The organism is Brevibacterium sp. K72, assembly GCF_050562175.1.
In the GTDB taxonomy this organism is placed as follows: domain Bacteria; phylum Actinomycetota; class Actinomycetes; order Actinomycetales; family Brevibacteriaceae; genus Brevibacterium; species Brevibacterium casei.
Map to the genome: position 1 here is coordinate 572,409 of NZ_CP191582.1, position 56,124 is coordinate 628,532.

Below are 56,124 nucleotides of genomic sequence, written 5' to 3' on the forward strand. Positions count from 1 at the left end.
GGTCCATGGCCTCGGATTCGAGGAGCTCGACCTGGCGGGCGTACCGGAGGACCGCGGTGCCCGCCTCGGTGACGGTGATGGGATTCGTCCGCCGGATGAGGACCTGGCCGAGGCGGGACTCGAGGGCCCGGATGCGCTGACTCGCCGCCGAGGGAGTGATCCGAAGGACGAATGCGGCCCCTTCGACGGTGCCTTCGTCGACGGCGGCGGCGAGGGCGCGGACATGCTCGATGTTCATGAAGCTATTCTGCATCAAGTGCAGATAAACTTGCTTTTCTTCACATGGAGAGCGTCCTAGTCTGGCATCATGCTCACCCATCTCCTCACCGGTCTCCTCGCGGGCTGGTCGCTCATCATCGCAGTCGGGCCGCAGAATGCGCTCGTGCTCCGACAGGGGATCCGGCGCGAGCACCTCGGCGCCGTGCTCACGATCTGCATCGTCGCCGACATCCTCCTCATCGGCGCCGGCGCGGTGGGGATCGGGGCGATCGTCCTCCTCGCCCCCTGGGCGCTCGAGGTCCTCCGGTGGCTCGGGGTCGCGTACCTGCTGTGGTTCGCGTTCACGAGCCTGCGCTCGGCGCGGAAGGCCGGTGGGCTCAAGGCCGATGCCGAGGCGCGGAGTCTGCGCGGAGTCATCGCCACGACGCTCGCGCTGACGTTCCTCAACCCCGGCGTCTACCTCGACACCGTCGTCATGCTCGGCAATCTCGCCAACCAGCAGGGTCCCGGCGGGGTGCTGCCGTTCACTCTGGGCGCGATGCTCGGGTCGGTGACGTGGTTCCTCGGCATCGGGCTCGGCGCTCGGTCGGCCTCGACCCACCTCGCCCGTCCCCGGGTGTGGCAGGTCCTCGACGTCGTCATCGCCGTCGTCCTCGTCATCCTCGCCGTGCGGCTCGCACTCGGGTAGGGGCGGTGGTCCCTCGCCGTGCGGCTGGCGCTCGGGTAGGGGCGGGACCCCGCCGAGGTGGGATGGCGGCGCGGGGTCGCTCCCGAGGAGGATCCGGTGCGAATCGGCGTCGCTTTTCGAACCGGATCCGCCTCCGGAAGACACCTGCCGCTTTGCCAGCCGGGCGCCGAGGCGCCGAGGTGGGGGCCGTGTCAGTCCTCGACGCTAACCTCGGTGTCATGGATCCCCGAGTCGGTCTCCCCCTGCGGTCGGTCGCCGCCCATGCCCACTCCCCGCCGGACCTGCCGGCCTGGTTGGCGGCCATTCCCGCGGTGCGCGATCTGCTTGGCGGCTTCGAGTTCGAGGCGACGACTATCCTCGTCGGTGAGAACGGGTCGGGGAAGTCGACGATCATCGAGGCGATCGCGACGGCACTCGACCTCCCCCACGGCGGCGGCACCGCGTGGGAGGTGCGCGAGCACGCCGAGGAGGCTCCCGCGCTCACCGAGCATCTGCAGGTCGTCAAAGGCGCGACGACCAACCGCACCGGATTCTTCCTCCGCGCGGAGACGATGCACGAGAGCATGGCCCACCTCATGGAAATCGGCGCGATGCGCGGATACGAGATGGCGCGTCGGTCTCACGGAGAGATGTTCGTCGACCTGCTCACCGGCAGATTCACTGAATTCGGCCTGTGGATCCTCGACGAGCCCGAGAGCGCACTCTCCTTCACAGCGTCGCTCACCCTCCTGCAGCTCATCCGCGAGCGCGAACGCGCCGGGTTGCAAACGGTCATGGCGACACACTCCCCCGTGCTCGCGAGCGCCGAGGGGGCCCGCGTCGTCGAGCTCGGCGAGTGGGGAATCCGGGACTCGACGTGGGACGACCTCGACATGGTCGCCCATTGGCGGCGATTCCTCGACGACCCGCGGCGCTACACCCGATACTTCGACGAGGAGTGAGGTGTCACGGAACCGGGTGAGGCTGAGCCTGGCGACGGTTCCGCGCCGCCATGCGCCTAGAGCGACAGGCTCGGGTGGAGCTGCGTGAGCGTCACCATGCGCTTGCGGCTGCACACGAGCACGGTTGCGAGCAGACAGATCACCGTCATGAGCAGCAGCACTCCAGCCGCCTGCACGGCGATGAACAGGTCGCCGCCGGCGATGAGCGTGCGCAGACCGGTCACCGCGTACGTCATCGGCAGGAACGGCGAGATGATCTGGAAGATCTCCGGCGCGGTCTGCACCGGATAGGTGCCTCCCGCCGAGGCGATCTGGATCATCAGCAGGACGAGCGCGATGAGCCTGCCGACGCCTCCGAGTGCGGCCACGCACAGCTGATGGACCGAGTGGAAGCACGCGGCGACGAGGATGGAGAAGACGAGAGTCCCCAGCCACGCGCCGGCGGAGAAGTCGAGGGCGAACCAGAGCACTCCGTAGAGCACCGCGACCTGGGCGATGCCGAAGAGCAGTCCCGGCACGTATCCCGCCCACGCGATCCGGTTCGACTTCGCCGTCGAGGCGAGCGCACGGTAAGGGATGGCATTGAGCACCATATAGGTGATCATTCCGCCGATCCACAGGGCCAGCGAGATGAAGAAGGCGGCAAGTCCCTCCCCGTAGGTGCTCACGGCGTTGTTCTTCACCTTCTCCGCGTCGACGGGGACGGCGACGACGTCGGAGCGCTTCTCCCGATCGTCCTTGTCATACGTCGGGATCTGCTTGACGCCCTCGGCGAGTTTGTCGGAGAGCTCACCCGAGCCCTCGTCGAGCTTGCCCGCGCCCTCATCGAGGTCAGTGGCCCCCTTGGCCAGCTGCGATGAGCCGTCCTTGAGCTGGCCGACGCCGTCCTTCGCCTTCGCCGTGCCGTCCTTGAGGGCGACGGCACCGTCATGGAGGTCGCCTGCGCCCTTCGCGAGGTCGTTCGCGCCCTTGTCGAGCTTGACCAGTCCTGAGTGGAGGTCGTTCGCCCCGTCGGCGACCTGCTGGGCGCCGTCGTCGAGCTGACCGATCTTCTTGTCGGCCTCGCGGATCTTGTCCATGACATCGTCGACGGCGTTCTTGACCGGCTTCTCGAGTCCCCGCACTTCGTCGGCGGCCTTCGAGGCCCGCTCATGCGCCGAGTCGAGGTCGTCACCGAGGGCACCGACCTCCTCGGCGAGCTTCTCGACGTTCGGGTCGTCCGGGTAGTCCCTCTGCAGCTGTTCGATCCGATCGTCGACGCTGCCGCTGACCTTCGAGTGCGCGGAGTCGAGGTCCTCTTCGGCCTGGTCGAGCTTCGGCCGTGCGCTCTCAGTGAGGTCATCGGCCTTCTTCTTCAGGCTCTCGGCCTTGTCGGTCGCGCCATCGGCGACGTCGCGCAGCTGCCCGGTGCCCTCGGCGACCTGACCGGCTCCCTTCGCGAGCTTCTTCGCACCGGATTCGGCATCGCCGGTGCCCTTCGCGAGCGTGTCCGCGCCGGTCGCGAGGTCACCGCTGCCCTTGGCGAGCTTCCCTGCCCCGTCGTCGAGGTCGCCGATGCCCTTCTGCAGATCCCCGACGCCCTTGTCGAGGTCGTGGGCGCCCTTTGCGAGCTTGCCCGAACCGTCATGGAGTTCGACGGCACCGTCGTGGAGGTCGGAGGCGCCGTCGGCTGCCTTCTGAATCGACGAGTGGATGTCATTGAAGCCGACGTAGACCTGGGAGACGTACTCCGAGGTCGTCGTCTCGTTGAGACCCGCCTTGATCTCGGCGAGCACGGTGCCGGAGAGCTGTCCGACGATGAAGCTGTGCGCATCGTCGGTGCGCAGCTCGAGCCCCGCCTGCTCGGGATCGTCGCCGCCGGTGGAGACGAGGCGCTTGGAGAAGTTCGAGGGGATCTCGAGGATCGCGAAGTACTTGCCCTCGGCGAGGCCGTCCTTGGCCTCCTGCGCGGACGTCTCCTGCCAGTCGAAGCCGCCCTCGCCCTTCGGGGTGATCTTGTCGACGAGTTCGTCGCCGGCATTGAGCCGCTCGCCATCGGAGTTCGGCTTCTCGGCGCCGGTGTCCTCGTTGACCACGGCCGCCTGCAGGCGGTCGAGGTGGTTGGTGGGGTCCCAGTTCGAGGCGAGGTAGAGGCCGCCGTAGATCGCGGGGATGACGGCGACGACGATCATCGCCAGGCGCGTGATCGTGTGTCGTTTGAACCGTGTGAGCTCGAGCCATGGAAGAGAGAACATCGAAGAATCACCTTCAAGAGAATCCGTGTGCCGTCGGTGCTTCGCGGATCCGAGTCCGCGACGGCGGAGGTGCTAAGGGGTCAGGTTGAGTTCGGTCACCGAGGTGGGGTGCACCTCGGTCGAGAGCTGGTCGAAGGCGAGGTCGATCTCCGCGGAGTCCTCGCAGGTGACGATGAGCGTGAGCGGCTTCTCGGGGTCGCGGTTGCGGCGCAGCTCCTGGTAGATGAGGAGAGCCGCCCACGCCCGGGCACGATCCTCGCGCTCGCGCAGGAAGTCGATGTTGTCGACGACGATCACCGGGGCCTGCGCCAGGGAGGCGAGTCCGAACTCGAGGAGGAACTTCTGGAGCTCGCTGAGCTCGGAGACGAACGTGTCGCCGTCGTCGTCGACGAGGAAGTCCGCGCTCTTGGCGTCGCTGGAGGTGAACGTGTCGGCGGGGAGGCGGCCGATCACCTCGGTGGCGGAGTCGAAGGTCTCCTTGATGAGGTCGATGACCTCTCGCAGGGACTTCTTCGATACCCACGGCTTGTACCAGGGCTGGAGCATGATGAGGCGCTCGGCGATGTGCTGGGCGACGGTGAAGTCGTTCTCGAGATCGGTCAGCCCGGCGACGTGGCCGATCGAGACCTTCCCGCGCACGGCTCTCGCCTGCTTGCGGATGTCGAGGTCGAAGACGAAGCCCTCGCCCTCGTCGACGCGCATCCGTCCGGCGATCGAAAGGAGCAGCGAGGTCTTGCCTGAGCCTGCCGCACCGCGGATGATCGCGAGCGACCCGGGTGGGACGACGAGGTCGATGTCGGAGAAGACGGGTCCGCGCTTGCCCGACATCCCCCAGTCGTGCAGGCGCACGGCCGCAGTGCCGGTGTCCGTCTCCTCGGCGAGCGTGTGCGAATCGCTCTGCATGTCTGTGCTCCCTCACCTCTCCGCGGGCGCTGGTCCGACTCCCCTGCCGCACCGCCGGTCCGTGATGCGGCTCTGCCGTCGTGGTCGGTCTCTTCTGCGGTCGGCCGCTGTTGCGGCCTGGCTCCGTTGTGGCTGGTCACTTACTCTCGGCCACCCGGACGGGCGGCCGACTGTCGCGAACGCTCGGATCCGCGTCCCGCCGTTCCGGCCTCCGCCCCCAGTGCTCCGCGGATGCCGTTCCGGTCATCTGCACATTACGGCAAACATGGGGCCTTGACGCGGCTGCGGCTCGAAATCGTCAAGTTACTCATAGGTAACTATACGACGCGAGTCTGAGAATCGACCCGGAATCGACGCAGATGTCTCCAATCCCACATCGCCGCCTCGACACTCGCACCGCTGCCGCCGCACAGACGCCGCACGCAGTCCGTGAGGCGACCTCTCCGTCGGCGCGGAAACGCATCCCACACCCGCAGCGCTTCGTCGCACCGGTGCCAGGGGAGGACGTGACGCTGCGGGGGTGGCGTGCGAAGCGGCGCGGATGATTCGGCGCTACCGGTGCGTCGTAACGCGAAGGGTGCGGCGTGCCACGAACGGCGCACGATGACGCGAGGGGCGTGGCGCGGCTCGAACGGCTTGCCGTGGTCCAAAGGTCGTGACGCGAGGGGTCCGATGGCAGGCCGCCGGTGCTTCGTGAGACGAGTCGCCACCGCACCCAGGGCAGACAGCAGACGACCGGCCTCCACGGACGCATCCGCGAAGACCGGTCGTCGCCGTGCAGTCAGCGACGGATCGCGACTGCGTCAGCCTGGAGCTCAGACGTCGAAGCGACGGCCCTCCGGCTTCGAGGGCATGAGCATGAGGGCGAGCACGATGAGGCCGCCGACGCCGGGGATGAAGGTGAGGAACCAGAACGGTCCGGCGAGGTTCGCGTCGTGGAGTCGGCGCCAGCTGATGGCCAGCGTCGGCACGAGCAGGGCGAGCATGACGATGATCATGAGGATGCCGCCGATGAGCGCGAGTGTCGCACCGCCGGCCGAGGGCTCCGCGGTCGGCGTGCCGTAGGGCGAGTACGACGACGATGCCGCCGTGGCCGTCACCATCGAGAAGCCGATGACGTAGAGGACGGTCGGCACGAGCATGAGGAGCGCCGTGAAGAGGTAGGCGAACCAGTACTCGCTGCGGGACGCGCGTCCGGAGAAGACGGAGAACTTCTTGAAGAAGCGGCGCACGGCCTGGCCGAACGTCGCACCGTAGAGGGGACGAGAGAGGTCATCGGGGCTCTTGGCGCCGTCGAGGTCCGAGCTCAGCGGGCTTCCGGAACCGTATGCGCTGTTCGCGTCGTAAGTCATGATGGCTTCCTGGTTGAGGGGTGGGCCGCACGGTTCGGGATCGATCCGCGCGGTCTCTGCGAACACCATTCTTGCACCTGGCACTCAGGATGAGCACAAGGAAGTGTTCCGAATCTGCCACAGCAGACCACCGCCGTCGTCGGCCGCAGACGGATTCGGCCCCCGAGAGTCTCCTCTCGAGAGCCGAAATCCCAGGTCAGACCGTGAACGCGGGGGCGCGCCCCGTCCGCCGACGCAGGTTCAGGCATCGCCTCCGGTGAGAGCGTAAGCCTCGTCGACCGGTGATTCCTCGAGGTGTCCGTCGATGCGCCTCAGCGCCTTCCATCCGAAGGCGATGACGAGGATCGCCAGCACCACGGAGGCGGCACCGAAGAGGTAGGGCGCTCCTGCCCCGATGCTCTCCGAGACCGTGCCTGCCACGATCGGCGCCATCGCTCCGCCGATGAATCGCACGCCCGAATACGCACCTGATGCGACCGGTCGCGGCAGTTCGCTGACCTCCATCGCCGATTCCGTGAACACGGTGTTGAGGAGGCCGAGCACGAGGCCGGCGGCGACGACGCAGATGATGAGCCCGACGAACGAGGTCACGAGGAAGCACATGGCGACCAGAAGCGCCGCCATGACGACGAGCACCATGATGAGAGTCGCGCGCCGCTTGAAGTGCCGGGTGAGCACCGGTGCGCCGAACACCGAGGTGATCGCGAGGCAGATTCCCCAGCCGAAGAAGACGTAGCCGAGGCCCATCGCTCCGAAGTTCTCGACGCCCATCCGCTCAGCCGCCGCCTCGACCGGGAAGGGGCTGTAGGCGAGGAGGATGAAGAACGCGAAGTTGTAGAGCAGAGACGAGATCGCGATGACGAGGATCCCGGGATGGGCAAGGGCGCGGAATGTGGCGCTGAGATGGACCGGCGCCGCATCGTCCCTGATCGCCGACCCCTCCGACTTCGGGTTCGGCAGGAGCACGATGATCGCGATGAGTCCGATGGCCATGAGCGCCGTGGTGCCGAAGAACGGGCCGCGCCATGAGATGCCGCCGAGCAGGCCGCCGATGAGCGGACCGGTCGCGATCCCCAGCCCGAGAGCCGCCTCGTAGAGGATGATCGCCTTGTCCGCCCCGCCGGCGGCTGCGCCGACGACTGCCGCCAGAGCCGTCGACAGGAACAGGGCGTTGCCGAGTCCCCATCCGGCCCGGAAGCCGATGATCTGATCGACGCTGCCGGAGAGGCCGGCAAGTGCCGAGAACGCGATGATGAGCACGAGCCCGATGATGAGAGTGGTCTTCGTCCCGATGCGGGAGGAGGCGAAGCTCGTGAAGAACATGACCCCGCCGGTGATGAGCAGGTAGCTCGTGAACAGCAGCATCGACTGCGCCGGCGTCGCGTTGAGCTCACGGGAGATCGCGGGGAGGATCGGGTCGACGAGCCCGATGCCCATGAAGGCGATGACGCAGGCGAAGATCACCGCCCACACCGCCTTCGGCTGCCGCAGTATCGACGCCGTCTCGCTGTCCTGCTTGGTTTCGTTCGTCGCGCTCATCGTTTCGCCCGTTCGTCCTTTCGTTCGGTGTTCGCTGTCTGGTCGATGGAGGATCGGAGAGCCGTCCGCCCGTCCGCCTGCACGTGCGTGCGGCGTCATTCGTGGGACTCCCCCGCCGAGGCGGCTCTGGAGTCCGGGTCCCCCGCCGGGACGGTTCCCGGTTCCGGACTTCCCGCCGAGGCGGCACCCGGGTCCGGTCCGACAGGGTCGTCGGCCTCACCCCCGCCGTCGGCCTCGGCGGAGTCGTCGGTGCCCACGGGGTGCTCGTTGCGGAGGTAGTCGCCGACGAGCTCGAGGGCCCGATAGACGCTCATGCGCTCCTCGGCGGTGAGCGACTCGAAGTAGGGGACCATCTGATCGGTCATGATCTGACGGTTCGTCGCCAGGCGTGTCCGTCCCGCCTCGGTGAGCGAGAACTGAGACGCCCGCCTGTCCGTATCACTCGCCTCACGCACGACGAGCCCTTCGCTCTCCAACCGTCCGAGGAGCTTCGTCGCGGCCGGCTGCGAGGACAGGTAGCCCTGCGCGAAGTGACCGACCCGCACGGGCTGATACTGCTCGACGACGGCGAGGGCTCGCAGGGTGACGAGCTCGCTCTCGTTGCCGATGAGCCGTCGGAACGCCCTGGTCAGCCGCGAGGAGACGACGACCAGTCCGCGGACGATCTTCTCCGGATCCACATCTTCCATAACTCGTTTATATACCTTGGTTATGTAACTATGCAACCGCGTCCCACGCACGATCCCGGCTCGCCCCCTCTCCCCGCACCCACCTCACCCAGCACCCGCCTCGGCGGGGACATCGGCCACATGACGGACATCACAGACGTCGCGGGCCCCGGCGTGCTAGCCTGATCGCAACATGTTCCGGGGACGGTGAAATTCCGTGCCGGCGGTGACAGTCCGCGACCCGAGCGCAGCAGTGCGATCGGCCGACTCGGTGGAATTCCGAGACCGACAGTAAGAGTCTGGATGGGAGGAACAGGACGACCGCGGTCGTCGTGTCCGTGCGTGAGAGCGCTCGAGACCGACACCCGTGATCGGCGACCACGCTCCTCCCTCCCGGCCAAGGCTCGGGAGGTTTTCTTATGGGCGCACCGCCCACCGATGACGCGGCGATGGCCGCTGCGCTCACGGCCGCACGCGACGGCCGCCGCGGAGCCAATCCCCTCGTGGGAGCGACCATCCGCGCAGCCGACGGACGAACGGTGACCGGTCGCCACCTCGGCGCGGGGACCGCTCACGCCGAGGTCGACGCGATCGCCGCCGCCCGGGGCGCGGGCCTCGATCTCACGACGTCGACGCTCTTCGTCACCCTCGAACCCTGCTCGCACACGGGCCGGACCGGACCGTGCACGGAGGCGATCCGCGACGCCGGGATCCCCGAGGTCGTCTTCGCCCTCCCCGACACGACGGAGGTCGGTGGCGGCGGGCAGATCCTCGCCGAGGCGGGGGTCCGGGTCCGCTCGGGACTGCGAGCCGAGGAATCGGCTGAGCTCAACGCCCGCTGGCACCGCGCCACCGCCGAGCGCCGTCCCTTCGTCACGGCGAAGATCGCGCAGAGCCTCGACGGGAAGGTCGCGGCCGCGGACCGGACGAGTCAGTGGATCACCTCGGCGGCCTCGCGCATCCATGCCCACAGTCTGCGCGGCGAGGTCGACGCGATCCTCATCGGCACCGGCACGGTCAGCGATGACGATCCGCGCCTGAGCGCGCGCGGTGAGGACGGGGAGCTCCTCGACTCCCAACCCGTGCCCGTCGTCCTCGGCTTCAGCGACCTGCCCGCAGGCTCGACGCTGGCAGCCAATCCCGCGACCGTGCACCTGCGCACCCACGACGTCGCCGCTGCCCTGCGCGAGCTCCACGACCGCGGTGTCCGCCACCTCCTCGTCGAGGGCGGGCCGCGTGTGCTCGGAGCCTTCTTCGCCGCCGACGCCGTCGACGAGGTGCTCTGCTATCAGGCTCCCGTCCTCCTCGGTCCCGGCCTGCCGAGCATCGCCGGCCTCGACATCGCGACCCTCGCCGAGGCGGTCGGCCTCGTCCCCGACGACACCGACATCCCCGCGGTCGCCCGGCTCGGCCCCGACGTCCTCCTCCACTTCACGACGGGAGGCCGATGAGCCTCCTCGCCCCCATCACCATCGACCCACCTCACGCACAGGAGGCATCAGTGTTCACCGGAATCATCGAAGGACTCGGCACCGTCGTTGACGTGGCGCGCCACGAGGACTCGGCCGTCCTCACGATCGACGCCGGCGACGTCGTCGCCGACCTCGGCCCCGGCGGATCGCTCGCCGTCGACGGCGTCTGCCTCACCTCGATCGTCGAGGACGAGAACGGCACGGCCGCCGAGACCGGCCGCTTCGTCGCCGAGGTCATGGGTGAGACCCTGCGGCTGACCGGCCTCGGCGCCCTGACCCCCGGTGACCCCGTCAACCTCGAACGGTGCACCGTCGCCGGCGGTCGCCTCGACGGCCATGTCGTCCAAGGCCACGTCGACGGCCTCGGTGAGGTCATCGCGCGCACCGACCACGCGGAGTGGACGACCCTGCGGATCGGGATCCCCGCCCGGCTCGCCCCGTTCACCGCGGTCAAGGGCTCGATCGCCCTCAACGGCGTCTCCCTCACCCTCACCGCCGTCTCGGAGCCCAGCCTCGCCGAGGCGTGGGTCGAGGTCGGCCTCATCCCCGCGACGCTCACACACACGACCTTCGGCGGCATCCGCACTGGCGACCCCGTCAACGTCGAGGTCGACGTCATCGCCAAGTACACCGCCCGGCTGCTTTCGTTCGCCCCGGCGACAGCACCCACCACCGACCGAGGAGTCGATCATGACTGAGACCTCACCGACCACCGCTGCGGCTCAGGCCGCAGGGCCATCGCCGCGCACCGGGAGCGTGCGAAACACCGGGGGCGCTCCGGGCGCAGGCGGCGCTCCGGGCGCCGGACTCCTCGACACGATCCCCGAGGCGGTCGCCGCGATCGCAGCGGGCCGTCCGATCGTCGTCGTCGACGATGAGGACAGGGAGAACGAAGGCGACCTCATCATCGCCGCCGAGTTCGCCGACTCAGCGACGATGGGCTTCATCGTCCGCCACAGCTCGGGCGTCGTCTGCGCACCGATGACCGCTGCCCGCGCCGAGGCGCTGCGCCTGCCGCCCATGGTCACCGACAACGAGGATCCCAAGGGCACGGCCTACACGATCAGCTGCGACGCCGTCGGCGTGACCACCGGCATCAGCGCCGAGGAGCGGGCGCTCACCGGGCGAGTGCTCGCCGCCGCCGACCCGGACCCGGAGACGATCTCCCGCCCCGGTCACGTGTTCCCTCTCATCGCGAAGGACGGCGGTGTGCGCGAACGTCCCGGCCACACCGAGGCCGGAGTCGAGTTCGCGCGTCTCGCCGGCGCCCGCCCGGTGTCGATGATCGCCGAGGTCGTCCACGACGACGGGGCGATGATGCGCTTCGACGCCCTGCGGAAGTTCGCGACCGAGAACGGGCTCGTCATGGTCTCGATCGAACAGCTCATCGACCACCTCGGCGAGGTCGAGGCGAAGGAGAGCGATGGCGCGGCGGACGATCTTCCGCTCGCGGACGCCGCCCTCACCGGGGCCCCGGCCATGCTGCGGCCCGCGGAGATGCTCGCCGCAGACGCGTCCGACGAGGTGCCGCTGCCGACGAGGTACGGCAGCTTCACGGCCCGCGCGTTCACCGTCGACGGTCAGGACCACCTCGGCGTGTACACGGAGCTGGGCGACGATCAGGCTCCCCTTGTGCGGGTCCATTCGGAGTGCATGACCGGGGACGTCTTCGGTTCGCACCGCTGCGACTGCGGGGAGCAGCTCGATCTGGCGATGCGCACGATCGCTGAAGAGGGCGGCGCCGTCGTCTATCTCACCGGACACGAGGGGCGCGGGATCGGGCTGAGCAACAAGATCCGCGCGTACGCGCTCCAGGACTCCGGCCTCGACACCGTCGATGCGAACCTGCGCCTGGGCCTCAGCGACGACGCCCGCGACTACCGGGCGGCGGCAGCGATCCTCACCGCGATGGGCCTGACACGGATCCGCCTGCTCACGAACAATCCGACGAAGACCCAGGCGCTCGAGGCGCTCGGGATCACCGTCGAGGAGGTTGTGCCGCTCGAGATCCCAGCACGGCCAGAGAACGCGAAGTACCTCGCGACGAAGCAGACGCGGATGCACCACACCCTGCATCTGGCCGGCTGAACGCGACCGCCCGGGCTGCCCCGCACCGCGCGGGGCAGGCGGGCGGACGCGACCGGCAGGCGGACGCTTCCGGCTGAACCTCCCGACCATCACACGCACACCCACACTCACACTCACACTCACAGAGGAGACTCACCCATGGCGCACTCCGGCGCACCCGACATCACCGTGACCGCAGGTGACTTCACCGTCGCGATCATCGCCGCCTCCTGGCACACCGAGGTCATGGACGGCCTCATCGCAGGTGCCGAGCGCGCTGCTGCCGACGCCGGCGCGCAGACGACGCTCATCCGCGTGCCCGGCAGCTTCGAACTCGCGGTCGCCGCGGCCCGGGTCGCGAAGCACTTCGATGCCGTCGTCGCGCTCGGCGTCGTCATCCGCGGGGGCACACCCCACTTCGACTATGTGTGCTCGGCCGCCACCGACGGCCTCAACCGCGTCGCCCTCGACTCCGGCAAGCCTGTCGGGTTCGGCGTGCTCACCTGCGACAACGATGAGCAGGCCCGCGACCGCGCAGGACTCCCGGGCTCACGCGAAGACAAGGGCCACGAGGCGATGACCGCGGCCCTGGCGACCGCCTCGGCGCTGAAGGACTATCCGGTGAGCTGAGGGCCCGCGCGGCGAGGGGCCGTCCGCGCCGCGGCGAGGCGGCGAGGGGCGGCGAGGCGGCGAGGGGAACAGACAGAGTCGAGGACGCTCAGTGTCGATTCGTGCCGCAGAAATCGACACTCAGCGTCCTCGACTCGCGGGCTCGCGGGCGCTCCGCACCTGGAGCGCCACCCGCACACAGGTGACTCTCCTCCGCGACGGCAACGCCCCCACGAACGTGCTGCCCGACCGAGTTATGGACGCCCGGTGTCGATTTGTGCCGCAGAAATCGACACTCAGCGTCCTCGACTCGCGGGCTCGCGGGCGCTCCGCACCCAGGCCACGCTCGCCCCTGCTCAGAACAGCTGGCGGACGTTGGTCCTCGCGAGGTCGATGAGCTCGTCGCCCTTGCCCGAGAGCACGGTGCGGATCGCGTAGAGCGCGAAGCCCTTGGCCTGCTCGACGGTGATCGACGGCGGCATCGAGAGCTCCTGGCGCTCGGTGGTGACGTCGAGGACCGCGGGCCCGTCGTGGTTGAGGAACTCGGTGACGACCGCTGGCAGGTCCTTCGACTTCTCGACGCGGTAGCCCTTGATGCCGACCGCCTCGGCGATCGTCGCGAAGTTCGGGTTCTCGAGGTCGGTGCCGAAGGTGACGAACCCGGCGGCCTTCATCTCGAGTTCGACGAAGTTGAGCGAGGAGTTGTTGTAGACGACGACCTTGACGGGCAGGTCGTTCTGGGTGAGTGTGATGAGTTCGCCGAGCAGCATCGCGAGCCCACCGTCGCCGGCGAGCGCGATGACCTGACGGCCCGGATAGGCGGCCTGCGCTCCGACGCTCTGGGACAGGGCGTTGGCCATCGACCCGTGGCTGAAGGAGCCGATGAGGCGGCGCCTGCCGTTCATCGTCAGGTACCGCGCCGCCCATACGACTGGTGAGCCGACATCGGGGATGAAGACCGCGTCGTCGGTGGCCGCCTCATCGATGAGCTTCGTCAGGTACTGCGGGTGGATGGTCCGCTTCGACGGGGTCGCGAGCTCATCGAGCTCCTTGCGGGTCTTCGCGTAGTGCTTCGTCGCGGTCTTGAGGAACGAGCTGCTGCGTCCGGTCCGGATGAGCGGGAGCAGGGCGTTGACCGTATCGGCGACGGTGCCGGTCAGCGCGATGTCGACCTTCGTCCGCTTGCCGATCTGGGATCCGCGCACATCGACCTGGATGACGGTCGCCTCGTCGGGATAGAACTGCTGATAGGGCAGGTCGGTGCCGAGCATGAGGAGGGTGTCGCACGATTTCAGCGCATGGTAGCCCGAGGAGAACCCGAGCAGGCCGGTCATGCCGACGTCGAAGGGGTTGTCGTACTCGACGAACTCCTTGCCCCGCATCGAATGGACGATCGGAGCCTGAAGGGCGTCGGCGATAGCGATGAGTTCGGGATGGGCGCCCTCGGTGCCGGCACCGGCGAGGATCGTCACCTTCCTGCTGCTGTTCAGCGCTGCCGCGGCGTCCTCGATGAGGGTCTCAGCCGGGATGACGCGGGAGGGATAGAAGGAGATCTCCTCCGCCTCGGCGTCGATGTCGGCGAGACCGACGTCGCCGGGGATGACGAGCACGGCCACGCCGCGCTTCTCGATCGCCTCGCGCATCGCGATGCGCAGGAGGCGGGGCATCTGCGAGGGGTGGGCGACGTGCTCGGCGTAGACGCTGCACTCCCGGAAGATCTCCGTCGGGTGGGTCTCCTGGAAGTAGTTCGACCCGATCTCCTCGCTGGGGATGTGCGCGGCGATCGCGAGCACTGGCACCCGGGAGCGCTGGGCGTCGTAGAGGCCGTTGATGAGGTGGAGGTTGCCGGGTCCGCAGCTGCCGGCGCACACGGCGAGCTCGCCGGTCAGCGCCGCTTCACCGCTGGCAGCGAATGCCGCGCCCTCTTCGTGGCGGACGTGGACCCATTCGAGTTCGGGGTTGACCCGCAGGGCGTCGGTGAATCCGTTGAGCGAGTCCCCGGGGATCCCATAGACTCGCTTGACCCCGCTCGCGACGAGCGTGTCGACGATGTTCCTGGCGACGGTGGGCATGGTGCTCCTTCGGTTGGGACACGGCCACCGGAGCCCTGGTCTGCACCCCGGTGTGAGGCATGGACTGCTGGTGCCAGTCTAGACCTCGCTCTGCGGCAGGGAGAGTTCCGTCGGTCACACCGCGCCAGCGGCAAGGTTTATTGCCACCGCTGTGCTGGGTTCGAGGTGTGAGAGAGGGGCCGCCGCGGCGAGGTGGGAATGCGTGCCCGCCGAGGTGGGGCTGACTCCCCCGTTCCGCCGAGGCCGTCAGGGGCGTTATCCCGCCGAGGCTGTCAGGCGCTCATCGTGTGCGCCTCGCGCTCGGCGATCGACTGCTTCTCGTCCCGGTTGATGATCGCGAGGAACACGACCGCGATGAGGCAGAGCGCGATGAGGAGCGCGAAGGTGAGGTTCCATCCGAAGTGATGGACGACGAGTCCCACCCCGCTCGAGGCCATCGTCGCCCCGAGGACGTACCCGAAGAGTCCGGTGAACCCGGCCGCCGTTCCGGCGACGTGCCGCGGGGAGAGGTCGAGGGCCTGGAGTCCGATGAGCATGACCGGGCCGTAGATGAGGCCGCCGATGACCGTCACCGTCGCCAATGGGATCCACAGGGGTGCATCGGCAGGGGCCAGCCAGTACACTGCGGTCGCGGCGGCGACTGCGAGCATGAACACGATGCCCGTGATCGAGCGGTTGCCGCGGAAGACCCTGTCGGAGAGCCACCCGCAGAGGATCGTGCCGACGATGCCCGCGAGTTCGAACAGCGAGAAGCCGGCGATGCCTCCGGTGAGGCTGGCATTGCGAACTTCGGAGAGATAGACCGGCGTCCAGGTGAGGATGCCGTAGCGCAGCGCGTAGACACAGACGTTGGCCAGGGCGAGGAGGACCATCGTCCGGTTGCGCAGCACGTACTTCTCGATCGTCTGCCACGTGCTCAGGGATTCGCGCTCCTCGGCGTCGGCCTCGACCTTCGCCGGGTCGTCCCGGTACTCCTCGATCGGCGGCAGGCCCTGCGATTCCGGGGTGTCGCGGATCATGAGGAAGGCGAAGAGCGCGACGACGAGGGCGACGAGCGCCGGCAGCCAGAACACAGAACGCCAGTCGTCGCCGGTGAGCTGGAGCCCGAGAGCGGCGAGGACGCCGACGAAGAATCCGCCGACGTTGTGGGCGACATTCCAGATCGAGGTCTTGATGCCGCGCTCGCTCGTGGAGAACCAGTGCACGAGGACGCGCCCGCTGGGAGGCCACCCCATGCCCTGCACCCAGCCGTTGACGAACATGACGATCGCGAACACCGCGATCGATGACGACAGCCAGGGCACCCAGGCGATGAGGAGGTTCGCCACCGCCGAGAGAGCGAGGCCGATCGGGAGGAAGAGGCGGGCATTGGAGCGGTCGGAGACGATCGCGGAGAAGAACTTCGAGAACCCGTAGGCGATGAGCGCGGCATTGGCGATGATCCCCAGCCCGACGGAGTTCATCCGGCCCTCGTCGATGAGCAGGCTGCCCACCAGCGGCACGTTGTTGCGGATGAGGTAGAAGCCCGCATAGCCGACGAAGATCCCCATGAACACCTGCGCCCGGAGGCGAGGATAGCGGCGGGCGACCTCGTTCTCAGAAAGCCGCGGTGCCGGGCTCGGCGCCGCCAGCCACCCCAGACCAGATCCCAGTCGCGCGCCCACGGATTCCCCTTCTATTCATGAACAAGACACCTCATGTTCACAGGAAGTTCAGAGGAATTCAAACGCGGCTCGACGGGCCCTCGCCGAGGCGGTGCTCAGACCTGCCCGCGCGCGAAGTAGTCGGCGACCTCGGGGTCGAGAGGCGGAACGGGCAGCGCCGATCCGCCCTTTCGCAGGGAAGCGGTCGCCTGACAGCCGACGGCGACGGCTTCCCGGGCCGCCACGGGTGAGGTCTCCGTGGGTCCGCCCTCGCGGGCGAAGCGGAGGAACTCGGCGATGAGGAGCGGGTCCGCGCCCCCGTGCCCGCCGTCGCCGCCGGAGACGACGACCGTCTCGTCCGGGGGTGCCGAGCCGTAGTGCCGACGGTCCCAGATGCCGATTTCGTCGCCGTCACCGTCGCCGAAGTTCTCGATCCGGCCGCGGGTGCCGATGACCGTGTAGTTGCGCCAGTAGTCGGGAGTGAAGTGACACTGTTCGTAGCTCGCCAGCGCCCCGCTGCGCAGGGTCATGTTCACCTGCGAGATGTCCTCGACGTCGATGGTCTCGTTGAGCCCTGTCTGCTCCTGCGGGGGCCAGGTGCCGAGGTCGAACCAGTCCCCCATCCGCTTGTCGGAGTTGTCGGCGCGATCGCCGACGTCCCCGTAGACCGTGAGCGCGCCCATCGCCGCCGTGACACGGGTGTACGAACCGGCCAGCCAGTGGATGACGTCGATGTCGTGGGCGCCCTTCTGCAGGAGCAGTCCCGTCGACTTCCGCCTGTCCGCGTGCCAGTCCTTGAAGTAGTAGTCGCCGCCGTGGCCGACGAAATGGCGGCACCACACCGCTTTGACCTCGCCGATCCGTCCGGAGTCGATGATGTCCTTCATCGTCCGCATCGCCGGCATGTGCCGCATGTTGTGGCCGACGTAGAGGCGCGCGCGGTTCCTCGCGGCGGCGGTGAGGATCGCGTCGGCGTCCTCGATCGTCGTCGCCAGCGGCTTCTCGCAGAAGGTCGGGATCCCCGCCTCGAGGCAGGCGATCGCGACCGGAGCGTGCGCGTGATCGGGGGTGAGGACGAGGACGGCGTCGAGTCCGGCGGAGAGGACGTCGCCGAGGTCGTCGGTGATCGCAGCCGTGGGGATCCGGTCTGCGGCGTCTCTGCGACCGCGTTCGCTGATGTCACAGATGATCGTCACCTCGTGTCCGTCCGCGGGCGAGTGCGCGTAGCGCCACAGTCCCGCTCGCAGCCCGAATCCGACGATGCCGATCTTCATGGTGGAGCTCATTCTGGGGTGTCCTTCTTCGTGGTCGGGGAGAGCGCTGCGGGCACCTCGGAGGCGAAGTGGCACATCGCCGTGTGAGAGGCGGGGCGGTCGCCGTCCGCGGCGTGCGGGCGGTCACTGTCCGCAGCGGCGGCGCTGTCTGCGGCGTGCGGGCGCGCACTGTCCGCCGCGTCTGTGGGGGCAGCGGCTGGTTCCCCTGCGGGTCGGGCATCGCCCCCGTGCAAAGAAGCGATGGTCACCGGCTCCGGGACGGATGTCGCACAGATCTCGGCGGCCATCCAGCACCGGGTGCGGAACCGGCAGCCGGTCGGCGGGTCGATCGGCGAGGGCGGATCGCCGCTGAGGACGATGTGCTCGCGCTCGATGCCGGTGGGCGTCCGCAGCTCCGGGGCCGCTGAGAGCAGCGCCCCGGTGTAGGGGTGCGCGGTGCGCGTGTAGACCTCTTCTGTGGGACCGCTTTCGGCGATCCGGCCGAGGTACATGGTGATGACCCGATCGGACATGTGCTCGACGATCTGCAGGTCGTGGGCGATGAAGAGGTAGCTCATCCCGAACTCCTCCTGGAGATCGGCGAGAAGGTTGACGATCTGGGCCCGCACGGAGACATCGAGCGCGGACACCGCTTCGTCGCAGACGAGCAGGCGGGGTTCGAGTGCGATCCCCCGAGCGATGCCGATGCGCTGCTGCTGCCCGCCCGAGAACTGGTGCGGCAGCCGGTCGGCGTGGTCGGGGTTGAGGCCGACGAGTTCGAGCAGCTCCCCGACCTTGGCCCGTCGCTTCCCCGGCGGCAGCAGGTCGCGGTGGATCTCGAAGGGTTCGCCGACGATCTTCGCGACGCTCTTGCGCGGGTCGAGCGAGCTCGAGGGGTCCTGGAAGATGAGCTGGATGTTGCGACGCATCTCCTTCCACGCCGACTTGGACAGCCCTGTGACGTCCTCACCCGAGAAGAGCACCTGACCCTCGCTCGGCGACTCGAGACCGGAGACGATGCGGGCGAGCGTCGACTTGCCGCAGCCGGATTCGCCGATGACGCCGAGGGTCTCCGCGTCTCCGATGGTCAGGCTGACATCGTCGAGGGCGCTGACGATCCGGTGCCGCCCGATCGGCAGAGGGCGTTTGAGCTTGTACGTCCGGGAGACGTGGCGCAGCTCGATCAGCGGCGTGGACCCGGCCGGCTCGGCCACCGAGCCGCCCAGCACCTCCCGAGTGCGCGCCGACGGGCCCAGCGCAGGGGAGGTCAGTGAAGTCGTCGTCACAGGGAAGCCACCCTCTCGCTCAGCCAGCATGCGCTGGTTCTGTCAGGTCCGGTCGGCAGGCGCTGGGGAAGCTGTGCGCACTTCTCCGTCGCGAACTCGCATCGCGGGGCGAAGGCGCACCCGCCGGGCAGGTTGAGCAGGTCCGGCGGCGCACCCGGGATCGCAGGGATCCTCTCCCCCTTGACCACCTCGGCGCCCATCGACCGGGCGAGACCCCTGGTGTACGGATGCGCCGGGGAGGCGAGCACCTCGGCGGTGGGACCCGATTCGACGACCCGCCCACCGTACATGACGATGAGATCGTCGGTGACCTCGCGCACGACGTTGATGTCGTGGGTGATGAGGACGAGGCTCATGCTCCGCGCCTCCTGCTGCTCGCGGAGCAGGTCGAGGATCTGCGCCTGGACGGTGACGTCGAGCGCCGTCGTCGGCTCGTCGGCGATGAGGACGTCGGGGTCGAGGGCGAGCGCCATGGCGATGACGATGCGCTGGCGCATCCCGCCGGAGAACTGGTGGGGGAAGTCCCTTGCCCTGGCCTCGGGGTCGGGGATGCGCACACGGCGCATCATCTCAACCGCCGCGGCCTTCGCCGCCGACCGGCCCATGCCGCGGTGGACGCGGTAGAGCTCCGCGATCTGCCGACCGACCGGATGGACCGGGTTGAGCGCGGAGAGCGCATCCTGGAAGACCATGCTCAGCGACGAGCCGATGATCCGGCGTCGGCGCCGCTCCGGCATCCCGATGAGCTCCTCCTCGCCGAGGCGGACGGACCCGGAGCGGATCCGCGCGGGTGGAGTGGGCAACAGTCCCATGACCGCCGAGGCGGTCACCGACTTCCCCGACCCTGACTCGCCGAGGATGCCGAGCGCTCTGCCCGAGGGGACGCGGAAATCGACGGAGTCGACCGCACGCACGGTGCCGCGGGGAGTCGCGAACTCGACGACGAGGTCGGTGACGGTGAGGTCGGGAGACGGTGTGCCGGTCATCGGTTCGCTCCGTTCGGGTCGAGCTCGTCGCGCAGAGCCTCGCCGAAGAGGACGAAGGCGAGCACGGTCACGGACAGGAACACGGCGGGGAAGATGAGGAGATGGGGCACCGTGGAGACGTACTCGCGGGCGACGGAGAGCTGAAGGCCCCACGACACCGACGGCGGGGTGAGTCCGATGCCGATGAACGTCAGCCCCGCCTCGGCGCCGATGGCCCCGCCGATCCCCAGCGTCTGGAGGACGAGGAGCGGGGTGAGCGAGTTGGGGACGATGTGGGAGAAGATCAGCCGCGAGTCGCTGCTGCCGAGGACCCGGGTGGCCTGGACGAACTCACGGTCCCTGATCGCAAGGACCGAGGAGCGCATGAACCGCACTCCGCCGGGCCACGCGAAGAGAGCGAGGGCGAAGGCGACGGTGAGGATGGATCGTTCGGGGAAGAGCTGGAGGATGACGATCGCGGCGAGGATGAAGGGCAGGCCGAAGGCGATGTCGCAGACGCGGGAGATGATCGCGTCGACCCAGCCGCCATAGAATCCGGCGATCGCGCCGAGGATCGCTGAGATGACGAACGAGGCGATCGAGACGAGGAGGCCGACGACGATCGAGGCCCGCGCGCCGTAGATGACGTTGGTGTAGTAGTCGCACCCCTGCGGGTCGTAGCCGAACCAGTGATCGCTGCTCGGCGGCAGGTTGCTGTTGAGGATGTCGCAGCCCTCGAGCGGTCCGGGTCCGAAGCCGGTGAAGAGCTGCGGGACGGCGGCCATGACGATCATGACGAGCACGAGGCTCGCGGAGAGGATGAGGCGCGGGCGTCGGAGCAGGGAACGGAGGCGGTGGCGCTTGGGCGGGGTCTGGGTCGAGACCGGGGCGGACTCGGTCAGCTGCTGGGTCATACTCTCACCCTCGGATCGATGATGCCGTACATGAGGTCGACGAGGAGGTTGAAGACGAGGTAGGCGATGACGAGGAATGTCGCGATGCCGACGACGACCGTGCCCTCCTTGTTGTTGATGGCGTCGACCATGAGCTGGCCGATGCCGGGGATGTTGAAGATCGCTTCGATGATCACCGTGCCCCCGAGCATTCCGGCGAGGCTGAGACCGAGATACGTCGAGACGGGGATCATCGTGTTGCGCAGGGCGTGGCCCCAGATCTGGCGCTGCGGGCTCAGCCCCTTCGCCATGGCCGTGCGCATGTAGCCGGCGCGCAGGACCTCGACGAGGCTGGTGCGGGTGAGCCGGGCGAGGCCCGCGGAGGCTTCGACGGCCATGACGAGGGCCGGGAGGATGAACGCCATCGGCCAGCCGGCTCCGATGCCCGCTGGGTCGACCCAGTTGAGCTTGACCCCGAAGAGGGTCTGCGCGCCGAGGGCGACGACGAAGCCGGGAACGCCGATGAAGAAGACCGTGAAGAAGAGCGCGAAGTGGTCAGCGGGACGGTTGTATTTGAGCCCCGAGTAGATCCCGATGAGCAGTCCGATCACGAGCTTGAGCGCCCACGCTGTGAGGCCGAGCTGCAGAGTCACCGGCAGGCGCTCGGCGATGAGACCGGCGACGGGACGACCGAAGAGATCGATGCCGAGGTCGCCGCGCAGCAGACCGAGCATGTACTGCCCGTACTGGACGAGGAACGGGTCGTTGAGGTGGTAGGCCTCGCGGATCTGCTGGACCGTCGCCGCGGGCAGTGGGCGCGACCCGGTGACGGCGGCGATCGGGTCGCCGGGCATCGCGAAGGTGAGAGCGTAGATGATGAAGGTCGCGCCGATGACCACGGGGATCATCTGGAGCACGCGACGGATCGTGTAGGCGACCATCATGCCCCCAGACGCGCGTCACCGCTCACGTGGGCGAGCGGATCCTCGAGGACCTTTGCCACCATCGAACTCGCCGCGTAGTGCGTAAGACTCATGAGGTGGCCATTGGAGACGACGACCCGCTCGGAGGCGGCCTCCCCGAGGACGGACTCCCGACCGACTCCGGTGCGGATCTCCTCGAAGTGGTCGGCCACCTCGGCGGGGGAACCGGCGATGACGAGCCGACCGGGGTCGTCGAGGTCGAAGAGCGCGGCCGCCGTGCAGCTGATGGCGCGGTTGCGTTCGCTCAGCAGCGCCGAGGCGGTGGCATCCCCGGTGTCCGCGAGCCTGACGAGGAGGTCGAGGTAGGAGATGTCGGTCAGTCCTGCCGTGTGTGCCTGCCGGACGAGGGCATCGTCGCTGGCGGCGGCCGCGAAGCAGCCGGTGCGACCGCACTCGCAGACCACGGTGGATCCGGGCACCGTGAGGTGGGAGATGATTCCGGCCCGTCGGCTCGCGCCGTGGCGGATGGCTCCCTGCCGCACGCTGATGCAGCCGACGTCCGAGGCGACGACGAGGAGGAGGAAGTCGTCGGTGACCCGACCGACACCGTAGAGCAGCTCCCACTGGGCGGCGGCGCGGACATTGTGATCGAAGACGATCGGCCCGCTGAGCGCGGCACGGAACGGTGAGATCGCATCGAGATCGCGCCACCCGGCGCTCGGGTGGTCGAGGACGACGCCTTCTCCCACGTCGACCTGCCCGCCGGTCGCGATCCCGGTGCCGAGCAGTTCACCCGGTTCCCTGTCGGCGGTGAGTCGCTCGGCCGCCGTGACGACCTTCGCGATCGCTTCAGGACCGGGAAGGTCTCCGTGCGGCACGAGTTCGGAGACCTTCTCCGTGCCGTCGAGACCCATGATCGTCAGACCCGTGACCTGCGGGCCGAGATGGATGCCGAGCACCGCACGGCGGTCCGGATCGACTGCCAAGGGCACCCGCGGACGCCCCATGCTGCCGGACTTCGACACCAGTCCTCGGAGGAATCCGTGGTCGATGAGTTCACCGGTGAGATTCGTGACCGTTGGAGCGGAGAGTCCGACGCTCTTCGCCACTTCCGATCGGGAGAGCCCGGGATTGTGGAGGAGGTGGCGCAGGATGAGTCCTGTGTTGCGCTGTTTGAGGCCGATGAGCGGCTCCCTCGTCTCGTGATCAGCAGGCATAGCCGGCCCGGTAGAACTGGATGTCGCCCTGGACTTCGTTCGTCGCCGCGCACTGCGAGCGCAGCCCGTAGTCCTTGGGGATGAAGAGGGGCACGGCCGGCATGTCCTCGAGGATGAGCGCCTCCGCCTGTGTGAACAGCTCGTTGCGCTTGGCCTCGTCCTGCTCGCCCCTGGCCTGTTCGAGGAGCTCATCGACCTTCGGATTGCTGTACTGGGTCGCCTGGTTGCCGTCACCGCCGGTCTGGTACTGGCTGAGGAACTGGTCGGGGCTCTTGTACGTCCACCCCCACAGACCGTAGACGGCACCTTCGAGCTTGCCGGTGTTGCGCTTCTCCGAGAGCTCAGTGGGCAGAACCGGGTCGAGCTTGACCTCGATGCCGAGGTTGTCCTGGATCTGACGGGCGATCGCCTGGATGAGCTGGTCCCTTCCACCGCTGGCATAGGAGATCTGCAGGGTGCCGGTGAATCCTGACTTCTCGAGCAGCTGCTTGGCCTTCGCAGGGTCGAAGGTGCACGATTCGCAGGCACCCTCCTGATAGGCCTCGAGGCTCGGCGACAGCAGCGAATCCGAGGGCATCCCCTGCCCTTTGAGCAGTGCGTCGACGGTCTTCTTGCGGTCGATCGACAGAGACACGGCCTTGCGGAAGTCGGGGTTCCTCAGCTCCTCGATGTATTCGGGGAACTGCAGGGAATCCTGTTTGCTTCCGGTCTGCACCTCGTAGATCGCGTCCTCGCCGACGTCGGTCTTCGCCTTCTCGACGATCTGCGGGGTGGAGTTGCGCATCATGTCGAGGTTGCCCGCCGTGAAGTCCGTGTAGGCGGCGTCGATGCCGGTGTAGATCTTCGCGACGAGGGACTCCGCTCCTCCGGAGAAGGCCTCTCCACCGGGGAACTCCTTCCACTTCTCAAGGTCGACCTGGACCCCGTGATCCCATGACGTGAACTTGTAGGGACCGTTGCCGATCGGGTTCTTCTCGTACTCTTCAGGGTTGTCGAACGCGGCCTGCGGCAGCGGACAGAGCGGGTTGGTCGACAGAAGCATCGGGAAGTCGGCGTTGGGGGCGTTGAGCGTGACTTCGATCGTCTTGTCGTCGGGAGCTCTCACTCCTGAGAGCTCCTTCGTCTTCGGTTCTCCCTCGGCGGGATTGAGATCGGAGTAGCCCTCGAAGGTGGTGAAGGAGCCGTTGCCCTGCCAGGCGTTCAGGCCGTAGGCGGTCTTGTTCCACGCATCGACGAACGAAGCGGACGTCACCGGGGTGCCGTCCTGGAAGGTCCACCCGTCCTTGAGCTTGATCGTCCAGTTCTTCGCATCCTTGGATTCGACGGACTCGGCGACGAGCGGTTCGTACTCCTGGTTCTCGACATTCATCTCCATGAGGTTCGCGCACAATGCCATGCCGATCTGCGAGCCCGGTTCCTTCTGGGGCAGAATCGATTTCGGCTCGGAGGTGTTGAACGACAGGCTTCCATCGCCCTCCGGGGTCGAGGATGAGGAGCCCGAGGAGCAGCCGGAGGCGAGGAGGACCGCCGAGGCGGCCAGGGCGGAAAGGGTGAGCAGGTGACGCTTCGTCTTCATTGACGTGTCCTTCGTTCCGTTCGTCGGTGAACTGCGGAGGTCGGACCGGGCGGTTCCGGTCAGCGTGATGGTGAGTACGGGGAATTCCAGGTATCCCGACTCCCCTGTGGCGGCTGTCACAGCCGCATGGTTAGTTAGTTTATCTATTGAAAAAACAAAGTCAACAGGCGCGGCGGGGAAAGATCGGTTCGCTGGCGGTGACGGTGAGCGGGCCGGTCAGGTCACCGGCGTCTCGGCTCGCGCACCTTCACCGTGGCTGCCGTCGCCGGTCTCCCACACCATCGTCGAGGCCAGGGTCTTCTGCCGGCTCGGGTTCTCGATCGAGGTCGCAGCACCGACGTAGGGTTCGATCGTCTGGAGCAGCTTCTGCGGGGTCGCGAGCACCATGTGGAAGCCGAATTCGAGGAAGACGTCGAGCGCCATCCGCGTGTACCGGGCATCGGCCTTGTCGAAGGCCTCGTCGAGGATGATCGTGCCGTACTTCGAGATCGCCTCGTCGGGGTCGGCGAGCTGGTAGCGCAGGGCGGCGGCGAGGCAGAAGATGACGAGCTTCTGCTGCTGTCCGCCGGACATCGCCGCTCCCGAGTCGTAAGTCGCGTGCGCGCGGCCGTGGTCGTCGATCTCCTCGGCGAGGAAGCTCACGTGCAGTCGGGTGTCGAGGCACTGGGTCCGCCATACCCGATCGACGTGCTCGCTCGAGGCGAAGCGGCGCATCACCTCGGCGAGGGTCGCGTACCTCTCTTCCGCAGTCTCGCTGTCGTCTTCGTTCCAGCCGCCGCCGACGATCCGGCGGAGGTCGGCGATGAAGGCGTTGACGGTCTCGCTGCGGCGGGTCTTGACCTTGAGCCGGAGGTAGCGGCCTTCGTCGAATCGGGAGCGCAGGAGGGAGGAGTTGATCGGGGCGACCCGGTCCTCGATCTCGTGCGAGGCGGCGTAGATCTCGTTGAGGAGCTCCCCGATGAGGTCGCGGGAGCGCTCGCGCAGGAGGTCGCGAAACCGGTTCTCGTGGTCGGGCAGACCGTGGGCTTCGATCTCGTCGAGCATGACGAGGTAGTCGTGGCGGTCAGCGACCTCGGCCGTGAGCTGGACGGCCACCGACGGCCAGGCCGCCTTGAACTCCGCGGCCAACCGGGTCACGGCCTGACCGGCCTCGCTCGCCGCCGCCTGCGCGCGGTCCTTCTCTGCCTGCAGGGTCTGGGACACCTGCTGGCCCGCCTCGGCGAGGGTCTCCCGGCCGATGCTGCCCTCGACCTTCCCGAAGCGGGCATCGAGGGCGTCGGCGAGGGCGGGGTCGACCTCGAGGATGCGGCCGGCGTCGATGTCCTCGGTGAGGCGGTCGATGTCGGCACGCAGGTCGCTGATCTGCTCGTTCGCCCGCCGCAGCGCATAGTCGGCGTCACGGGTCTGCGCCTCGGCGGACTCTTTGGCCGCACGGGCCCGACGTTCGGCGCCGATCGCCTGCTGGAGGTCGCCGTCGGCGGCCTCGAGGTCGCTCAGCTGCTTCTCGAGCGCCGTGATCGCCGCCTCGGCGCCGGCAGTGTCGATGTCACGCCACGACTGTTCGCGGATGCCGGCGAGGATGCCCTTGCGGCGGTTGGCCAGGGCGGTCTCCGCGGTCGCGGCGCGGACGATCTCCTCGGCTGCAGCCAGCTCCGTCTGCGCGTCGCGGAGGGAGTCGATGAGCGCGTCGAGCTTGGCGTCCCGGTTGCCGAGCACCCAGTTGCTGCGGTCGTCGATGCGGCGCCGGTCGTCCTTCTCGTATCGGGTGCGTGAGGACTTGATCTGACCGGCCAGGGTGACGGCGCGGGCGTAGTCGTCGAGGTCGTCCGGACGGTCGACGCAGGCGACGTCGAAGCGTTCGGACAGGGCCGAGCGGACCCATTCGCCGAATCCCGATTCGGCGACGTCGATCTTGTTGACCAGGGACTTCTCGCTGCTCGCGGGTCGCGGCTTGGGAGCCTTGGCCGGGATCTCCTCGAAGACGAGACGTCCCCTGACCCGGTGGGCGTCGACCCAGGAGCGGACGGCGCCGAGGTTCTCCTGCCGGACGAGGACGGTGAGCGCGAAGGGTCGGAGCACGCGTTCGATCGCTCCCGTCCACTGCGCGTGGGCGGGGTCGACTTCGATGAGCTCGGCGGCGAACGGCAGCGCCTTCTCGCTCAGGCCGGTGCCCTCGGCGAGTTCGCGGCGGATCTCGAGGAGGCTGCCGGGCACGGTCGACCCGGACTTCCGCAGCGAGTCGATCTCGGCCTCGAGGTCCCTGACCCGACGGCGTGCCGTCGAGAAGCGGTCGTGATCGGCGTGGCTGGGTCCGCTCTCGGAGTCGTCGTCGAGGGCGGCGGCGATCTGCTCCTGGAGTGCGGCGAACTCGGCCGCCGAGGTGGGTGCGTGGTCGATGCCCGCCTGTTCGAGTCGGCGTTCGAGGCCGGCCCAGCGGTCGGCGACGGCGCGCCGTTCGGTCTCGGCGGTGGCGATGCGCTGCTGGAGGTGCTCGGCTTCGGCGCCGCCGAGTTCGAGGGTGGCCCGGCGGGCGAGGTCGTAGTCGTCGACGGCGGTGTCGTAGTCGCGTTTGGCGCGATCGGCGGCAACCTCGAGTTCGACGAGGTCGCGGCTGCGGGCGCTCAGCTCGGTGCGCAGGACGTCGAGCTCGCGGCGCTTCTGGAACGGCAGGAGGGCGTCGTTGAGGGCGACGGCCTGGGCTTCGGCCTCGTGGGCCGAGTCGTAGCGTGTCGCGGCGTCGCGCAGCTGGAGGAGGTGGTCGCGTTGGCGACGGAGTTCGACGACGTGGTCGTGGGCGTCCTTGAGGTCACCGAATTCGCTCACCGCCGTGTCGGCGAGGGCGAAGGTGTTGGGGACCTCGAGCATGTGGTCGCGGAAGAGTCGGTCGAGGCTGTCGAGGCTCTTCGCCGACTGCGTCTTGTGGAGCAGCTGGAGGGCGGCATCGCTGGCCATGCCGAAGACCTTGCGCATCCGGGCGTAGAACTTCGCGTGCATGCCGTTCGAGGTGATGACCGCCTCGGGGTGATCGGCCTTGAGTCTGCGGGTCTCGAGTCCGGTGCGCGCGTACTGCTGGAGGTCGGCGAGGTCGAGGCCGGCGCGTTCGAGCAGGCACACGTCGGCGAGGTCGGCCGCGGTCGTGCTCGATCCCTTGAGGAAGAAGAGCCGGGCCAGGGTGAGCGGACGGTCGGAGCCGTTGTCGTAGCGCAGCACGATGCCGCTCCACGTGGCACGGGGCCGCAGGTACTTGCTCACCACTCGGTCCTCGTCGGAGTCCGCGGTCCGCGTCCAGGCCCCGCGGACGTAGCTGACGAGGCTGCGCTGGTCGACGCGGCTGCCGGCGGTCTGGGCGGCGACGTTGAAGCGCAGCCACTTGTCGGGGGTGAGGACGGCGGCGATGCCGTCGAGGAGGGAGGACTTCCCGGAGCCGGAGGGTCCAGTGATGAGATGGCCGCGGTGGGAGACGGGGATCCGGTGGATGTCGGAGTCGAAGGTGCCCCAGTTCGCGATCTGGATCTCCGAGAGCCGCCACTGGCTGCCGACGTCGGGCCGGTGCGCCCCGCGGGCGCGGGCCTGGTCGGCGATGAGGGCGGCGTCGAGCGGGAAGAGGGCCTCGGTCATGCGTCGACCTTTCCGTGGGCGACATTCGTGGCGGGGTCGCCGGTGCCTGCGTTCCGGGTGTCAGCGACCGCCTCGGCGGGGTCATCGGTATCTGTGTCGGCGGTGCCGGCCTCCCCGGTGCCGGCGATGCGTTCGTAGACGTCGATGAGCTCGCGGACGCGGTCCTCGTCGATGAGGAACCTCACCATCGGCGAGATCTCGAAGCGGTCGTCGCCGACCTTGTGGAGGACGCGCAGGCGGTTGCTCATCCGTCCCCACGCGCCGTTGAGGTTGCGCTGGAAGGTCGACTCGTCGCCGGTGCGGTAGATCGCGAGGCGCTCGTAGACCTCGTCGCGGTCGACGATGACCCGGCGTTCTCCGGGGGCGGCGAGGAGGAGCTGGCGCAGGACGAGGAGCATCGCGGTGTCGAGGAAGGTCAGGCGTTCGCTGCGCACGGCGGCCGGGACGTCGAGTTCGTCGGTGACGACCTTGCGGGTGAAGGCGAACTCGTCGACCTTGTCGATGACAAGGTCGAGGAAGAGCTCGTGGAGGCGGGAACGGACGAGGGCCTCGTCGGTGACGAGGGCGGACCACAGCTGCGGGCTCTGCGTGCCCGAGACGTAGGGGCCCTTGAGGAGTTCGAGGAGGACTCGGCGGGTGTTCTCACCGAGCGTTCCCGTGTCCCCGGTCCACAGTCCGTCGGGGCTGTCGGTCGCCTGCCGGTCGGCGTCGAGGCGGGTGTCGGGGGTGTCTGTCATAGTCGGATGCCTTCGGTGAAACGGTGGCGGCGGATGATGGCGTGGCGGTCGACGCCGTCGACGCCGGACCAGGTGATCCTCTCCCTGGCCTCGGGATCGACGGTGCCGTAGGTGCTCGCGAGCGAGAGAAGGCCGACGACGCTGGCCAGGCCCTGCGTGGCCGGGTAGGTCTCGAGCACCTCGGCGACGGTGACCGAGTCGGTCCCGGCGATGGCGCGGTTGATGTTGTCGGTGAGCTCGGCGAAGTCGATCTCGGACTCGCGGGCGATGGCGATGAGCTCGGCGAAGTCGACGTCGGCCTCCCCCGCCTCGGCGAGTTCGTCTCCGGCGTCGAACTCGGCGGGATCGTGGAGGATGACCTCGCCGAGGCTGCCGAGGGGAACGCTCGAGAGCTCGAGTTCGACGCCGACGTCGTCGTAGGGCCGCCGCACGGCGGCGACCGGGGCGGCGGTGGCGAGCGCGTCCTGGAGGAGGGAGCGCATGACGCGGTCGCGTTGGAATTCGTGGGAGTGGACGTAGCGACGCAGGCCGCGGGCGAATTCGGTGAGGATGTCGGAGACCTCGCGGGAGCCGTCCTTCATCTGCCGCATCAGGGTGCGCAGGGACCGGCGGGTCTCGGGGGTGAGGGCTGCGGAGAAGTCGCGGTCGAGGATCGCTGCGATGTCCTCGTCGAAGGCCGCTGCCTGCTCGGGGTCGCGGACGAGGGCGGAGAATGCGGCGAACGTCCGACCTTCGTCGGAGGATTCGATGAGGTCGACGCCGCGGAAGACCTCGTCGAGGACCTTCGACTGGGAGTCCTCGGCGGAGAGGATCGAGAGCCGCAGGTCCTGGTTGAGCTCTTCGAACCGGGCGCGCACGCGCGCGAAGTCGGCGGGCATGCCCTGGGCCTGCTGGAGGATGTCGGCGACGCGCTCGTTGGCGCGGCGCCGGTCGAGCACGATCGAGCGGGGGTCGCCGCGGCGGACGCGGGCGATCTCGGCGTCGATGCGGTCGCGTTCGGCGTGGAGCGCGGCGAGTCGGCGGGCGCTGTCGGGGTCGGTGTCGATCGCGAGCTGCCGCACCGCCTGGGCGAGGCTGACCAGCCGGGATTCGGTCGCCGTCTGCGGTGGGGTGCGCAGCTGTTCGAGCATCCGGATCGCATCGAAGCCCGCGGCGGAGAGCTCGTAGGTCTCCCCGCGCGCCGAGGTGGCCGGCCGCCGCACGAGGATGCCCGCGCGCCGCCAGTCGTCGCAGTAGGCCTTCGCGGTGCGGGTGCCGAGCGGGAAGTGGTCGCGCAGATCCTCGAGGTCGGAGTCGATGCTCTCATGGAGGTCCTCGGTGATCATACGCGTGCCCGGCCGGCCGAGGTGGGCATCGAGGGTCACTGCCATCACGGGAAGGTGGTCGGCCCGGAGCATGCGCAGAGTCTCATCGGACTCGAGCAGTCGCTTGTAGGCGAGTGCGGAACTCAGGGCAGACATGACCTCCATTGTCCGGGCCGCCGCGAATGCACGCCAATCCGGGGTCCCAGATCACAGGTCCCACATCTCAGTCCTGGTTTCGCCCTCCGAAGGTCATCGGATCGACCGGGCGGTCCCTGACCGGCAGCTTCGCCACCACCAGGCAATAGGACTCGAGGACGAGGTCGTGGAGAAGGTCGGCGTCGAAGTTCGACTCCGTCTCGCCCTGTTCGCTGGTCTCGCCCTGTTCGCCGGGATCGCCTCGTCCGGCGACGGTGATCCAATGCTTCTTGCTCATGTGGTATCCGGGTGCGATCTCCGCATAGGCGTCACGGAGGACCTCACCGTCGAGAGGGTCGATCTTGAGATTGATGCTCGGCACGCCCCGCAGCTCGTACTGCATCATGAACATCTTCCCCCGCACCTTGTATACGGCGTACTCGGGTCCGAACGGGTGGTCGACGACGACGGACGGGTACTGCATCGCCTGCTCGTGGGCGAGCCTGAGCACGGTGTCCGGATCCATGTGTGGATGCTAACAGCGGGGACTGACACAGCATCCCGATCTCCTCCGTCACCTCGCTAGACTCGGGGTCATGCCTGATACGCCACTCCATCTGCTCGTCGCCGCGCTCGGCGGAACCATCGCCTCGACCGCCGACGGCAGCGGTGGGGTCGCTCCGGCGCTCAGCGGAGCCGAGATCGCCGCAGCCGCTGGTCTCGACCGGATCTGGCCTGACCTCCAGGCCGACTTCACCCAGGTCGCCCAGGTCTCGAGTGCGAACGTCACCCTCGACATGCTCCACGATGTCGTCGACCTCGCGCGGCGGACCGACGCGGACGGCATCGTGCTCACCCAGGGCACGGACACCCTCGAGGAGTCGGCCTTCGCGCTCTCACTGCTCAATGACTCGGGCACGCCGATCGCCGTGACCGGAGCGATGCGCAATCCGACGCTGCCCGGCGCCGACGGCCCCGCCAACGTCCGCGCCGCCGCGCTCACCGCGCTCTCGCCGTCGGCTCGGCACCTGCCGGCCACCCTCGTCTTCAACGACGAGATCCACGATCCGCATCATGTCCGCAAGGCGCACGTGTCCTCGACGGCGGCCTTCTCCTCGGGTCCGGTGCTCGGCGCCATCGGGTGGATCAGTGAGGACGTCGTCCGTCTCCCCCACGCGCCGCACCCTCGCACGGCGGCCTCGCCGTTCGCAGGACTCCCCCGACCCGACGCGTTCGCGGCGGTCGCCCTCGCCGAGGTGGGACTGGGGGAACCGGCGGAGACGTTCGACCGCCTCGGTGAGGCAGGCTTCGCCGGCCTCGTCCTCGCCGGAGTCGGCGGCGGACACGTCCCCGAGGATCTTGTGCCCGCGGTCCTCCGCCTCGGCGAGCAGATGCCGGTCATCCTCGCCTCCCGACCTGGGTCGGGAGCGAGCCTGACCCGCACGTACGGTTACGTCGGCGGGGAGATCGGCCTGCTCGAGGGCGGGCTCATCCCGGCCGGGATCCTCGATGCGAGGAAGGCGCGGATCGCGCTGACCCTCGCGCTGAGTTACGGCCTCGACCCCGCCGAGGTGTTCGCCCGCTTCCGGTGAGACGGTTCAGTCGGAGAGCAGAGCCGCAATCGTCGACCTGAGCTGCGGAACGCGATCGTTGACGGCTGACCAAACGATCGCATAGTCGATCTCACCGTACTGATGAGCGATGACGTTTCTCATAGCGATGATCCGGTGGATGTCTGCGATCAATGCAGCCGTTTCGGGATCTGCACTGCGCACCCGATTGAGCGCCTCACCCAGCACTTCGAGCTGCCGCTCGACCGCAGACCGGATGAGCAGACTGTGCGTGAACTCGCTTTCATCGACGCCATCGACAAAACTGCCGATGGCATCGATCGCTTCGCGGGCATCCCACAGCCAGGCAGAGGTTTCACGCCGCATAGAGTTCCTGCGCGCCGCTCAGGGCTGATTCGCGGAAGTAGGGATTCTTCAGTGCTCGGCCGACCACCAGCTCCACCTCCCGGTCGAAGAGAGCTGAGAGATCTTCGAGCAGACCGAAATAATCATCGAACATGCTGTCACGCCCAGGAACGAAATCCACGATGAAGTCGAGGTCGCTCGACTCTGGATCGAACCGGTCGGAGACTGCGGAGCCGAAGACGCGCAATCGCTCGACTCCGCGAGCTGCGCAGATCCGCGCAATCGCGGCTTCGTCGAATCTGATTGCCGGTTCCATAGTCTCAGTCTCCCATTCGCGGCCGAACGAGTACACACCTCGATATCTCCGGCCGAATCCGGGCTCCCAACACAATGTCCACGCCGTTCGTCGAGATCGCAGCAGACAACCCGCCCCGTGTCCGGGACGGCTCCATAGCCGTCCCGGACCCCGTGACTAACGCTGGCTCTGCTCGCCGACGGCGACGACCATCTTCCCGAAGTTCCCGCCGGTGAGGAGTTCGTTGAAGTACTCCGGTGCACGATCGAGACCTGTGCGGATGTCCTCGCGGTAGCGAATCTTTCCTTCCTGGATCCACGAGCGCATGTCGGACAGGAACTGCTCGCCCAGGCGGTCGACGAACTCGCTCTGGATGAAGCCGCGCACCGTGAGCGACTGCCGCAGGATCGTCGACATGAGCAGTCCCGTGCGGTCGGGTCCGGGCGGCAGTTCGGTGAGGTTGTAGCTCGAGACGAGACCACACACGGGCACACGGGCGAACGTGTTGAGCAGCGGCAGGACCGCTTCGAAGACCTTACCGCCGACGTTCTCGAAGTAGACGTCGATGCCTTCGGGAACCGCCTCGGCGAGCTCCTGCCTGAAGTTCGGGGAGCGGTGGTCGAGGGCGACGTCGAACCCGAGCTCCTTGAGGTGGGCGACCTTGTCCGGCCCACCGGCGATGCCGACGGCCCGCGCCCCGACGATCTTCGCGATCTGCCCGACGACCGAGCCGACCGGACCGGTCGCCGCGGCGACGACGACGGTCTCACCCGGCTTGGGCATGCCGATCTCGAGCAGCCCTGCGTACGCGGTGAACCCCGGCATCCCGAGCACACCGAGCGCCGTGCTCACGGGCGCGATCTCCGGGTCGATGCGGCGCAGCTGCGAGGCGTCCTCGATGGAGTACTCCTGCCAACCGCCGTAGCCGAGGACGATGTCACCGGGAGAGAACTCCGGAGATCGCGACTCGACGACCTCGGACACCGTCGCTCCGACCATCACCTCGCCGATCTCCGTCGGCCGCGCGTAGGACTTCGCGTCCGACATCCTCCCCCGCATGTACGGATCGAGGGAAAGGTAGAGAGTGCGCAGGAGAACCTGCCCCTCACCCGGGGATTCGACGGGGACCTCGTCGTGGAGGAAGTTCTCAGCCGTCGGCATCCCCACGGGACGCGAGTTGAGGCGGATACGGTGATTCGTGGCCATAGCGATGTCCTCTCAGCGGTGGTCCGGTCTTACGTAACAACCCGCGGGTATGCGTCGATGTTCCCGCTGACCTGGAGAAATTGTGTCCGCCGAGGTGGTCGGGCCGAGCCGCGGCTTCTCCCCCGTTCCGGACCGCGGCTTCTCCCCCGGTTCGAACCCGGCGAGGTCGCGGGCGACGCCGGCCCACCGGGGATCGAACGCCCATCGGTGGTCCTCGAGCCGGTCGAGGACGAGGCTGCCGTTGCCGCGGACGATGTCCGACCATTCGGGCGGCCAGTAGCCGTACTGCGCGGCCGCGGCGATCTCGTGGACGTCCTTGAAGACGGCTCCGCGCGCATTGAGACGGCCACCGGGGAGGTGCAGCGGCTCCTCGGCGACGGGGAAGGTGATGTCGAGGATGAGATCGCTGGTGAACACCGCCTCGGCGGTGCGCAGGTGGGTGCTCTCGAGGTTGATGTACCACTCGATCCGGACGGGATCGGCGGACGGGTCGGCCGCCTCGGCGGGTTTGACGAGCACCCACACGGAGAACGGGACGTTCGGCGGGGCGAGCTTGAGGACCCCGTGCCCCTGCCAGCGGGTGGGCACCATGGTCCGGCGGGGTGCCTCGGCGGGTGGGCGGAAGCGGACGTCGAGGGGGACGTCGTGGGCGTTGAAGCCCTCCCATCCGACGATCCGGGTGTCGGTGACCTCGGTGCCCCCGGGCATCCACAGAGCCGCGCCGTCGGGTCCGTCCTCGATGACCCGCATCGGCCGGAGCACCTCGATATGGTCGCGATCGAAGTCGAAGCGCCTGTACGTCCAGGTCACGGCCTGACCCGGCGTCCAGAACGGGGGCTGACCGAGAGACCGCGCCTGCGACGGGACGGCGAGCGCGAACGGGTCGGTGTACTCCATTCCCGCAGTCTAAGGCGGGTGTTTGGACGCAGCCTGTGGGACGGATCCGCGTCGCTGCCCGGCTGTGTCCGTACCGGGACGTAGGGTGGGACCATGATCGCTCCTCCCCGCACCGATGCGGAGATCCCGGGGTATGTCGAGGCGCTCGATCTGCCGGGGCTGGCCGACATCCATGTCCATTTCCTCCCGCAGAATGTGCTCGACAAGGTCTGGTCCTACTTCGACGACGCCGAGGCGCATTACGGTCGACCGTGGCCGATCCACTACCGTCACGACACCGACACCCGGCTGCGGATCCTCCGCGACTGGGGCCTCCACCGGATCCCGGCACTCACCTACCCCCACCGACCGGGTATGGCCGCGTGGCTCAACGACTGGAACAGGGAGTTCGCCGCAGCCCACCCGGACGTCGTCCACTGCGGAACGCTCTACGCCGAACCGGAGTCCGCCGAGTACGTGCCCGCAGCCCTCGAGGCCGGGGCACGGCTGTTCAAGGTCCACGTGCAGGTCGGCGGCTTCGCTCCTGATGACCGTGTCCTCGATCCCGCGTGGGCGGCGCTGTCGGAGGCGCAGGTGCCGATCGTCATCCACGCCGGTTCGAAGCCGCTGCCCGGCGAGTTCACCGGCCCCGAGGCGGTGGCACGGGTGCTCGAACGCTTTCCCGCCCTCAACTTCGTCATCGCCCACATGGGCATGCCCGAGTACGACGCGTTCGCCGATCTCGCCGAGGCCCACAGCGGGGTCCACCTCGATACGACGATGTACGTCTCCGGGTTCTTCAACCACCCCGCCGAGGTGGCCCCCGCCTTCCGTGAGCGACTCCTGGCGCTCCAGGACAAGGTCGTCCTCGGCTCGGACTTCCCGAACATCCCCTACCCGTACGCCGATCAGCTCTCGGGGCTCGCCGGCCTCGACCTCGGCGACGACTGGATGCGCGCGGTGCTCTGGGAGAACGGGGCCAGGCTGCTCGGGCTCGAGGAGGACGAGGAGGTGGTCGCTGGCGACGACGCGAGAACTGAAGAGTGAGCCTGGTCAGACGGGCTGGTGTCGTCGTCTCAGCCGATGTCCGATCGGGGGATGCGCTCCGCCCCGACGACACCATCGAGCAGCGCCGGGTCGATCGGCCTGCCGCGCTTGATCACACTGATCTGGCCGGTGGGTTCGAGGATGACGCACGCGACCTCGGAGAGCTCTCGGATGCCTGCCATCCGCAGCTTCGAGACCACTTCGACGCGATCGACATGGGCGCGGGCCATGTTGTCGGTGAGAAACTCCTCTCCCGCCATGAGGACGATCGCGGGACTGTTGACGATGCCCTCGATGCGGGCGCTCCGCCGCGCCTGCCCGGTCACCGCCTGGAGGATGAGCAGCGTCCCGACGGCGAGGACACCGGCGACGAGAGTGGGGGTGTCGCCGAGGATCGCCCGTCCCACGACGGCTCCGAGGGCGATGATCGCGGCCAGGTCGAAGCTCGAGAGACTCGCCAGGGCGCGTTGCCCGAAGAGACGGACGACGATGATGATGCCGAAGTAGAAGACGACGCAGGAGACGACGACGCGCAGGGCGTCGACACCGTCGAGTCCGTATTCGTGCCATTCCATGCAGGCCACCTCCCGACCGCATCCTACTCGGCGGGAGGCGGAGATCCCGCGCCCCTCACCCGCCGATTCCGGCTGGAGACGCCTCTCCTGCTCTAGGGTGAGAAGAGAGCAGACCGGACAACAGCCCTTGTCGGCCACGGTCGATGTGCGGAAGCAGGATGGTATGAGACTGACGAAGGACCCGACGCCCGAGAAGGTGCTGGCGGGGCTGCAGGCGCAGATCGAGCGCTCCTCGCAGTTCGCCTCGACGATCGATCCGGTGGCGGCTCTGCAGACCTACGAGCGCCTCATCCGACTGCTCCAGCCGCGCCTGCCAGAACTGCGCCGCAGTGTCGGACTGCCCGCCGACCCGCCGATCTTCGCAGCCGCCCGCGCTCGCACCTCCGCACGGCGTCGGTACCGCGGAATGCCGGTGCCCTCCGACCGTGTGTTCACCTACTGGAACACTCCGATCGACACGGCCCCACCGCTCGTCCAGGCGTGCCTGGCGAACATCAGGGAATCGTATCCCGCGCTGCGTGTGCTCGACGGAGAATCGGTCCGTGAACTCATCGACGTTCCCGACCGGATCGCTGCGGTCCTCGAGGACTCGCGCCCGGCCCACTTCTCCGACTACGTCCGCACCCGCATTCTCGAAGAGCATGGAGGCGTCTGGTTCGACGCCACGGCATGGGTCGGACACAACTTCGACGATGACCTGCAGCGCCGCTATCTCCGTGCGGGAACGATCTTCCCCCGGTGGACGAAGCTGTCCATCGCGAACTGGTTCATCGCCTCGCAGAAGGAGTCGGTTCTGCTGGGCCTGCAGAGGCGCGCTCTCGATGAGTGGTGGACCCACTTCGACGACCTGCCCGACTACTTCCTCTACCACCGGATCTTCGAAGTCCTCCAGGTGCTCGTGCCCGAAGCCCGCGGCCAGTGGAACGCAGCACCGGTGCTCTCGGCCACCTCGGCGCATCTGCTCCAGCTGGCGATGATGCAGCCCTGGCGACCGGGTACGCTCACCGACATCGCCGCCGTCGCACCTCTGCAGAAGCTCAGCTACAAGTACGGCACTGTTCCCGACGGCTCTGTCCTCGGGCACCTCATCGGTCCGTACGTCTGAATCACCTCACCGGGTGCGAAGCCATTCGTCGACTGTGACGGTCGAGAGCCTCGGCGACTCGGGGATGAGGCCGTCGTCCGCCGTCGGTCCGGGAATCGGCACGGGCACGACCTTGCGGGCCCGCGTCCGTCCCCGACGCCTCACGCCGGAGCCCTGGGTCCGTTCTCCGGTGCGGCCCGCCTCCGCTTCGGCGACGACTCGGGCGATCGCGGCGAGGTCGCTGATCTCGGGGCCGGCGACCTCGACGGTGCCGCGCTCTCCGGCTTCGATCGCCTCTGCCATCATCCGGGCTGCTTCGTCGGCGGCGAGGGCGCGCACCCGCATCTTCGGGGCGAAGACGACCGGGCCGACGGACACCGATGCCGTCGCGGCGAGTTCGTACCATTGGGTCGAGCGGAACATGAGGAGCTGGTCGGCGGGCACGAGCCTGCGGTAGACCCGCTCCTGCATGTTCTTGCCCTGGTAGTAGCCGAAGAGTGCGGATCCGGCGACCGCGGGTTTGAAGGCGATCGACAGGCATACCATCGCCGCACCGGGATTCTCCGCCGCGGCCAACGCGATCGAGCGCGCACTGCGGGAGAAGAAGTCGAGCGCCCGGTGCCGGTTGTTCGTCAGGAGGTTGACGCAGTCGACGAGGACATCGCTGCCGACCGCCGAGTCTGTGACCCCGTCGCCGGTGTACGTGTCGACGCCGATCCCGCGGTGAGCGGCGATGACGGAATGCCCCATCGCCCGCAGCCGGGTGACGAGTCGGCTGCCGAAGGTTCCCGTGGCTCCGTAGACCGTGACCTGCATTGTCTTCCCTTCGGTGGCCCGGCGAGCAGGGCGCGGCGGATGTCGCACCGTGCGCTGCGGTCGTCGAGCCGAAAGCGGTGGCCCGCCGCGCCGCTCAATCAGTTCTGGTCGATCGTGATCGCGCCCGTGTCCGCGGTGACGGAGACAGGGATGACCGCTTTGCCTTCTGCGTCCTTCGGATCCTTCGACGCGTCGTACTTCTCGAGGTCCTTCGCGAGGTCGACGCTGCCCTGGTTCGATGTCGCGTTGATCCGGTAGAAGAGGTCCTTGACCTCGGCACCGCCGTCGTCGGAACCGTCACGTCCGTCGTCGGGGCCGGCCGCCTCGGCGCTCATATGCTCTTTGACGAGGTCGAGGCGGGGCAGACGGAGATCGATCTTGCCTTCGTCGGCCTTGACCGTGATTCCCGAGGTCGGGACCATCTCATTGGAGAAGTCGAGGTCGATCGACCCCGTCGAGGTCGTCGCGTCGACTCGGTCGCGGACCTTGAGGTCGGTTCCTTCGAGGGTGCCGACGTCGGACTTCGCCTCGATCGATCCGAAGCTGCCCTTGAACCGGGTCTGACCCCAGTCGGTCGTCGTCTGCACCTTCTCGAAGTCGCCCTCGAGCGAGACCGACCCGGCGTCGGTGTCGGCCTTGACGTCATTGAACTCCCCCCGGACGTCGACTTCGCCGAGGCCGCCGGCGAACGTGAGGTTGGTGTCCTTCGACGTCGCCTTGGGGATGGCGACGTCGATGCGGGCGTTCTCGAAGACCTTCCTGTCGTCGACGGTGACCACCGATTCGCCGTTGGTCTCCTCGACACGCAGTTTCGGGACGTCATCGCGCGGACCCACCCCGGTCATCGTCACCGTCGCCGTGTCCGCATCGGTCGTCCTCACCGTGATCGAGGCTCCCGTGTCGAGGGAGAAGCGGACGTCTCTCGCCGAGGCGGCCAGCTGCTCACTCGACTCGACCTTCGTGTAGTCGAGCCGGGAGGCACCGTGGGCGACGCTGATCGCGATCGGAATGAGCAGGACGATCGCTGCGGCGATGACGAGGACGGCACGCAGTCCGGTGCGGGCCGACTGGTTGACGAGGACGGTGGCAGGCATTTCTATGCTCCGAGGAATGTGAGGACTGCGAGGACGCGACGGTTGTCCGAGGTGTCCGCGGTGAGTCCGAACTTGGTGAAGATCGAGCTGATGTGCTTCTCGACGGCTCCGGCGCTGAGGAAGAGGGTGCCGGCGATCGCGGCGTTCGACTTGCCCTCGGCCATGAGCTGGAGGACCTCGAGCTCGCGGGGACTGAGCGTCGAGAGCCCGTCGGTCTTGCGGGTGCGCACGAGGATCTGGGAGACGACCTCGGGGTCGAGGACGGTTCCGCCCTTGGCGACCTCGTCGACGGCGGAGAGGAAGTCCTCGACATCGGCGACGCGGTCCTTGAGCAGGTAGCCGAACCCGCCGGTGTTCTCGGCGATGAGTTCGGAGGCGTACTGCTCCTCGACGTACTGGCTGAAGACGAGGACCTTGACGTCCGGATTCTGCTTGCGGATGAGGACCGCGGCGCGGATGCCCTCGTCGGTGAACGTCGGCGGCATGCGCACGTCGATGACGGCGAGGTCCGGGGGCATCGTATTCACGGTCGCCAGCAGCTCATTGGCATCAGGCACGGCCGCGATGACCTCATGTCCGGCGTCGACGAGGAGTCGTTCGAGTCCGGCCCTGAGGATGGCTGAGTCTTCGGCGATCACGATGCGCATGGCACCTCCACAACGATGGTAGTCGGCCCACCTGCGGGGCTGGTCAGGTTCAGTGTCCCACGGGCGGCCTCGACCCGGTCGACGAGACCGGCGATGCCGGTGTGCCGACCCGACCGGTCGATCCGGGCTCCGCCATGACCGTTGTCGGTGACGACGATCTCGACTCCCGCCTCGGTGGGGGCGATGACGACCTTGGCCTGCGTGGCACCGGAGTGCTTGGCGATGTTCGTCAGGCACTCGGCGACGACGAAGTAGGCGACGGCTTCGGCTTCGCGTTCGATCCGACCGCCGAGGCGGACGTCGACCTCGACGGGGATCGGTGAGCGGCCGGCGAGCGCGGAGACCGCAGCGTCGAGACCGCGGTCGGTGAGGACGGCGGGATGGATTCCGCGGGCGAGCTGGCGGAGTTCGTTGACGATGCCCTTCGCCTCGGCGTGGGCTTCGGCGACGAGCTCTTTGGCACGTTCCGGGTCGGAGTCGATCTTCGACTTCGCCAGGCCCAGGGTCATCGTCAGGGCGACGAGGCGGGGCTGGGCGCCGTCGTGGAGGTCGCGTTCGATGCGCAGACGCTCAGCGGCGGCCGCATCGATCCCGGCCATGCGGGCGCGGTCGAGCTCGGAGACCTCGGCCTGGAGGGCGGCGGTGCGGGCCGGCGGCAGAAGGCTGCGGTCGAGCGCACGGTCGAGATACGGGGCGAACCAGAGGATGGCGAGCGAGCTGGCGAGGATGATGAGCGAGCCGATCGCAACGCCGACGCGGCCCAGGCCGCTCTCACCGCCGCCGAAGAAGAGGCCGGGGATCCCGTCGGGGTTGATCGCCGAGAAGACTCCGAGGATGCCGCCGCAGATGCCGGTGATCGTGCCGCCGACGACGGCGAGGCCGAGGAGCATCTTGACGTAGTGGTGGGCGGTCGAGCGCCAGAACGAGCCCGAGGACACGAGCAGCCACCGGTTGTGGAGGAAGCGGGCGAACCCGGATTCGCGGGTGCTGCGCGGGACCGTCGGCACCGGGATTCTGTCGTCGTAGACGAGTTCGGCGCGGTAGCGTTCGAAGACGTTGGCGACCTGCTGGACGAGCACCCAGAGGATGAGCGCGAGGACGCCGAGGCCGAGGGCGAAGATGCCGCCGATGCCGGTGATGAGGAGCCCAACGGGGATCCACGCCCAGAGGATGGCCATGACCGCGGAGAGGAAGAGGTTCGCGACCCCGACGACGCCGACCGGCCGCTTCGGCCAGTCGATCGGGCCCTCCGGAGGGATGTCGGTGACATCGGTGCGGCTCAGCGGCATGGGTCCGGTGACCGGAACCATGACGAGGTCGTTCGGGCGGGGCTTCTTCCGCCGAGGCGGTCGCGGCGGTTGGAGCCGGACCTGTCCCGGGTAGGGGCTCTGCCCCGGGAAGGGATTCTGTTCCTGGTGGGGGCTCTGTCCTGGGAAGGGTCCCGCGTGCGGGCCAGGCTGGGGCCCTGACTGGGTCGGGTACTGCGCACCCGGAGCGTCGACGCGCTGCGGGGACGGGCGCGACGGCGCCGGTCGACCCGGGCCGGAGACCGGGCCGCCGGGACCGTACGATGCGGACGCGTACTGGCCGGGGTGCTCAGCGCCGGGCAGCGCGTGCTCGACGCGGGGCGGCATCGGCGGCTGTGCGCCGGCAGGATGCTGTGCGGCGCCGATGTAGGTCTGTGCAGGAGTGCCGTAGGCCTGAGTCGGGTCGCTGGCGGCGGGGCTCGGGTTGCCGGCGGCGGGGCTCGGGTTGCCGGCGGCGGGGCTCGGGTTGCCGGCGGCGGGGAATCGCGACGGATCGTAGGCCTGAGTGTGAGGGTACTCCCGAGTCGGTGACTCAGCACTGCCCTCGAAGCCGTCGGCCGCCTCGGCGGGGTGGGTCCAACCGGGCCGCGGGGTGGTGAAGGGAACCTCGAGGTCGAGCGGGGTGGTGCGGAACTGCCCGGCTTCGGTGGCCTGTGGCGCACTGTCGCCGTGGGGGTGCTGAGCTTCTGCAGGCATGGAGCCGGTCGGCTCCGGTTCCTGCGGATGCTCGGGGGTCTTCTCACTCATACCGAATACGCTACGCGGGCGGGTGTCCGGGCGACAGCACGTTGACCGCCGCGACCGAGTCGGGTTTTCCCCCGCGCTGGAGCGCTTCCGCTCCTTGGGCCTTCGTTCCGCGCCACCCCTGACGGCGTCTCCTGGGCGAAATGGGCAGAGAATCGACGCGATTTCCTGTCCAGATCGACCTGAAGTCGAGCGCGTTCAGGCCGCCTCACACTCTCCACTCCGAATGACCCCTGGAACATCACGCCCTCCCTGGAGCGCCACTTCGCCGCCGGAGCGTCTCACACAACCCTGAGCAATTCACCTCATCCATCGAGCGCCATGTCCTACGTGTGCAGACGTAGGACGTGACGCTCGTGGTGTGGGGGGCGTCAGGGCACCGGCGCTCGCGATGGTGAGCCGGGCGCGGACGGCATTGCGGCGCAGACTCTCCGGCGGGAGGCTAGACGATCTGAAGTGCGGGGGCCGGAGCTGTCTTAGCCTGCGCTTTCGACCGGCTGGCGGCGTCTTCGCCAGACGCTGCGAACGCGTTCGTCTTGGCCAGCGCCGCGTCGAGGTCGGCGAGGATGTCCTCGATGTCCTCGATGCCGACCGACAGGCGGATGAAGCGACCGGAGACGCTCAGTTCGCAGTCGGCGACGGCGAGATGCGTCATCGTCGCCGGGTGGTCGATGAGGGACTCGACCCCGCCGAGCGACTCGGCCAGGGTGATGAGCTCGGTGCTCTGCACGAGCTCGAGCGCCCGCTCCTCGGTGTCGGTGGAGAAGGAGACCACTCCCCCGAACCCGCTCATCTGTTTCTTCGCGATCTCGTGGCCCGGGTGTGAGGGCAGTCCGGGGTAGAACACCTCGGCGATCTCCGGACGCCCCTCGAGCCATTCGGCCACGGCCTGCGCGTTCGCGCAGTGCGCGGCCATGCGCACGGGCAGGGTCTTGATCCCGCGCCGTGTCAACCACGCGTCGAAAGGGGAGATCCCCAGCCCCACGGATGCGAAGTGGCTGGTGAGACGGTCGATCACCTCGGCGGCGCGGGGACAGGTCTGCCCGTCACCGGCGAGCACGGCCCCGCCGATGACATCGGAATGGCCGTTGATGAACTTCGTCGTCGAGTGGATGACGAGGTCGGCGCCGAGCTCGATCGGACGCTGCAGGTACGGGGTCGCGAACGTCGAATCGACGGCGAGGAGAGCATTGTGGGCGTGGGCGATGCGCGCGGTCTCGACGATGTCGATGACGTCGAGGCCGGGGTTGCTCGGGGTCTCGGCCCAGACGATCGCGGTGCGGTCGGTGATCGCCGTTTCCAGCGCCTCGGCGTCGGTGAGGTCGACGGTGCGGATGACGACGCCCCAGCGCTCGTACTCATTCTTGAGCAGCCGATACGTTCCGCCGTAGACATCGCGGGGGATGATGATCTCGTCGCCGGGACCGAGCAGAGCGGAGAACACGGCGACCTCGGCCGACGTTCCCGAGTTCACGGCCGCCGCGTACGCCGCCCCTTCGAGGTTGCACAGCACCTCTTCGAGGTCGCTGCGGTTCGGGGTGCCCGTGCGCGCGTAGTCGAAGCCGGCCCGGGGCACGCCCGGGACGTCCATCTCGAAGGTCGAGGTCTGGAAGATCGGGGCGACGACGGAACCGGTGTGCGATTCCGGGGCGGCGCCGGCGTGCACCGAGCGGGTCGAGACCCCGCTGCGGTCTGTCGAGCTGCGGTCGAGTGAGCTCACGGCAGATCCTTCCTCTCTGATGACCTTCGACGCGGCTGTCGAAGTCCCACCAGTCTGTGTCGACGACGGTGCGCGAGGAGCCGACCGCGTCCCGTGAGGTCACCGAGCGTCATGTGTGCGACTTCTCCCGTCACGAACCGTCATACGGGTTCCGCTTCACACTGCGGAGCGACGGCGAGCCGACGATCGGGAGGTCAGCGAATCCGCGTCACCGAGGCGGTGCGCCCACTCGTGGACCCAGCCCTTCCCATTCCCCGCGCGCCGTGCAATACTTAGCCACATGGCTAACCATTCGGAGGAGCTCGACGAGGTGTTCACCGCACTCGCCGATCCCACCCGACGCGCCGTCGTCGCCAGACTCGGCCACGGCCCGGCGAGCATCAGCGAACTCGCCGAACCACTGAGCATGTCGATGCCGTCGTTCCTCAAACATGTCCGCACCCTCGAATCGTGCGGGCTCATCACGACCCGCAAGACCGGGCGGGTACGCACCTGTGTGCTCAACGAGAACCGACTCGCCGTCGTCGACCGATGGCTGGAGACCCAGAGACGCAGCTGGGAGGCCGCCACCGACCGACTCGACGCCTTCGTCACCGGGATCTCGACGCCCGACTCATCTACTCGAACGGCCTCATCCGACCACCCTGCCTCCACGGCCGACCGCTCTTCCCCGACCACTCACCCACACCCCAAGGAGACGCCATGACCTCGACCCCTGACTTCGGCCTCGGCCCCGACACCGACTTCGACACCGGCATCGACCCCGACCGCGACCTCATGATCGAACGCATCATCCGCGCGCCGCGCCAGGCCGTCTGGTCCGCGTGGACCGATCCGGCGCAGCTCGTCCAGTGGTGGATCCCCTCCCCACTCGTCCTCCGCGTCGACGCGCTCGACCTCCGCCCCGGCGGCGCGTTCGTCACCCGGATGAGCGAGGACGGGCAGACCTTCACCCCGCACGTCGACGCGATCTTCCTCCGCATCGAGGAGGACTCGCGTCTCGTCTTCACCAATGCTGTCGACAGCTCCTGGCATCCCGCGCAGCCCGCTCCCGTGACGATGACGACGGAGATCATCCTCGGCGACAGCGAGTTCGGAACCGACTACCGTGCCATCGTCCGGCATGCCAGCCCCGAGCAGCGCGCCCTGCATGAGGAGCTCGGATTCTTCGAAGGATGGGGCACCGTCACCGAGGCGCTCGCCCGACTCGTCGAACGCTGAGTTGCGCGGGCGTTCTTCCCGCACCAGCGTCCACACCGGACCGAAGCCGTCCCGGCCGGTGGCCATTCCTGCGGCGGGGCAGCTCGGATGAGACGATGGCATCACCCGACGTCAGGAGTCGACACCATGACCATCGCCTTCGAGACAACGCCGTTGCCGATCATCGGCGCCCCTATGGCCGGCGGGACGACGACCCCCGAACTCAGCGCGGCCGTCGCCGCTGCGGGCGGCTTCCCCTTCGTCGCCGGTGGCTACCTCACCGCCGAGGCGCTCGCCCCGCTCGTCGAGCGGATGCGCGAGACCTCCGAGACCTTCGGGGTCAACCTCTTCGCCCCGAACCCGGTGCCGCTCGACCGCGCCGCCTTCGACCGCTTCGCCACCGCCCTCGAACCTCTCGCCGCCGAGCACGGAGTCACCCTCGAGACCGAGCCCGTCGACGACGATGACCACTATGACGCGAAGGTCGACTGGCTCGTCGCGCATCCCGTGCCCTTGGTCTCGATGACCTTCAACCTCCCCACCGCCGAGGTGGTCGACCGCCTCCACGCGGTCGGCACCCAGGTCGTCGCCACCGTGACGACGGTGGGCGAAGCCCGCGAGGCCGCTGCTCGCGGCGTCGACGCCCTCATCGTCCAGGGTCCGCGTGCGGGCGGGCATTCGGGCACCGCGGATCCGACGCGGGAGATCGAGGATCGGCCGACTGCTGATCTCGTCCGGGAGATCCTCGCCGAGGTGGACCTGCCCATTGCGGCCGGCGGCGGTGTCGACGGGGCCGAGGCGGTCGGGGAGCTCCTCGATGCGGGGGCGAGCGCGGTCGTCGTCGGGACCCTGCTGCTCCTCGCCGACGAGGCGGGCACTTCGGCGCCGCATCGGGCCGCGCTCCAGGATGCGGAGAAGTACTCGGAGACCGGCCTGACCAGGGCGTTCACGGGTCGCCCGGCTCGTGCGCTCGTCAACGACTTCGTCCGCGAATTCGACGAGGTCGCCCTCGACGCCTACCCCGCTCTCCACCACCTGACGAAGGGCCTGCGCGCCGAGGCGAAGGCTTCGGGTGACCCGAACCTCCTTCACCTCTGGGCGGGCACCGGCTACCGGTGGGCCGCGCCGAGTTCGGCGGAGACGATCGTCAAGCAGCTCGGCACCCGCTTCGCACGGTAGGGTCGCCCTCTCCCGTCGAGTCGCCCGGTAGATACCGAGTTCGCCGTCGAGTCGAGGACGTGCAGTGTCGATTCTGAGCTCACCGATCGACACTGGGGGTCCAGAAGTCGAGAGTCTGGGCTCAGCGGGGACGATCCTCGTGGTGCGGCCATGCGAAGTCGAGCATGGGATGTCGGTGATTCGGCCGCTCACGGACCTTCCCCGAACCGTCGTCGTCCGCGGTCCTCCGGCCGTACTGGTCCGGAATGGTGCCCCACCCCCAGTAGGGCAACGGCGCCGCAGGGACGATTCCGAGGGTGATCGCGGGGTCGATCTTGGGGGAGTGCACGGTGCACTGATGGACCCATCGGTCGCCCAGATCGAAGGTGAACCTGCAAACGTCTCCGGGCTTGAGGAGCTTTGTCACCTTCGCCCTGGCGCTGTCGAATGCCCGGCTCGTCGGTCCCGCAGTGGAATCGGCCAGCTCGATCCCCGACTCGACATCGGTGACGATGTTCCCGTCGGCGAGGTCGAACAGCGAGAGGTGTCCGCGATCCCACCTCGCGAAAGCGGTGTTGATGGCGTCGGCGAGGTCATCGAAGGTATGCGCCGGGCCGACCGCGAACGTTCGACCCGGCGGCGGCCACAACTCGTGACCTCTCCCGCCGAGGAGTTCGACCGCCACGGACAACCACGTCCTCGCCATGATCCGAGTATGTCACTCAGGCACTCCTCCTGCACTCCACTCAATGAGGAGCCTTCAGCGCACGGCAACGAAGCGGCTCACCGTCGAGTCGAGGACGCGCAGTGTCGATTCTGAGCTCACCGATCGACACTGGGGGTCCTCAAGTCGCGGGCGCGGGGCCGCCGCGCTGGGTCGCGTGCTCACCGCCCGCCCATGATCGTTCGATTTCTCGCACAGATACGTTATCGGGACTCTCAGCGATCGGCCGGTCCTAGCGTGCGCCGCGATCATTAGGATCGATCTCGACGCCGCAGCGTTGCGGCGGAACACGCGACCACCGGCGCCGGACCACACAGACGAAGGAGTCCCACCGTGCACCAGACGACCCGCCCATGGATCCCCACCGAGAGCCGTGCGCGCATCGAGGAGATCGCCGGCGACCGCCTCGGCGAGGGCGGCACCGCTCAAATGCCCACGGTCGTGAAGACGATCGAGGACCTCATGGCGGCCTCCGAGCGCCTCCACGACGAGGAGGCGTTCAACCTCAATCCCGCGTCGAACGTGCTCAACCCCAGGGCGGCGGCACTGCTGGCGGGAGGATCGGCGTCGCGGACCTCCCTCGGGTACGCGGGCGCGAAGTACGAGATGGGACTCGAGCACATCGAACAGGTCGAGGTCATCACCGCCGAGCTCGCCGCCCGCCTCTTCCACGCCGACTTCGCCGAGGTGCGGGTGCCCAGCGGGGCGATGGCGAACCTCTTCGCCTTCATGGCGACCTCCTCACCAGGTGGTACGATCATCGCCTCCCCGGCGACGATCGGCGGCCATGTCACCCATCACGCCGCCGGGGCTGCGGGACTCTACGGCCTCACCACGGTCGGGGCTCCCGTCGACGTCGCCCACTACACGTACGACGTCGATGCGCTGGCAGAGCTCGCCCGCGAAGTGCGGCCGTCGCTCATCACGATCGGCGGTTCGCTCAACCTCTTCGAACACCCGGTCGCGAAGGTCCGGGAGATCGCCGACGAGGTCGGTGCCCGAGTCCTCTTCGACGCCGCGCACCTGTGCGGGATGATCGCCGGCGGCCAGTGGGCGAACCCCCTCGACGAAGGCGCGCACCTCATGTCGATGAGCACGTACAAGAGCCTCGGCGGACCGACCCACGGCCTCCTGCTCAGCAACGACGCGGAGCTGTCCGAACGCATCGACGCCATCGCCTTCCCCGGTATGACCGCGAACTTCGATGCCGCGGCCGTCGCGGCCCTCGGGGTCACCCTCGCCGACTGGATCGCGACCGGCACCGACTACGCCTCGCAGATGCGGGCGTGCACGGGCGCCCTGGCCGACGCCCTCGCCGACGCCGGTGCCGTCCCCTTCCAGTGCGAACGCGGGTTCACCGACTCCCACCAGTTCGCCCTGCTGGCCGCACCGTTCGGCGGCGGCACCCGGGGTGCGCGGGTGCTCGAGAAGGCCGGCATCCTCACCTCGGGCATCGGCCTGCCCGTCCCCGAGGTGCCCGGCGATCAGAACGGCATCCGCCTCGGCACCCCGGAGATCGTCCGGCGCGGCATGACGGCGTCCGACATGCCCCGGCTGGCCGGATACATCGCCCGCGCCCTCGACACCGCCCGGACTCCCGCGGATCCCGGATCGATCTCAGACACCCCCGCCGAGGTGGTGCTCCGGGAAATCGCCGACGACGTCGCCGCGTGGCGGAAGGACTTCACCGGAGTCCGCTTCACAGCGTGAGCGGCGCTGCCCGCGGGGTGCTCGCCACCCGGGTCCGCGGCCGGCAGGCTCCCCGACGTCAGCCCGCTTTCATCCTTTCGGCCGACCCCGCCGAGGTGGTCGCCCGGGTATCGTCGAAGAGTGCCCCTGACCAATCGCCGCAATCGCGTCATCCGCGTCGTCGTCTGGACGGCGATCTGCTTCGTCATCGGTGCGCTCATCGTCGCCGGCCTCATTGCGGCCAACTGGTCCAACCCGAACGATCCCGACGTCGACGAGGCCAGCCGGAACGTCGAGATCGCCATCCACATCGTTTTCGGGGCGATCTCCGTCGCGTGTCTGCCCGTCGTCCTCTGGCTCGACGGGCGGACCGTTCCGCGCTCGACATTGCGGCCCAAAGTCCTCGCAGCCGAGAAGCTGCGGGACTTCCTGGCGGCGAGCGGACGCGGCGGCGAGAAGTTCCTCGACCGGGATGGTTCGGTTGAATCGCTGCAACGACGCACCGGAGGATGGATTGCCGTCACCCTCGGCCTTATCGGGGTCGCTTTCGGGACGATCGGCGTCCTCGGCATCGCCTCGTCGGGGCTTCTCATGATCACGTTGTGCGCACGGCGCAGCTGGCTGCTCACAATCTCGACACTTCTCGTGTCGATTGCGGCGCTGACGAGCGCCTACGTCATCACGCCTGTCGCACTCGGCGGCTTCCAGCTGCCCGTCTATCTCTTCAACCTCTCATCACTGTCCATCATCGTCGTCATCGGCGTCATCCGCGGGGCGCGAGAGCAGGGCTTCATCGACTCCGCCGCCCAGACCTTGCTGCGTGGACAGGCTCGGCAGGAGCGAGCGATCGCCGAGGTGCGTCGGGGCATCGCCCGCGACATGCACGATTCGCTCTCGCACCACCTCAGCGTCATCGCGATGTACGCCGGCGCTCTGTCCGTGCGCGAAGACCTCGACGCCGACTCCGTGCGCGAGAGTGCGCGCCTCATCGCCGGCAGCGCCCGCCGGTCCGGCGTCGAACTCCGCGAAGTGCTCACGATGCTGCGCGGGGATGACCAGGGCACCGTCGTCGACCCCGACCTCGACCGCCTCGTCCGCACCCGCGCGGACACCGTCACCCTGGACTACCGACCGCCGCTGTCCGCCGCCGCACTGCAGGGACTCGGTGCCCTCGAGCGCACGACGATCTACCGCTTCGTCCAGGAGGCGATCACCAATGCCGTCAAGCACGCCCCCGGGACGCGGGCGACGATCATCGTTGCCGCCGGTGAGACCCCTGAGAGCCTCACCCTCGTCGCACACAACCCGCGGACGACCGCCTCGGCGGGGACCCGACCAGCGCAGCAGCCGTCACCCGTGACCGGATCCGGGCTGGGTCTGCTCGGTCTGCGCGAGAGGATGGAGGCGATGGGCGGGACGCTGACAGTGAGCAACGGCGACGACTTCGTCCTTCGCGCCACGCTCCCGGCCGCGGGGCTTGCGACACAGCAAGCGGCGGAGGCCGCCGCGGTCGAGCCGCCGGATCACGCACCCACCGGACCGACCGGCGAGGAGCGCCCGTGACGATCAGGATCATCATCGCCGACGACGAGTCGCTCATGCGCTCGGGCCTGCGCCTCCTCCTCGGCGCCGCACCGGACATCGACATCGTCGCCGAGGCGGCCAACGGCGAAGAGGCCATCGCCCTGGCCAGGGAGTTCATCCCCGATCTCATCCTCATGGACCTGCGGATGCCCGTCATGGACGGCCTCGAGGCCACGCGCACGCTCCTCGCGCAGGCAACACATCCCGAGGTCCTCGTCCTCACCGCCTTCGGCACCGACGACTTCGTGCTCCGGGCGCTGAGTGCCGGCGCGGCCGGCTACCTCCTCAAGGACACTCCGCCCGACGAACTCATCCACGCCGTCCGAGCGGCCGCCGGCGGCACTCGGGCGCTCTCCCCCGGTGTCATCGACTCCCTGCTCGACCGCTCGGGATCCTCCGCCTCGACGGGAGGCCTTACCTGGGGAGACAGCGGTGAACGGCGTCCGGACCCCCTTGCCGTGCTCACCGCCAGGGAGCGTGAGATCGCCGAGGCGGTCGCCCAGGGGATGACGAATGCGCAGGTGGCCAGGTCGCTCTTCGTCTCCACGGCGACGGTGAAGACGCATCTGGCCCGCATCTTCGACAAGCTCGAGGTGAGCACCCGGGTGCAGCTCGCCCTCCTCGTCAACGAATCACGCTGACCGGGCGCAGATGCGCCGAGGCCGCCCCACGGTGCGTGGGACGGCCTCGCGCTGCTCGGTGCCGTGAGTCGGCTCAGCTCACTTCGGAGCCATGCGGATCGCGCCGTCGAGGCGGATCGTCTCCCCGTTGAGCATGGGATTCTCCACGATCGACTCGACGAGCTGTGCGTACTCGGCGGGCCTGCCCAGCCGGGCGGGATGGGGCACGGACTTGCCGAGGGATTCCTGCGCCTCGGCGGGCAGGCCTGCCATCATCGGGGTCTCGAAGATGCCCGGGGCGATCGTCACCACGCGGATGAGGGAGGCGGCGAGCTCACGGGCCATGGGGAGGGTGACCGCTGCGACGGCTCCCTTCGACGCGGAGTAGGCGATCTGGCCGATCTGCCCATCGAAGGCCGCGACCGAGGCGGTGTTGACGATGACGCCGCGCTCCTCGCCGACGGGCTCCTCCTGCTGCATTGCGGCGGCGGCGAGGCGGCAGACGTTGATGGTGCCGACGACGTTGATGGCCATGACCTTGGAGAACGCCTCGAGGGGCAGCGGGCCCTTCTTCGACACGAGCTTGCCCGGGGTCGCGACGCCCGCGCAGTTGACGACGACGCGCAGCGATCCGAGTCCGGTCGCCGTGTCGACGGCCGCCTGGACCTGCGCATCATCGGTGACGTCGGCTGCGACGAAGTGGGCACGGTCGCCGAGTTCGTTCGCGACCTGCTCCCCCACCTCGGCGTTGAGGTCGACCATGACGACCTGGGCACCGGCGGCGAGCAGGCGTTCGGTGGTGGCGCGGCCGAGCCCGGAGGCTCCGCCGGTGACGAGGGCGACGGTGTCGGTGAGTTCCATGGGTGTCCTTCGCTGCGGGGGGGGGCGGCGCCCAGGCGAAATCGCACCTGAGCGATCGTTCACTGGCTCGACTGTATCCCAGCGGTGTCGCCCAGGTCACGGTGGGGTGGGCGCATGGGCCCCGGCCAGGCCGGGAGGACGGCGCAGCCCGCCTGCCGGGAGGGCAGACGGGCTGCGGGTCGTGGTCGACGACCGCCGTCACGCTGACGGAACGCGGCGCTCGACCGTGGTCGGCCGCCTCGGCGAGGGTGCCGATCGATCTCAGACGGTGAGCGACTGGCGTGCCTCGCGCACGCCCTTGAGGGCACCGCCCCACGCGACGAGGTCGTCGACCATCGAGGCGAACGGCGCCGCGGAGACCTCGGTCGGGGCGAAGGTGCCGTCGGCGACGTCGGTGAAGATGCTGAAGGAGGCCTGGTCGCGGACGACGGCGACCTTGTAGTTCGCGAGGATGTGGCGCAGGTGCTCGGCGGCGCGCACACCCTTGTCGGCGCCGTAGTTGACGATGCCGGCGACCTTGTGGTTGAACTCGGTGGCGACGAAGTCGAGGGCGTTCTTCATGGAACCGGAGATCGAGTGGTTGTACTCGGGAGTGACGAAGATGAAGGCGTCGAACTCGTCGAGCTTCGCACCCCAGGCCTTGGTGTGGGCGTTCTCGTAGCGCTTCGCACCGGCCGGGATGACCTCATCGAGGAGCGGGAGGTCGAAGGCGCCGAAGTCGACGACCTCGGCGGTCACGTCGTCGCGACCGGCGAGCTGGTCGCTGACCCACTGGACGACCTGCGGGTTGAGGGCTCCGGGACGGGTGGTTCCGGGGATGATGGCGATTGTGAGCATGGACGTCCTTCGCTGTCGGGTCGGTGGTGCGCGGCTGAGCCGAACCGACCGGGTGGAGGGCCGATGGTCGGCCCCAGATCGATCGGTGTGCCGCACTCGGGCGGCACATCCATGCCCAACGTCGTTGAAATTTGCATCATTCCGCGACCAGGGGGTGAGCCTCGTCACTGCGCAGTTGGTGACGGGGTGCGGGTAAGGCGGAGTGCGGTTGGGTGCGGGGTGGAGTTGGGGGCAGGGTGCGGCCGCGAGCGGGTTGCGCCCGATGCCGCGGATTGCCCGGGGACTACCGCGGCAGGCGGGTCGATCTGCGGTATTGTCGAGGGGCACATGAAAGATTGTTCGATCGTCGATGATTGAGGAGCGAGGTCCCGTGAGAGCAACGAACGGCCGCAACAACATCCTCCGCTCGGCTCGCGACACGTTCGCCACGAAGGGCTTCGACGGAGCATCGATCCGCGACATCGCGCAGGCGGCGGGGCTGAGTCTCTCCGCCCTCTACTACTACTTCCCGTCCAAGCAGGAAGCCCTGTACGAGCTCGTCCACACCGCCTACACGTGGTACATCGACCACTCGCGGGCTGTCGTCGCCGAGGTGGGCGACGACCCCGTCGACCAGCTCGCCGTCTCGGTCCGCTACCTCTCCCGCTACCGGATGGCCAACGTCTCCGTCTCCACCGTGCTTCTGCGCGACACCGAGCGCCTCGACGGCGAGAACGCCGCCCGGATCAAGACCCTGCAGCGCGAGGCGCGGGCGGTGCTCGGTGACATCATCGAGGCGGGCATCGCCTCAGGCCAGTTCCGCGTCAGCCACGCCCAGCTCGCGACCCGGGCGATCCTCTCGATCTGCAATTCGCTCTCGATCTGGTTCCGCCCCGGCGGCGGCCTCGAATCCGACCAGATCGAACGCGAGTTCACGCTCTACGCGATGCGCATCGTCGGCATCGACGCCGATGAGGCCGAACTCGACCGCCTCCTCGCCCTGCCCGTCAACGAGGCGGGCATGCTCGACTTCATCGCCGAGAGCAAGTAGCGGCAGGCAGCAACCCTCCGGTTCGCGCGTTTCCACCGCGGCACCCCTCCGGGCGCTGGGCAACCCGCGCAGGGTCCCCCAGCACCCAGAGGGTTGCCAGACGCCTACGCCCCCGCCGCGGCCCGCAGCCGCCGGGCCGCCTCCCGCCGCTGCGCCTGCTCGACCGGGTCGGGCACCGGCAGGGAGGCGATGAGCCGCTTCGTGTAGTCGTTGCTCGGCGACCCGAGCACCTGCTCGCCCGTGCCCTCCTCGAGCAGCCGGCCATGGTAGAGCACGCCGATGCGATCCGAGAGCATGTCGACGACCGCGAGGTCGTGGCTGATGAACAGTGCCGCGAAGTCGAAGCGGTTCTGCAGCTCGACGAAGAGCTCGAGCACCTTCGCCTGCACGGACACGTCGAGGGCCGAGGTCGGCTCGTCGGCGATGAGCAGCTCGGGATCGAGCGCGAGACCGCGCGCGAGCGAGGCCCGCTGCCGCTGACCGCCCGAGAGCTCGTGCGGGTAGCGCCCGGCATAGTCCGCCGGCAGCTGCACCGAATCGAGGAGTTCGAGCACCCTGGCCCCGCGATCGCGCACGCTCAACTCCGGCCGGTGGATCGCGAACGGCTCCGCGATGCACTCCCCGATCGTCAGATGCGGGTTGAACGAGGCCGCCGGGTCCTGGAAGACGAACCCGATGCGCTTGCGGATCGACCGGAACGACCGCTCCCTGAACCCGACCATCTCATGCCCGAGCACCGAAAGGCTGCCTCCGCTCGCCCTGGTCAGACCCGCGATCGCGCGCCCGATCGTCGTCTTGCCCGACCCCGATTCGCCGACGAGCCCGTAGACCTCGCCCGCGCGGATCTCGAAGCTCACCGACTTCACCGCGTGGAAGTCCGGCCGTCCCAGCCCACCCGGATAGACGATGTCGAGTCCGTTTGCGACGACGACGGAATCCCCCGCCGAGGCGGCCGTCCGTTCCCGCTTCCTCGCCGAGGCGGTTGTGCCGAAGCTCCCCTCCTCTGCCGCAGGTCCCGGTTCCCGGTCAACCACGGCGTCCCGGTCGTCCGCCGCGTCCCGGCCGTCTCCTGCGTCCCGGTCGGCCGCGGCGGCCTTGCGGCTGCCGACGACGGTCGAGCCGAGCTTCGGCACGGCCGCGAGCAGGTCGCGGGTGTACTGCTCCTTGGGGTCGCTGAAGAGCGTCTTCACGGGCGAGACCTCGATGAGGTCGCCGCGGTACATCACGGCCACGCGGTCGGCGAGGTCGGCGACGACGCCCATGTTGTGGGTGATGAGGACGATCGCTGTGCCCGTCTCATCGCGCAGCTCGCGGAGCAGGTCGAGGATCTCGGCCTGGACCGTGACGTCGAGAGCCGTGGTCGGCTCGTCGGCGACGATGAGCTTGGCACCGAGGGCGAGCGCCATCGCGATGACGATGCGCTGCTTCTGTCCGCCTGAGAACTGGTGCGGATAGTAGTCGAAGCGGTGCTCGGCGTCGGGGATGCCCACCTGCTCCATCGCTGCGACGACCTTCGCCTTGAGCTCGGCCCGGCTCGCCTTTCGGTGGTGGGCGCGCAGTCCCTCGGCGATCTGCCATCCGACCGTGAAGACGGGGTTGAGTGCCGTCGACGGCTCCTGGAAGACCATCGCGACATCGGACCCGCGCATCTCTCGCAGCTCCTCGGCGCTGACGGCGAGCACATCGCTGCCCGAGAGCACGACGGCCCCAGACCGCTGCGCCGTCTCCGGAAGGAGGCCGAGGATGGACCGTGCGGTGACCGTCTTGCCTGAACCGGACTCTCCGACGATCGCGAGCACTTCGCCCGGGCTCACGGCCAGGGACACGTCCTTGACCGCATGGACGTCGCCGGCGTCGGTGGAGAAGGTGACGTCGAGGTGATCGACGTCGAGGATGGGCTGTCCGCCGTCGACGGTGCGGGCGCTTCCGGGCGTCTCGATCGCGCCGTCAGCGCCGTCGAGGGTCTTCATCATCCTGTCGTTGCCGCTCATGCGCGGGCCTCCGCCTTCCAGTCGCGGGCGCCGGCGGCACCGGCCTTCGTCTTCGCCTTCCTGCGCACGCGCAGACGCGGATCGTTGAGGTCGTTCATCGACTCCCCGACGAGCGTGATCCCGAGGACGGTGAGCACGATCGCCAGACCTGGGAACACCGAGGTCCACCACACACCGCTGGTGACGTCCGGCAGGGCCTTGTTGAGGTCGTATCCCCATTCCGCCGCCGAGGTGGGTTCGATGCCGAATCCGAGGAACCCGAGCCCAGCGAGGGTGAGGATCGCCTCGGACGAGTTGAGTGTGAAGATGAGCGGCAGCGTCCGCGTCGCATTCCGGAAGATGTGCTTGCCGATGATCCGCGTCTTCGACGCGCCGAGGACGATCGCCGATTCGACGAACGGTTCGGCCTTGAGTCGCAGGGTCTCCGCGCGGACGACGCGGAAGTACTGCGGGATGAAGACGACGGTGATCGACAGCGCCGCCGCAGCGATGCCGCCCCACGCGCTCGACTGCCCGCCGGAGATCGCGATCGCCATGACGAGGGCGAGCAGCAGGGTCGGGAATGCGTAGACGGCGTCGGCGATGACGACGAGGATCCGGTCGAGCCACCCGCCGAGGTACCCGGAGATCAGCCCCAGGATGACCCCGGCGAAGAGCGAGGCGGCGACGGCGACGACAATGACGGCGACCGCGGTCTGGGCACCCCAGACGACCCGGGAGAAGACATCGTAGCCGCCGACGGTCGTGCCCCAGATGTGCTCAGGACTCGGCGGCTGGGTGGCCCCGAAG

Annotated in this window: 50 protein-coding genes and 1 riboswitch (2 of these 51 running past the window's edge); of the genes, 16 read left to right on the forward strand and 34 right to left on the reverse strand. The window is 68.5% G+C overall.

Features of this window, described 5'->3' with window-relative positions:
* Positions 1-238 carry the 5' portion of an ArgP/LysG family DNA-binding transcriptional regulator gene (locus ACQ1RG_RS02550; protein ID WP_009378909.1) on the reverse strand. Its footprint begins 683 nt before the window's first position, so the window shows 238 of its 921 coding nt (coding positions 1-238); its start codon is at positions 236-238; its stop codon lies beyond the left edge, outside the window.
* 69 nt (positions 239-307) lie between these two features.
* Between ACQ1RG_RS02550 and ACQ1RG_RS02555 the strand changes: the two genes are divergently transcribed.
* Both ACQ1RG_RS02555 and ACQ1RG_RS02560 read left to right on the forward strand, forming a co-directional pair.
* On the forward strand, positions 308-907 hold the full coding sequence (locus tag ACQ1RG_RS02555) for a LysE/ArgO family amino acid transporter (RefSeq protein WP_063249677.1): 600 nt from the start codon (positions 308-310) through the stop codon (positions 905-907).
* A gap of 218 nt (positions 908-1,125) precedes the next feature.
* Complete coding sequence (locus tag ACQ1RG_RS02560) at positions 1,126-1,848, forward strand: AAA family ATPase (RefSeq protein WP_063249700.1); 723 nt, start codon at positions 1,126-1,128, stop codon at positions 1,846-1,848.
* A gap of 56 nt (positions 1,849-1,904) precedes the next feature.
* Here the strand turns inward: ACQ1RG_RS02560 and ACQ1RG_RS02565 are convergent, their stop codons facing one another.
* The 5 genes from ACQ1RG_RS02565 to ACQ1RG_RS02585 form a co-directional block, all read right to left on the reverse strand.
* Entirely contained in the window at positions 1,905-4,082 is a 2,178-nt protein-coding gene (locus ACQ1RG_RS02565; protein ID WP_063249676.1) for a YhgE/Pip domain-containing protein, read from the reverse strand.
* 72 nt (positions 4,083-4,154) lie between these two features.
* Positions 4,155-4,985 carry an ATP-binding cassette domain-containing protein gene (locus ACQ1RG_RS02570; protein ID WP_009378900.1) on the reverse strand — a complete coding sequence of 277 codons (831 nt, stop codon included), beginning with the start codon at positions 4,983-4,985 and terminating at the stop codon, positions 4,155-4,157.
* An 815-nt stretch (positions 4,986-5,800) separates the two neighbouring features.
* Complete coding sequence (locus tag ACQ1RG_RS02575) at positions 5,801-6,337, reverse strand: DUF805 domain-containing protein (RefSeq protein WP_082834902.1); 537 nt, start codon at positions 6,335-6,337, stop codon at positions 5,801-5,803.
* 240 nt (positions 6,338-6,577) lie between these two features.
* Complete coding sequence (locus tag ACQ1RG_RS02580) at positions 6,578-7,876, reverse strand: MFS transporter (RefSeq protein ID WP_063249674.1); 1,299 nt, start codon at positions 7,874-7,876, stop codon at positions 6,578-6,580.
* Between the two features lie 95 nt (positions 7,877-7,971).
* Positions 7,972-8,565 (reverse strand): MarR family winged helix-turn-helix transcriptional regulator, encoded by a 594-nt coding sequence (locus ACQ1RG_RS02585; RefSeq protein ID WP_063249673.1) that lies wholly within the window; start codon positions 8,563-8,565, stop codon positions 7,972-7,974.
* 169 nt (positions 8,566-8,734) lie between these two features.
* Positions 8,735-8,863: riboswitch (FMN riboswitch) on the forward strand.
* A gap of 100 nt (positions 8,864-8,963) precedes the next feature.
* Between ACQ1RG_RS02585 and ribD the strand changes: the two genes are divergently transcribed.
* The 4 genes from ribD to ribH all read left to right on the forward strand — a co-directional run bounded on the left by ribD (position 8,964) and on the right by ribH (position 12,713).
* Entirely contained in the window at positions 8,964-9,995 is a 1,032-nt protein-coding gene (gene ribD / locus ACQ1RG_RS02590; RefSeq protein ID WP_227007139.1) for a bifunctional diaminohydroxyphosphoribosylaminopyrimidine deaminase/5-amino-6-(5-phosphoribosylamino)uracil reductase RibD, read from the forward strand.
* Positions 9,992-10,714, forward strand: a complete 723-nt coding sequence (locus ACQ1RG_RS02595; protein WP_164672054.1) for a riboflavin synthase — start codon at positions 9,992-9,994, stop codon at positions 10,712-10,714. The genes ribD and ACQ1RG_RS02595 overlap by 4 nt, the downstream gene beginning before the upstream one ends.
* The gene (ribA, locus tag ACQ1RG_RS02600) at positions 10,707-12,104 is read left to right on the forward strand and encodes a GTP cyclohydrolase II (protein WP_095375463.1); all 1,398 of its coding nucleotides are present in this window, start codon (positions 10,707-10,709) and stop codon (positions 12,102-12,104) included. Before ACQ1RG_RS02595 ends, ribA begins: the two co-directional genes overlap by 8 nt.
* 138 nt (positions 12,105-12,242) lie before the next feature.
* Positions 12,243-12,713 (forward strand): 6,7-dimethyl-8-ribityllumazine synthase, encoded by a 471-nt coding sequence (ribH, locus tag ACQ1RG_RS02605; protein WP_095375462.1) that lies wholly within the window; start codon positions 12,243-12,245, stop codon positions 12,711-12,713.
* Positions 12,714-13,048: 335 nt separating this feature from the next.
* Here ribH and poxB read toward each other — a convergent pair whose 3' ends face one another.
* The 13 genes from poxB to ACQ1RG_RS02670 all read right to left on the reverse strand — a co-directional run bounded on the left by poxB (position 13,049) and on the right by ACQ1RG_RS02670 (position 30,840).
* On the reverse strand, positions 13,049-14,764 hold the full coding sequence (poxB, locus tag ACQ1RG_RS02610) for a ubiquinone-dependent pyruvate dehydrogenase (RefSeq protein WP_095375461.1): 1,716 nt from the start codon (positions 14,762-14,764) through the stop codon (positions 13,049-13,051).
* A 272-nt stretch (positions 14,765-15,036) separates the two neighbouring features.
* Positions 15,037-16,428, reverse strand: coding sequence for an MFS transporter (locus tag ACQ1RG_RS02615; protein WP_040341892.1), 1,392 nt, complete (start codon positions 16,426-16,428; stop codon positions 15,037-15,039).
* Between the two features lie 95 nt (positions 16,429-16,523).
* Positions 16,524-17,693 (reverse strand): Gfo/Idh/MocA family protein, encoded by a 1,170-nt coding sequence (locus ACQ1RG_RS02620; protein ID WP_232252515.1) that lies wholly within the window; start codon positions 17,691-17,693, stop codon positions 16,524-16,526.
* The gene (locus tag ACQ1RG_RS02625) at positions 17,690-18,946 is read right to left on the reverse strand and encodes an ABC transporter ATP-binding protein (protein WP_223289895.1); all 1,257 of its coding nucleotides are present in this window, start codon (positions 18,944-18,946) and stop codon (positions 17,690-17,692) included. The genes ACQ1RG_RS02620 and ACQ1RG_RS02625 overlap by 4 nt, the downstream gene beginning before the upstream one ends.
* Positions 18,943-19,932 carry an ABC transporter ATP-binding protein gene (locus ACQ1RG_RS02630; RefSeq protein ID WP_009378876.1) on the reverse strand — a complete coding sequence of 330 codons (990 nt, stop codon included), beginning with the start codon at positions 19,930-19,932 and terminating at the stop codon, positions 18,943-18,945. The genes ACQ1RG_RS02625 and ACQ1RG_RS02630 overlap by 4 nt, the downstream gene beginning before the upstream one ends.
* Entirely contained in the window at positions 19,929-20,825 is an 897-nt protein-coding gene (locus tag ACQ1RG_RS02635; protein ID WP_095375459.1) for an ABC transporter permease, read from the reverse strand. The genes ACQ1RG_RS02630 and ACQ1RG_RS02635 overlap by 4 nt, the downstream gene beginning before the upstream one ends.
* The gene (locus ACQ1RG_RS02640; protein ID WP_197907822.1) at positions 20,822-21,748 is read right to left on the reverse strand and encodes an ABC transporter permease; all 927 of its coding nucleotides are present in this window, start codon (positions 21,746-21,748) and stop codon (positions 20,822-20,824) included. Before ACQ1RG_RS02640 ends, ACQ1RG_RS02635 begins: the two co-directional genes overlap by 4 nt.
* A complete protein-coding gene (locus tag ACQ1RG_RS02645; RefSeq protein WP_009378873.1) occupies positions 21,745-22,944 on the reverse strand; it encodes an ROK family transcriptional regulator in 1,200 nt (399 codons plus the stop codon). The genes ACQ1RG_RS02640 and ACQ1RG_RS02645 overlap by 4 nt, the downstream gene beginning before the upstream one ends.
* Positions 22,934-24,520, reverse strand: coding sequence for a peptide ABC transporter substrate-binding protein (locus tag ACQ1RG_RS02650; protein WP_430600469.1), 1,587 nt, complete (start codon positions 24,518-24,520; stop codon positions 22,934-22,936). Before ACQ1RG_RS02650 ends, ACQ1RG_RS02645 begins: the two co-directional genes overlap by 11 nt.
* A gap of 216 nt (positions 24,521-24,736) precedes the next feature.
* Positions 24,737-28,138 carry an ATP-binding protein gene (locus tag ACQ1RG_RS02655; RefSeq protein ID WP_009378871.1) on the reverse strand — a complete coding sequence of 1,134 codons (3,402 nt, stop codon included), beginning with the start codon at positions 28,136-28,138 and terminating at the stop codon, positions 24,737-24,739.
* Positions 28,135-28,875, reverse strand: coding sequence for a DUF4194 domain-containing protein (locus ACQ1RG_RS02660; RefSeq protein ID WP_009378870.1), 741 nt, complete (start codon positions 28,873-28,875; stop codon positions 28,135-28,137). Before ACQ1RG_RS02660 ends, ACQ1RG_RS02655 begins: the two co-directional genes overlap by 4 nt.
* Entirely contained in the window at positions 28,872-30,335 is a 1,464-nt protein-coding gene (locus ACQ1RG_RS02665; RefSeq protein ID WP_009378868.1) for a DUF3375 domain-containing protein, read from the reverse strand. Before ACQ1RG_RS02665 ends, ACQ1RG_RS02660 begins: the two co-directional genes overlap by 4 nt.
* A gap of 67 nt (positions 30,336-30,402) precedes the next feature.
* Positions 30,403-30,840: an MmcQ/YjbR family DNA-binding protein gene (locus ACQ1RG_RS02670; RefSeq protein WP_009378865.1), complete on the reverse strand. Its 438-nt coding sequence runs from the start codon at positions 30,838-30,840 to the stop codon at positions 30,403-30,405.
* A gap of 70 nt (positions 30,841-30,910) precedes the next feature.
* Here ACQ1RG_RS02670 and ACQ1RG_RS02675 point away from each other — a divergent pair, with 70 nt between their 5' ends.
* On the forward strand, positions 30,911-31,906 hold the full coding sequence (locus ACQ1RG_RS02675; protein ID WP_009378864.1) for an asparaginase domain-containing protein: 996 nt from the start codon (positions 30,911-30,913) through the stop codon (positions 31,904-31,906).
* A gap of 6 nt (positions 31,907-31,912) precedes the next feature.
* Here the strand turns inward: ACQ1RG_RS02675 and ACQ1RG_RS02680 are convergent, their stop codons facing one another.
* From ACQ1RG_RS02680 to ACQ1RG_RS02695, 4 genes are all read right to left on the reverse strand, one after another.
* Positions 31,913-32,251 (reverse strand): HepT-like ribonuclease domain-containing protein, encoded by a 339-nt coding sequence (locus ACQ1RG_RS02680; RefSeq protein WP_009378863.1) that lies wholly within the window; start codon positions 32,249-32,251, stop codon positions 31,913-31,915.
* A complete protein-coding gene (locus ACQ1RG_RS02685; RefSeq protein ID WP_040341888.1) occupies positions 32,241-32,546 on the reverse strand; it encodes a nucleotidyltransferase family protein in 306 nt (101 codons plus the stop codon). The genes ACQ1RG_RS02680 and ACQ1RG_RS02685 overlap by 11 nt, the downstream gene beginning before the upstream one ends.
* 156 nt (positions 32,547-32,702) lie before the next feature.
* Positions 32,703-33,731 (reverse strand): NADP-dependent oxidoreductase, encoded by a 1,029-nt coding sequence (locus tag ACQ1RG_RS02690; RefSeq protein WP_009378861.1) that lies wholly within the window; start codon positions 33,729-33,731, stop codon positions 32,703-32,705.
* A gap of 12 nt (positions 33,732-33,743) precedes the next feature.
* On the reverse strand, positions 33,744-34,628 hold the full coding sequence (locus ACQ1RG_RS02695; RefSeq protein ID WP_063249665.1) for a DUF402 domain-containing protein: 885 nt from the start codon (positions 34,626-34,628) through the stop codon (positions 33,744-33,746).
* Between the two features lie 93 nt (positions 34,629-34,721).
* On the opposite strand from ACQ1RG_RS02695, the gene ACQ1RG_RS02700 reads away from it, so the two are divergent.
* Entirely contained in the window at positions 34,722-35,654 is a 933-nt protein-coding gene (locus tag ACQ1RG_RS02700) for an amidohydrolase family protein (protein ID WP_063249664.1), read from the forward strand.
* A gap of 29 nt (positions 35,655-35,683) precedes the next feature.
* Here ACQ1RG_RS02700 and ACQ1RG_RS02705 read toward each other — a convergent pair whose 3' ends face one another.
* The gene (locus ACQ1RG_RS02705) at positions 35,684-36,229 is read right to left on the reverse strand and encodes a DUF421 domain-containing protein (RefSeq protein WP_063249663.1); all 546 of its coding nucleotides are present in this window, start codon (positions 36,227-36,229) and stop codon (positions 35,684-35,686) included.
* A gap of 163 nt (positions 36,230-36,392) precedes the next feature.
* Between ACQ1RG_RS02705 and ACQ1RG_RS02710 the strand changes: the two genes are divergently transcribed.
* A complete protein-coding gene (locus ACQ1RG_RS02710; protein WP_063249661.1) occupies positions 36,393-37,334 on the forward strand; it encodes a capsular polysaccharide synthesis protein in 942 nt (313 codons plus the stop codon).
* A 6-nt stretch (positions 37,335-37,340) separates the two neighbouring features.
* On the opposite strand, the gene ACQ1RG_RS02715 is transcribed toward ACQ1RG_RS02710, so the two are convergent.
* From ACQ1RG_RS02715 to ACQ1RG_RS02735, 5 genes are all read right to left on the reverse strand, one after another.
* Positions 37,341-38,129, reverse strand: coding sequence for an SDR family oxidoreductase (locus tag ACQ1RG_RS02715; RefSeq protein WP_342474192.1), 789 nt, complete (start codon positions 38,127-38,129; stop codon positions 37,341-37,343).
* Between the two features lie 98 nt (positions 38,130-38,227).
* The gene (locus tag ACQ1RG_RS02720; protein WP_063249660.1) at positions 38,228-39,223 is read right to left on the reverse strand and encodes a DUF4097 family beta strand repeat-containing protein; all 996 of its coding nucleotides are present in this window, start codon (positions 39,221-39,223) and stop codon (positions 38,228-38,230) included.
* Between the two features lie 2 nt (positions 39,224-39,225).
* A complete protein-coding gene (locus ACQ1RG_RS02725; RefSeq protein WP_009378844.1) occupies positions 39,226-39,870 on the reverse strand; it encodes a response regulator transcription factor in 645 nt (214 codons plus the stop codon).
* A complete protein-coding gene (locus tag ACQ1RG_RS02730; RefSeq protein ID WP_259801188.1) occupies positions 39,858-41,924 on the reverse strand; it encodes a histidine kinase in 2,067 nt (688 codons plus the stop codon). The genes ACQ1RG_RS02725 and ACQ1RG_RS02730 overlap by 13 nt, the downstream gene beginning before the upstream one ends.
* A 439-nt stretch (positions 41,925-42,363) precedes the next feature.
* Entirely contained in the window at positions 42,364-43,641 is a 1,278-nt protein-coding gene (locus ACQ1RG_RS02735; protein WP_063249657.1) for a trans-sulfuration enzyme family protein, read from the reverse strand.
* Positions 43,642-43,921: 280 nt separating this feature from the next.
* Between ACQ1RG_RS02735 and ACQ1RG_RS02740 the strand changes: the two genes are divergently transcribed.
* The 3 genes from ACQ1RG_RS02740 (at position 43,922) to ACQ1RG_RS02750 (ending at position 46,020) form a co-directional block, all read left to right on the forward strand.
* Positions 43,922-44,347 carry an ArsR/SmtB family transcription factor gene (locus ACQ1RG_RS02740; protein WP_082834896.1) on the forward strand — a complete coding sequence of 142 codons (426 nt, stop codon included), beginning with the start codon at positions 43,922-43,924 and terminating at the stop codon, positions 44,345-44,347.
* Complete coding sequence (locus ACQ1RG_RS02745) at positions 44,344-44,862, forward strand: SRPBCC domain-containing protein (protein ID WP_063249656.1); 519 nt, start codon at positions 44,344-44,346, stop codon at positions 44,860-44,862. The genes ACQ1RG_RS02740 and ACQ1RG_RS02745 overlap by 4 nt, the downstream gene beginning before the upstream one ends.
* A gap of 126 nt (positions 44,863-44,988) precedes the next feature.
* Complete coding sequence (locus ACQ1RG_RS02750) at positions 44,989-46,020, forward strand: nitronate monooxygenase (protein WP_063249655.1); 1,032 nt, start codon at positions 44,989-44,991, stop codon at positions 46,018-46,020.
* Positions 46,021-46,141: 121 nt separating this feature from the next.
* On the opposite strand, the gene ACQ1RG_RS02755 is transcribed toward ACQ1RG_RS02750, so the two are convergent.
* The gene (locus ACQ1RG_RS02755; protein ID WP_063249654.1) at positions 46,142-46,705 is read right to left on the reverse strand and encodes an IS1096 element passenger TnpR family protein; all 564 of its coding nucleotides are present in this window, start codon (positions 46,703-46,705) and stop codon (positions 46,142-46,144) included.
* 351 nt (positions 46,706-47,056) lie between these two features.
* Between ACQ1RG_RS02755 and glyA the strand changes: the two genes are divergently transcribed.
* From glyA to ACQ1RG_RS02770, 3 genes are all read left to right on the forward strand, one after another.
* Positions 47,057-48,433 carry a serine hydroxymethyltransferase gene (gene glyA / locus ACQ1RG_RS02760; protein ID WP_193338465.1) on the forward strand — a complete coding sequence of 459 codons (1,377 nt, stop codon included), beginning with the start codon at positions 47,057-47,059 and terminating at the stop codon, positions 48,431-48,433.
* Positions 48,434-48,553: 120 nt separating this feature from the next.
* Positions 48,554-49,975: a sensor histidine kinase gene (locus ACQ1RG_RS02765; protein WP_193338466.1), complete on the forward strand. Its 1,422-nt coding sequence runs from the start codon at positions 48,554-48,556 to the stop codon at positions 49,973-49,975.
* Positions 49,972-50,637, forward strand: a complete 666-nt coding sequence (locus ACQ1RG_RS02770; protein WP_197932109.1) for a response regulator — start codon at positions 49,972-49,974, stop codon at positions 50,635-50,637. The genes ACQ1RG_RS02765 and ACQ1RG_RS02770 overlap by 4 nt, the downstream gene beginning before the upstream one ends.
* Before the next feature lie 78 nt (positions 50,638-50,715).
* Here the strand turns inward: ACQ1RG_RS02770 and ACQ1RG_RS02775 are convergent, their stop codons facing one another.
* The gene (locus ACQ1RG_RS02775) at positions 50,716-51,477 is read right to left on the reverse strand and encodes a 3-hydroxyacyl-CoA dehydrogenase (RefSeq protein ID WP_009378827.1); all 762 of its coding nucleotides are present in this window, start codon (positions 51,475-51,477) and stop codon (positions 50,716-50,718) included.
* A gap of 261 nt (positions 51,478-51,738) precedes the next feature.
* Positions 51,739-52,314 (reverse strand): NADPH-dependent FMN reductase, encoded by a 576-nt coding sequence (locus ACQ1RG_RS02780; RefSeq protein WP_009378825.1) that lies wholly within the window; start codon positions 52,312-52,314, stop codon positions 51,739-51,741.
* Positions 52,315-52,684: 370 nt separating this feature from the next.
* On the opposite strand from ACQ1RG_RS02780, the gene ACQ1RG_RS02785 reads away from it, so the two are divergent.
* On the forward strand, positions 52,685-53,344 hold the full coding sequence (locus ACQ1RG_RS02785; RefSeq protein WP_009378823.1) for a TetR/AcrR family transcriptional regulator: 660 nt from the start codon (positions 52,685-52,687) through the stop codon (positions 53,342-53,344).
* 104 nt (positions 53,345-53,448) lie between these two features.
* Here the strand turns inward: ACQ1RG_RS02785 and ACQ1RG_RS02790 are convergent, their stop codons facing one another.
* Together ACQ1RG_RS02790 and ACQ1RG_RS02795 are read right to left on the reverse strand one after the other, a co-directional pair.
* Positions 53,449-55,335 (reverse strand): dipeptide ABC transporter ATP-binding protein, encoded by a 1,887-nt coding sequence (locus ACQ1RG_RS02790; protein WP_259863007.1) that lies wholly within the window; start codon positions 55,333-55,335, stop codon positions 53,449-53,451.
* A protein-coding gene (locus ACQ1RG_RS02795) for an ABC transporter permease (protein ID WP_223289893.1) crosses the window boundary here: on the reverse strand, positions 55,332-56,124 show its 3' portion. It continues 254 nt past the right edge of the window; the window shows 793 of its 1,047 coding nt (coding positions 255-1,047); the start codon falls outside the window, past its right edge; its stop codon occupies positions 55,332-55,334. Before ACQ1RG_RS02795 ends, ACQ1RG_RS02790 begins: the two co-directional genes overlap by 4 nt.

What these genes read in the sequence shown, in the direction of transcription:
- ACQ1RG_RS02555 (WP_063249677.1), top strand. Translation starts at nt 308, where the DNA reads ATGCTCACCCATCTCCTCACCGGTCTCCTCGCGGGCTGGTCGCTCATC.
- ACQ1RG_RS02560 (WP_063249700.1), top strand. Translation starts at nt 1,126, where the DNA reads ATGGATCCCCGAGTCGGTCTCCCCCTGCGGTCGGTCGCCGCCCATGCC.
- ACQ1RG_RS02565 (WP_063249676.1), bottom strand. Translation starts at nt 4,082, where the DNA reads ATGTTCTCTCTTCCATGGCTCGAGCTCACACGGTTCAAACGACACACG.
- ACQ1RG_RS02570 (WP_009378900.1), bottom strand. Translation starts at nt 4,985, where the DNA reads ATGCAGAGCGATTCGCACACGCTCGCCGAGGAGACGGACACCGGCACT.
- ACQ1RG_RS02575 (WP_082834902.1), bottom strand. Translation starts at nt 6,337, where the DNA reads ATGACTTACGACGCGAACAGCGCATACGGTTCCGGAAGCCCGCTGAGC.
- ACQ1RG_RS02580 (WP_063249674.1), bottom strand. Translation starts at nt 7,876, where the DNA reads ATGAGCGCGACGAACGAAACCAAGCAGGACAGCGAGACGGCGTCGATA.
- ACQ1RG_RS02585 (WP_063249673.1), bottom strand. Translation starts at nt 8,565, where the DNA reads ATGGAAGATGTGGATCCGGAGAAGATCGTCCGCGGACTGGTCGTCGTC.
- ribD (WP_227007139.1), top strand. Translation starts at nt 8,964, where the DNA reads ATGGGCGCACCGCCCACCGATGACGCGGCGATGGCCGCTGCGCTCACG.
- ACQ1RG_RS02595 (WP_164672054.1), top strand. Translation starts at nt 9,992, where the DNA reads ATGAGCCTCCTCGCCCCCATCACCATCGACCCACCTCACGCACAGGAG.
- ribA (WP_095375463.1), top strand. Translation starts at nt 10,707, where the DNA reads ATGACTGAGACCTCACCGACCACCGCTGCGGCTCAGGCCGCAGGGCCA.
- ribH (WP_095375462.1), top strand. Translation starts at nt 12,243, where the DNA reads ATGGCGCACTCCGGCGCACCCGACATCACCGTGACCGCAGGTGACTTC.
- poxB (WP_095375461.1), bottom strand. Translation starts at nt 14,764, where the DNA reads ATGCCCACCGTCGCCAGGAACATCGTCGACACGCTCGTCGCGAGCGGG.
- ACQ1RG_RS02620 (WP_232252515.1), bottom strand. Translation starts at nt 17,693, where the DNA reads ATGAGCTCCACCATGAAGATCGGCATCGTCGGATTCGGGCTGCGAGCG.
- ACQ1RG_RS02630 (WP_009378876.1), bottom strand. Translation starts at nt 19,932, where the DNA reads ATGACCGGCACACCGTCTCCCGACCTCACCGTCACCGACCTCGTCGTC.
- ACQ1RG_RS02635 (WP_095375459.1), bottom strand. Translation starts at nt 20,825, where the DNA reads ATGACCCAGCAGCTGACCGAGTCCGCCCCGGTCTCGACCCAGACCCCG.
- ACQ1RG_RS02640 (WP_197907822.1), bottom strand. Translation starts at nt 21,748, where the DNA reads ATGATGGTCGCCTACACGATCCGTCGCGTGCTCCAGATGATCCCCGTG.
- ACQ1RG_RS02645 (WP_009378873.1), bottom strand. Translation starts at nt 22,944, where the DNA reads ATGCCTGCTGATCACGAGACGAGGGAGCCGCTCATCGGCCTCAAACAG.
- ACQ1RG_RS02650 (WP_430600469.1), bottom strand. Translation starts at nt 24,520, where the DNA reads ATGAAGACGAAGCGTCACCTGCTCACCCTTTCCGCCCTGGCCGCCTCG.
- ACQ1RG_RS02655 (WP_009378871.1), bottom strand. Translation starts at nt 28,138, where the DNA reads ATGACCGAGGCCCTCTTCCCGCTCGACGCCGCCCTCATCGCCGACCAG.
- ACQ1RG_RS02660 (WP_009378870.1), bottom strand. Translation starts at nt 28,875, where the DNA reads ATGACAGACACCCCCGACACCCGCCTCGACGCCGACCGGCAGGCGACC.
- ACQ1RG_RS02665 (WP_009378868.1), bottom strand. Translation starts at nt 30,335, where the DNA reads ATGTCTGCCCTGAGTTCCGCACTCGCCTACAAGCGACTGCTCGAGTCC.
- ACQ1RG_RS02670 (WP_009378865.1), bottom strand. Translation starts at nt 30,840, where the DNA reads ATGGATCCGGACACCGTGCTCAGGCTCGCCCACGAGCAGGCGATGCAG.
- ACQ1RG_RS02675 (WP_009378864.1), top strand. Translation starts at nt 30,911, where the DNA reads ATGCCTGATACGCCACTCCATCTGCTCGTCGCCGCGCTCGGCGGAACC.
- ACQ1RG_RS02680 (WP_009378863.1), bottom strand. Translation starts at nt 32,251, where the DNA reads ATGCGGCGTGAAACCTCTGCCTGGCTGTGGGATGCCCGCGAAGCGATC.
- ACQ1RG_RS02685 (WP_040341888.1), bottom strand. Translation starts at nt 32,546, where the DNA reads ATGGAACCGGCAATCAGATTCGACGAAGCCGCGATTGCGCGGATCTGC.
- ACQ1RG_RS02690 (WP_009378861.1), bottom strand. Translation starts at nt 33,731, where the DNA reads ATGGCCACGAATCACCGTATCCGCCTCAACTCGCGTCCCGTGGGGATG.
- ACQ1RG_RS02695 (WP_063249665.1), bottom strand. Translation starts at nt 34,628, where the DNA reads ATGGAGTACACCGACCCGTTCGCGCTCGCCGTCCCGTCGCAGGCGCGG.
- ACQ1RG_RS02700 (WP_063249664.1), top strand. Translation starts at nt 34,722, where the DNA reads ATGATCGCTCCTCCCCGCACCGATGCGGAGATCCCGGGGTATGTCGAG.
- ACQ1RG_RS02705 (WP_063249663.1), bottom strand. Translation starts at nt 36,229, where the DNA reads ATGGAATGGCACGAATACGGACTCGACGGTGTCGACGCCCTGCGCGTC.
- ACQ1RG_RS02710 (WP_063249661.1), top strand. Translation starts at nt 36,393, where the DNA reads ATGAGACTGACGAAGGACCCGACGCCCGAGAAGGTGCTGGCGGGGCTG.
- ACQ1RG_RS02715 (WP_342474192.1), bottom strand. Translation starts at nt 38,129, where the DNA reads ATGCAGGTCACGGTCTACGGAGCCACGGGAACCTTCGGCAGCCGACTC.
- ACQ1RG_RS02720 (WP_063249660.1), bottom strand. Translation starts at nt 39,223, where the DNA reads ATGCCTGCCACCGTCCTCGTCAACCAGTCGGCCCGCACCGGACTGCGT.
- ACQ1RG_RS02725 (WP_009378844.1), bottom strand. Translation starts at nt 39,870, where the DNA reads ATGCGCATCGTGATCGCCGAAGACTCAGCCATCCTCAGGGCCGGACTC.
- ACQ1RG_RS02730 (WP_259801188.1), bottom strand. Translation starts at nt 41,924, where the DNA reads ATGAGTGAGAAGACCCCCGAGCATCCGCAGGAACCGGAGCCGACCGGC.
- ACQ1RG_RS02740 (WP_082834896.1), top strand. Translation starts at nt 43,922, where the DNA reads ATGGCTAACCATTCGGAGGAGCTCGACGAGGTGTTCACCGCACTCGCC.
- ACQ1RG_RS02745 (WP_063249656.1), top strand. Translation starts at nt 44,344, where the DNA reads ATGACCTCGACCCCTGACTTCGGCCTCGGCCCCGACACCGACTTCGAC.
- ACQ1RG_RS02750 (WP_063249655.1), top strand. Translation starts at nt 44,989, where the DNA reads ATGACCATCGCCTTCGAGACAACGCCGTTGCCGATCATCGGCGCCCCT.
- ACQ1RG_RS02755 (WP_063249654.1), bottom strand. Translation starts at nt 46,705, where the DNA reads ATGGCGAGGACGTGGTTGTCCGTGGCGGTCGAACTCCTCGGCGGGAGA.
- ACQ1RG_RS02775 (WP_009378827.1), bottom strand. Translation starts at nt 51,477, where the DNA reads ATGGAACTCACCGACACCGTCGCCCTCGTCACCGGCGGAGCCTCCGGG.
- ACQ1RG_RS02780 (WP_009378825.1), bottom strand. Translation starts at nt 52,314, where the DNA reads ATGCTCACAATCGCCATCATCCCCGGAACCACCCGTCCCGGAGCCCTC.
- ACQ1RG_RS02790 (WP_259863007.1), bottom strand. Translation starts at nt 55,335, where the DNA reads ATGAGCGGCAACGACAGGATGATGAAGACCCTCGACGGCGCTGACGGC.